This window comes from Neptuniibacter pectenicola (assembly GCF_001597735.1).
GTDB classification, from domain to species: Bacteria; Pseudomonadota; Gammaproteobacteria; order Pseudomonadales; family Balneatricaceae; genus Neptuniibacter; species Neptuniibacter pectenicola.
Genome location: NZ_LUTS01000014.1, coordinates 1 through 56,810, shown reverse-complemented (window position 1 = coordinate 56,810; position 56,810 = coordinate 1). Strand labels below are relative to the sequence as shown.

Here is a 56,810-nt window from a genome sequence, read left to right as displayed (position 1 = left end):
CTGGTGTGTGGTAACAACAGTTTACCAGTGGATCTCAGGCTTTTTCATTTACCATCCAAAACTGTGGGACAGCAGTGACCCGAAGGTGGTTTTTTTTAGCGTATACAAAATTATAAACGTTCGACTTCAGCCTTCTCTTTTAGCTGAGTTATATAATCTTGATAATCTTGCTGACCTTTACGGTTACTCAGCATCATGCTCATATAGCTAATTTCTTCTGGCTTAAGATCAATTTCAGCATCGATAACGTTATCGAGCACTAAGATTGATTTACTACCATCTAGCATATCAACCGCAGTATAGCTGATGCTATCTGCTGCGGGCTTAGGCAGTTTAAACGCTGCAGTACGTAACTCTTGCGCTAGGTCCTGCTGACTACGGGCAACGCCCGCAAGCGTCATGACTGTCGCACCAGAAGCAACGTTCTCTAGCGACTCGCCCTGCTTAAGTTTTGCTATTATCCCATCTGCTTGAGCAGTCAATGCCTGAGATACTTTCTCGTCAATTAACGTATCTTTAATATTTGCCGATACTTCATCAATTGTTTTCTCACGAGGCAACTCATGCTGCACAACGCGTAGAACAACCGCACGACCAGAATCTAGCTCGATAGGCGTGCTGTTTAAACCTTCTTTAATAAGCTCACCATCAAAGGCAACACTTAGCACTTTAGGGTTGGCCGTAATTTCGTCTTCATCACCACTACGTGCAAAGAGATCGGTTTTATGAATCTCCAGCTCAAGTGTTTCTGACGGTTCAACTAGATCACCCGATGAGAATGAGATATCCGCTAAACGCTCTAACTGAGCAACATAAGCTTCCTCAGATAACTGAGTCAGTAGATCATTTTCAAGATCCGCTTTCGCTTCAGCAAAGGTTGGTGTTTCAGTCTCTTCGACATCAATCAGCTTGATAATATGATAACCAAACTCTGTTCTTATTGGTGTCGATGTAGTTTGTCCTTTCTCCAATGCAAATAAAGCACCTTCAAATTCGCTAGAGAAAACACCTTTTGCATTAACACCTAAATCACCGCCCATTTCAGCGGAAGCTGGGTCATCAGACTCGGCTTTCGCTAAGGCTTCAAATGCCTCACCCGCAGCTAGACGCTCAACAAGTGCGTCCGCTTTTGCTTTAGCCGCTGCATCATCTTGCTCATCCGAGATGGCAACTAGAATATGAGCAGAGTGGCGAAGCTCTTGTGCTTGGAAAGTATCGACTAATAACTGATAAGCGTTTTGTAGCTGCTCATCCGTTACTGTTATTTCACTTGCCAACACATCACGTTCAAGTAGTAGATACTCGATAGCCACCTGCTCATCGGTTAAGAACTCGGTGCGATGCTTATCAAAGTAATCTGCTATTTCCTCATCACTCACCTCTATTGATGCACGCACTGATTCAGCAGGTAAGGTGAAATAACGTAGATCCCGCGTTTGGCTGTCCAGTTGAGCGATGGTTTTTAGCTCGGAAGGGAGTGTAAAAGCAGAGAGCATAAACGCAGCACGTTCTTGTTCTGTTACCTTTTCCTTGCGCACCAAATTACGATACATCATTGGTGTCAGACCGGCGTTACGTAGCACAGCTTCAAACTGCGCACGGTTAAACTGCCCATCTTGTTGAAAATCTGGTGTTGTCAGAATTAATTGATCAATCATAGCATCAGAGAAACTTAATCCCTGATCGGTTGCCGATTGCACAAGAACTGACTGTTCGATAAGCCCTTCCAGCACCATGTTGCTGATTAAATTATCATCAAGCAATGCTGGATCTGCATCTTCTCCCATTTGAGAAAGCATTTGGCGTTTTTGTAACTGAACACCTTGAATAAGATCTTGTTGACTAATTTCTTCGCCATTAACCGTTGCCGGTGAATTGCTGCCAGCAGTTAAACTAACAAGCGACTCAACACCAAATAAAGCAAAAGTAACTGCAATCAAACCAACAATAATCTTGGCGATGATTCCCTGAGAGTTATCCCGAATGGACTGTAGCATTATGCCTGTAAACCCCTGACCATTTTTTTTACACAAAAAAAGCGCATTCTAAACGAATGCGCCTTTCTTGATTTTTTGGCGGAACGGACGGGACTCGAACCCGCGACCCCCTGCGTGACAGGCAGGTATTCTAACCAACTGAACTACCGCTCCTTAAAGTAAGATCGTGACGCGATCAGATCTTACTTATTAACTGCGTCTTTTAAAGCCTTTCCAGGTTTAAACGTTGGCAGTGTAGCAGCGGCAATCTCAATTGGTTTGCCTGTCTGCGGATTGCGACCTGTACGAGCTGCGCGCTCTTTTACAGAAAATGTACCGAAACCTACAAGTGCTACAGAGTCTCCGTTCTGTAGTGCACCAGTCACTGCTTCAAGAGTCGCATCAAGTGCACGACCAGCAGCTGCTTTAGGAATATCGGCTGAAGCTGCGATAGCGTCGATCAGTTCAGACTTATTCACATTGTTCCCCTTTAATAGATCGTTATTTTTAGTTTTCGTAATCCATGCCCAGCAAGATGGTAAGCATTTATACCAAGCGGTAGAAAGCGGTGTCAAGACAACTTACGAACCTTTCTACCCCTTATGAACGCTAATGAGGCTTTATTTGTCCCGACTCAGTTTTTTCGGGCTTTTCTTTTGTTGCTACAACCTCATCTACTTCTTGCTCAATTGGCTTCGGCTGATATTTAAGTGCGATCTCTAAAACTTCATCAATCCACTTAACCGCCTTAATATCTAGATCTGCTTTGATATTGTCAGGAATTTCCTTCAAATCACGCTCATTTTCTTTAGGAATAAGAACAGTTTTTATTCCTCCACGATGCGCTGCAAGCAGTTTTTCTTTCAATCCGCCAATCGGTAAAACTTGTCCGCGAAGTGTTATTTCGCCGGTCATTGCCACATCTGCTCTAACCGGGATATTGGTTAAAACTGATACTAAAGCAGTACACATACCTACACCAGCACTTGGCCCATCTTTGGGTGTCGCGCCTTCAGGTACATGTATATGAATATCATGCTTCTCATGAAAGTCAGGTGCGATACCTAAAGCCGCCGCTCTGTTTCTCACGACGGTCAACGCAGCCTGAATCGATTCTTTCATTACATCGCCTAGACTACCGGTGGTCACTTGACGTCCCTTACCGGGCACCACAGCCGCTTCTATGCTAAGGATGTCGCCACCCACTTGCGTCCAAGCTAAGCCGGTCACTAAACCCACTTGATCCTGCTCTTCTGCAATGCCGAAATTATGTTTCAGTACACCGCTATAATGTTCAAGTTGGTCGTTACCAACGACGATAGTACCTGCCTTTTTCGAAAGTGCTAGTTCTTTAACAACCTTACGGCATATTTTAGCAATTTCACGCTCAAGACCACGAACACCGGCTTCTCGCGTATAGTAGCGGATAAGTCCCGTAATGGCACTATCTGTAATCTCTACTTCGCCCGTTTTTAAGCCATTATTTTTAAATTGTTTATCAACAAGATAATTACGCGCAATATTTAGCTTTTCATCCTCGGTATAACCCGGAATACGGATGATCTCCATACGGTCCAACAGAGGGCCAGGAATGTTCATGGAGTTTGATGTACACACAAACATAACATCAGAGAGGTCGTAATCAACTTCTAGATAGTGGTCATTAAAACTGGAGTTCTGTTCTGGGTCGAGCACTTCAAGCAAAGCCGATGCTGGATCGCCCCGCTGATCCATACCCATCTTGTCAATTTCATCCAAAAGGAAGAGCGGGTTCTTAACCCCGACCTTAGCCATTTTCTGTAATAGCTTACCCGGCATTGAACCTATATAGGTACGACGGTGACCACGAATCTCCGCTTCATCACGTACACCACCTAAGGCCATACGCACATATTCACGGTTTGTGGCCCGCGCTATAGAACGCCCAAGGGAGGTTTTACCCACACCTGGAGGCCCCACAAGACACAGAATAGGTCCTTTAAGTTTTTTCACACGCTTTTGAACAGCGAGGTATTCAAGAATACGGTCTTTAACCTCTTCGAGGCCATAGTGATCCTGATTAAGAATCGTCTCCGCACGCTTCATGTCATGACGTACTTTTGAACGCTTAGACCATGGAATAGACAGCATCCAATCTATATAACCACGTACCACGGTTGCTTCCGCAGACATCGGCGACATCATTTTTAACTTATTATATTCAGCAATGGTCTTATCAAACGCTTCCTGAGGCATTTTAGCGTCAGTGATACGGTTTTTAAGCTCATCCATATCATTAGTGCCAGACTCATCAAGATCGCCCAGCTCTTTCTGAATGGCCTTCATCTGCTCATTCAAATAGTATTCGCGCTGACTTTTCTCCATCTGCTTTTTAACCCGGCCCCGAATACGTTTTTCAACTTCGACCAGATCAATTTCAGATTCCATCAACGCCATCAGATGTTCAAGGCGCTCTTTGTTGCCAAGCATCTCAAGAATCTGCTGCTTTTCAACTAATTTTAATGACATGTGGGCAGCAATGGTGTCTGCCAAACGTCCCACATCATCGATATTTTGTAGAGAGGAAAGGACTTCTGAAGGGATTTTTTTGTTGACCTGAACAAAACGTTCAAACTGCTCAAGTACCGTACGCTTGTATAGCGCATCTTCGACTTCAGTCAGCGCTTCGACAGGTAACACCGATGCTTGGGCGGTAAAGAACCCGTCATCCTCATGTAAGCTGTGGATGGTGGCACGATAATCACCCTCGACCAGCACTTTGACTGTCCCATCGGGGAGTTTCAACATCTGGAGTACGCTAGCAACCGTTCCCACTTCAAACAGATCATCAGCTAAAGGCTCATCATCAGAAGCGTTCTTCTGAGCAACCAATAGGATCTCTTTTTCGCCTGACATTGCTGCTTCAAGTGCATCAATGGACTTTTCCCGGCCAACGAAAAGCGGGATTACCATGTGCGGATAAACAACGACATCCCGTAACGGGAGTACGGGCAATTCGATTACTTGTGACTGTGATTCGTCATGTTGAGTCATGCAGCAATAGCCTCATAAAACAGGTCCGCGATGCTCTGCGGAGAAATTCTTTGAATACGCGATAAACGATTAATGATTACATGGGGGTGTTTCTATATAAATGCAACCAGAAAGATCAAAATAATACTGCGTTTAGCGTGTGTTGAAGGTTATAGATATTAGAAGCATTTTTATTTTATAACAGCATCTTAGGACAGAGACAATTGAAAAGGGGAAGCAACCTTCCCCTTTTTAATTATATGTTACTTGTAGTATGCGTTTTCACGCACACTATGGTCGGTTACATCACGTACCCCAACCAAATCAGCGATACGCTCAACCAAGGTTGCTTCAACCCCGTCTTTCAGGGTCATATCAACAGCGCTACAACCTTGGCAACCACCGCCAAATTGGAGAATAGCAATATGTCCCTGCTCCTCTTCAACAACCTCAATCAGCTTCACTTCACCACCGTGGGAAGAAAGGCCTGGGTTAATGTCGGAGTAGAGTATGTAATTAATCTGTTCTGCGATTGGGCTGTCTGCCGAGACTTTAGGCACCTTAGCATTAGGCGCTTTAATGGTCAGCTGACCACCCATACGGTCTTTAGAGAAATCGACATGCGCTTCATCTAGGTATGGCACACTGTTTTTTTCAACATAAAAACGAAGTTTAGTTAGCTCCATGATTTCGTCATCTTCAATGATTTCATCTGGACGGCAATATGCTAAACAGGTTTCTGCATACGAGGTGCCCGGCTGGGTGACAAACATACGCACAGCCATTCCTTCAACATCTTGCTTGCTAAGAAGTTCTACTAGATAATCTTCAGCCGTTTCTGTAACGGTAATATTCATACGATGTCCTGTATGTTAAGCCTACACTTTAATTAGCTCTAGGATACACCCAAACTATTCCTGAGTAAATTGATCAACTATTAATCAAAATTAATTATAAGCTAATCTATTACGATAATTCTATCCATTCGTTAATTGTTTATTTGTTCACCTTTAACACCCAGAGTTCTGTTAGAATCACACCTTTTGCGCCCAACCTTTATGTCTGCATTTATTCGACAGAAAACTATTATTGCTCTCAGCCTACCGATCATTGCTGGCATGTTGTCTCAAAGTGTAATTAATCTGATCGATGCGGCTTTAGTAGGTCAGTTGGGCGAAGCCTCCCTTGCCGGCGTAGGCATTGGCAGTTACGCCAACTTTGTTGCCATCAGTTTAATCCTCGGCTTATCTTCGGGCGTACAAACGCTTGTGGCGCGTAATCGCGGCCAAGGTCAGCATCATGTTGCCGCAAGCCCCGTTCACTGGGGGTTACTCATATCGTTATTTTTTGCGCTCCCGCTGAGTGTAGTCTACATCCATTATTCGGACCTCTTTGTGTCGATGATGTCAGACGATTCCGCCGTTCAGGATATCGCCTCATCCTATTTTGATTACCGTACGGCAGCGATGTGCGCCATTGGCCTGAACCTCTCCTTTCGCGGATGGTGGAACGGTAATAAAACACCGGGGACTTATTTTAAAGTGCTGATTTTCACCCATTGCCTAAATATTGTGGTGAGCTATTGTCTTATTTTTGGCCATTTAGGCTTACCACAAATGGGGGCACCCGGCGCGGGGTTAGGCTCAGCGATTGCGTTGGTCTCCGGTGCACTGATTAATGCCGTATTGGTCTATAAAAATGCAAAAACAGCAGGCCTATTCCATTGGCATGCGGGCAGCGCCTCTGAGCTTTCGAAACTACTACAGCTGTCCATCCCCCACTCCCTTCAGCAGTTGTTTTTAGCGTTATCTATATGTGTGCTTATTTGGATCATCGGACGACTCGGTACGGGCGAGCAAGCGATTGCACATGTATTAATCAACTTATCTCTATTCCTGATCTTACCGGCTGTCGGCCTTGGCGTTGCATCCACATCACTGGTGAGTCACGCATTAGGAGAAGGCAAACAGCAGATTGCATTAACATGGGGCTGGGATGTATTAAAAACTGCGCTCGTCTTTATGGTGATACTGAGTTTACCTTTATGGTTCATCCCGGAAATAATCCTGAGTTTATTTCTACAATCTAATACACTCATAGAGCAAGCTGTATTGCCATTACAGATAACCGCTTTGGCCATATGCCTTGATGCGGCGGCAATTGTATTAACTCAAGCATTGTTTGGTGTCGGCGCAAATCGTATAGTATTTATTATATCAACCTGCGGTTTATGGGGTTTTTACCTCCCCCTAGCCTGGTTGTTTGGCCCCGCGCTTGGGTATGGTTTGATTGGAATCTGGATGATTCAATTACTTTATCGCGCCTTATCATCGCTTGTTTTTATCTACATTTGGCGACAACAGCGCTGGCAACAGATCAAATTGTAATCAATATCTTAATGGAGCCTAACGCCGTATTAGCATAATAAGTCGCTCCCCTATTTAAGCTAATTGCGCCTAACATCGGAACACCTTCGTTTATAACGCACGTTAATTATCAGTACCGAGCAAGGATCTTTTTTATGGCTGAACAGTCGGTGGTCTTTTCATTTTTCTTAATTTTTACGGGTGCGGCCATTATTGCCTCGCTTGCTCTTTACACTCGCCAGCCGCTGCTGGTCGCTTATATTGCCCTAGGCGCATGCTTAGGCCCTTATGGGCTTCAAATGGTGACAGATACTAAGCTGCTCACCGACATCTCACATGTCGGCATTATTTTTCTCTTGTTTTTACTCGGCCTTGATATGCAACCGTCCCATCTGATCCATATGCTAAAAAAGGCAACCTTAGTCGCGATCGGCAGCTCGGTCTTATTTTTCATCATAGGCTACGCCGTCGGCTTCAGTTTTGGGTACACCCAAACAGAGTGCATGATTATCGGCATCGCGTTAATGTTTTCTAGCACGATCATCGGCATCAAGTTACTGCCAACCACCGTCTTACATCACCGCCACACAGGTGAACTCGTTGTCGGCCTTTTATTACTGCAAGATATTATCGCCATTATGATGCTGCTGTTTCTCTATAGCGGTACAGGCGATAGCAGTGATTCCGAAACCATGATTAAATTCGCAAAAACACTGGTCGCACTACCACTGCTTATTTTAGGCGCTTTTGTCTTTGTAAAATTTATCTTATTAAAACTCATACAGCGATTTGATCGGTTCCATGAATATATCTTTCTTTTGGCGATCGGCTGGTGCCTTGGTCTAGCCGAGCTGGCTAACCTTGCGGGTTTATCGGCAGAGATAGGGGCGTTTGTTGCTGGCGTTTCAATCGCAACCAGTCCGATTGCGCAGTACATTGCGACCAGTTTAAAACCGCTACGTGACTTCTTTTTAATCCTATTCTTTTTCTCTATCGGCGCCAGCTTTAACTTAGCGCTGGTCGGCTTAATTGCGATCCCTGCGGTTATCCTAGCGTTGTTAGTCCTAAGCTTAAAACCGATAATCTTCCGTTTTCTGTTAAGCCATATTAGTGAGTCGCCAGCCATTGGCTGGGAGGTGGGATTCAGATTGGGCCAGATCAGTGAGTTTTCACTACTGATCGCTTATATTGCTGCAGGATCAATGATGATTGGCGAGGAAGCGTCGCATTTAATACAAGCGACAGCTATTTTAACCTTCCTCCTTTCAAGTTATGTAGTGATCTTTAACTTTCCATCACCGATTGCGGTATCGGATAAATTGCGCCGCGACTAACGGCGCTTTGCTACACCTTAACGAAACAGGTCGACCTTACGTGTTTGCCAGAGTGCCTCGGCACGCGCAAGCAACGTATCGACCTCACCCGCCTCACCTAACAACCTTAAAACAACAGCCATCGTCGACAGAATCGCTTTTTCGCCGTATTCGTGGTGCGTATCACCCTGCCATACGGCCAGTAATGTTTGCGGATCTAATTTATCTTCTTTAACAAAACGTTTCGCTACAATCCGTTGCCACTCATATTCGGTTAGCTCACCGTTCTCAACCCATTGCAGTAAACATTCAGCATCCGGTCGAATCTCAGCCTCACCACCATCACCTTTTACCGTAAGGTTACGCTGCTCACCCAGCAACTGTGCCGTTTGCTGATGCATAGGGCCATAAGCAGGATGAAAGACACCATCAATGCTGTTAGCAGCATCCGAGGGGTTTAACATACGACACAAGGTATGTACCGGCGAGCGTAAGCCCAAGATTGGCCTCAACTGAATAATCTCACCCAACGGCGGGCAGAAGCGGTCAATAGACATATAAGCAAAGCCAACACGACTGAGCTCAGACTCAACCCCTGCCCAGTCATCACAAGGCTTAAGGTTAAACAGATACAACATATCCTCAAGGTAGATACGACCCGGTGTATGGCCTTTAGCACCATGCATAAAAATTTTATAACCATGGCTAGCTAAACACAGCACCACCAGTAGATACCATGGGTGTCGATTTTTCTTACCGGCATACGTAGACCAATCTAAATCGGTTTGGACCTGTCTATCCGCGGCATAACGTGCGCGCACAGCATCAGCAAAACCCGCTAACTCTTCGGGTGCTTCCTCTTTAACACGCAACAACATAAGGAAAGCCCCCAGCTGTTCCGGTCTCACCAATCCATCCAGAATCATTCCCATCGCTTCGGCGGCTTCTTCACGCGTTAATGAACGCGTTCCTGTTTTGCCTTTACCTAAAATTCGTACAAAAGGGGCAAATTTATGCTCTTCAATCATTTGCGAGTTCAACCTTGTTCTGTGCAAACAGAATAAATACAGTAGAATTAACCCGTTATGGCACCCATAATGTATATAGCGTTATGGTACTTAATAACGGTTTTGGCTTATCTGGATCCTATAGTGTAATGAAATCATACCCTCGCCAGCTACATATTTTTTTTAACGCACTGACATACTACACCCGGTTCAGCGCCCCTAAATGGGTTGAATATTCTGCCGAAAATCAAGCAGAATCAAACCGTTACTTACCATGGATCGGTTTATTAATAGGCTTTTATACTGCGCTAATTTACTGGCTCGGTACATTTATTTTCCCTGAAAGCATCGCCGTTATTTTATCGATAGCAGCCAGTATCTGGATGAGTGGCGCCTTACATGAAGACGGCCTATCCGATTGCATTGATGGGTTCGGTGGCGGATGGGAAAAACAGCGCATATTGACCATCATGAAAGATTCAAGGTTAGGCAGCTATGGGGTAATTGCACTGCTCATGGCGTTATTACTTAAATATAATGCGCTGCTTAATTTACAAGAGACAGTCCTCACCATTATCACCGCACACTGCCTTAGCCGTTTTTTCCCCCTTATCATTATCTACCGGGAACATTACACAGGCCTTGAAGAGGGCAGCAAAGCAAAGGGGATGACAACACGAAAGATGACCCGCTTCGATTTAGCCATTGCGTTCCTGCCGGCCTTCCTCTGTTTAGCATTTAGCCCCTTCGCATATATCAGCATACTCATCCCCCTTCTAGCGCTCACCTTATGGCTTGGTGCCTATTTTCGTACATGGATCGACGGTTATACCGGCGACTGTTTAGGCTGTTGTCAGCAATTATCTGAGCTAACGATCTATATTTGGTTCTGTTTACCTTGGTTTATTGGCTAATCGCTATATAACAGCCATTGATCTCTGCTAAAATTGCCGGCTAATCTGCCGGTATCTCCTGATGAAACGAAAAAACAGCCTTTTTAATCGCCCGACGTCCACCAAAACACCCCAGTCTAAAAAGACAATTGAGTACCCTGATATTATTGAGGTGAGTGCTTTAAGTCACGAAGGGAGAGGTATCGCAAAACAGGGCGGAAAAACACTTTTCATCACCGCTGCACTGCCTGGTGAGCAGGTTCGCGTCAACATTGATACAAGGCACCGTCGTTACGACGAAGCAAGCTGCACTGAAGTTGTGACAGCGTCAGAGCACCGAGTGTCTCCAGCGTGTGAATACTACGGACGTTGCGGCGGTTGTGACCTACAGCATTTAAATCACGACCAACAGATCAGCACTAAACAGTCACTGGTTATCGATCAGCTGGCAAGGTTAGGGAAATTCACACCCTCAGAAATAGAAGCGCCGATTACCAGCCCTAGCTGGCATTATAGACGTAGCTGCCGCCTCGGCATTAACCAGCTCACGCGAGATAACAGCGCCCTTGTCGGTTTTCGCCGCAAAGGCAGTAGTAAGCTGATCAAGATTGACCACTGCCCCGTATTATCGGAGCCGCTTGATGCACTGCTGAAACGCCTACCTAAGGTACTCGAGGGCACTGATAGCTTCAAAGAAATTACCCATGCGGAAATTAGCATGGGTGATCATGAGGGTGCATTAACGCTAAGGGTCAAAAAAACACCGAAAGAAGCGCTCACCACCCAGCTCAATAAACTGGCCCAAGATAATAACTTTAAGCTGTATTTTGATTACGGTGGCAGAATTGAAGCCGTTGATGGTGAAGCCCAACTCAACTATCGAATAGCAGAAACCGATACACTCATCCACTTTGAACCCGGCGATTTCATTCAGGTTAACGCTCATGTAAATGAGCAGATGATTCAGCGCGCCCTCGCTTGGTTGCAGCTATCTGATCAGGACCGTGTATTAGATCTATTTTGTGGCATTGGTAACTTTACCCTACCTATAGCGACACGGACTGAAAGCATTGTCGGTATCGAAGGCGTAGAAGAGATGGTCGAACGCGCAAACCATAACGCTCAAAGCAATCAATTAACAAATTGTGAGTTCCACAAAGCCAACCTAACAAACGATTTACGCGCCATGCCGTGGTACAAACAAGGCTTCAATAAAATATTGCTCGACCCACCACGTACTGGCGCATTAGAGATTATTAAACAGCTAAAGCAACACTCAGCAGAGATGGTCTTATATGTCTCTTGCAACCCGGCCGCGCTTGCCCGTGATGGTGCAGAACTAATATCCCAAGGTTATACGGCAACACGTTTCTGTGTCATGGATATGTTTCCACACACCTCCCATGTTGAGTCCCTTGTCCTTTTTGAGCGCGTGTAATGGTCGATATAATCTATTCAGATGATGCCTTTGTCATCGCTAATAAACCTTACGATGTTTTATCGGTTCCCGGACGAGGCGAAGATAAGCAAGACTGCTTATGGCGCCGTGTACAAACGCAGTTTCCTACAGCTCGCGTCGTGCATCGCTTGGACTATGCAACATCGGGTGTCATGGTCTTGGCCCTTACATTGGATGCACAACGGGCACTCAACCGCAGCTTTCAAGAGCGTAAAACCCATAAACGCTACCAAGCAATTATAGCCGGGACACCTACCGAGTCGGATGGCAGCGTTGAGCTACCCTTACGGTGCGATTGGGAAAACAGGCCACTACAGATAGTGGATTTTGAACAGGGAAAAAGCGCGTTAACGCACTGGAAAGTGCTAGCGACAGAAAGAACGGCACAGGGGATAGAGAATACACGCGTTGAATTAACCCCTATTACGGGTCGCTCCCATCAGCTAAGGGTGCATATGCAAGCGATGGGGCACCCTATTTTAGGGGACCGATTCTATGCAACCCCAGAAGGGGTTGCCCAATCAGATCGCTTGTTACTGCATGCAGAGCAACTCGCCTTTCCTCACCCACTAACAGATGAGTTAGTCGAGTTCATCATACCCTGTCCTTTTTAAACAGCACCTAAACCTAAGCGGTAACCCTTAAACGGTACGAATCGGCGTACCGCTCATAAACGCTCTCATATTCTCAGCCGTCTGCTCAATAATCCGATTTCTCGCCTCGATACTGCCCCACGCGGTATGGGGTGTAATCAGCAAATTAGGAATCGTTGAATCCAGTAACACGTTACCCTTAACCGGCGGTTCTTCGGTTAATACATCACACGCCGCACCAGCGATAATCCCACGCCTCAGCGCATCAGCAAGATCGGCCTCATTAACAATACCGCCACGGGCCGTATTAATAATAAAAGCTTCAGGTTTCATCTGTTCGAAAATCTCAGTCGTAAACAGGTTTTCAGTTGCCTCTGTCAGCGGGCAATGCAAACTAATAACATCCGCTTGCTGGATGAATTGGTCAAAGGGACGTTTGGAATTGTCATCTTTCTGAGTATGACCCATATCACCAATCTTTTGGCAGACAATGACTTTCATGCCAAATGCTTCAGCAATTTTCGCCACACCTTGACCTAAATGCCCATAGCCAATAATGCCAAGCGTACGCCCTTTTAGCTCAATAATCGGATGCGTTAAAAAACAAAACTGCTCTGAGCGCTGCCACTCACCCGCCGCAACATCCTGCGTGTACGATGACAAGTTGGTATGTAATGCCAAGATTAGTGACCACACATGCTGAACAACAGAATCAACACCATAGGCTACACAGTTAGAAACAGGGATCCCCAACTCATAAGCGGCTTGCTTATCGACCACATTGGTCCCGGTAGCTAATACACAGATCAACTTCAGTTGGGCCGAATGCTCAAGATGATGACGGGATAACGGCGTTTTGTTCGTGATAACAATATCAAAACCGTCAATTCGATGGGCGATCTCATCTTCCGCCGTTAAGTCATAACATACGAGTTCATCAACTAAAAATTCAATCGCACTCAGGTCTAATGCCTCAAGACCTTTTAAATCAAGAATCACTGCACGCATAACCATCTCCACGAAAAGTCATAAAAAAGGGCCCTTAAGGCCCTTTATATAATTAGAAACAACTTAGACACTTAGTAAGAGCGTGGTAACTGCTCTTTAATCTCCCACAAGATCTCTTCACCTATAACCGCAGGTGCGGCAACACCTTCAGCGGTCAAGACACTCAGATAAACACCGGTGCGCGTACGAATAAGCTTCAACTGATACTGGCCAGTATGTTCAAACTTACCGGAGTTTGCGTTATAGACTCCCGAGTCACCCCCACCAAAGACATAGATCGGTTTACCTGCAAACCAGATCTTATAGCCTTGTTGATTAGCCTCATCTTGCGGATCATTCAGTGTACCAGCCGCCGTTTTATCTTCTGTATTCTGGAAGCGTGCCGCCGTTTTTCCGCTGGTATAACTTATGCCGTCCGTATCTTCATCCGCACCAAAAGCAGCGGAAATAGAACTCGTATCTAATGTAATAGGCCCCCTATCTGAATGTAACCATTCAAAGAACCCCATCTCTTCCTGATTTTCAAACGGGGTAGAGGTTGTGTATGTCATGTAGAAGTAGCCCGCTTCAGGATCACGCGTACCTACATCCATATCCGCCTTATCGACAGCGGCACTGATTTCGTTCCATGCAGACTCAATATCAGTATCTAGTTTCAATACCGCATTACCACGGGAGTCACGCCCCAACTGGGTACCTAAACGACGCTGTTCTTGGAACGCGACCAAGGTTTGCGCACTGCGATCACCGGTCGCTTTACCTAGGTAACGCAGCATCTCAAACATCATATCGGACTTATAACTTACGCCCCTAGCTTGTTCGCTCCAATCAACCTCTGTTTGCTCATCACCTTCAGCAAAACGTATATGTTGCATAGCAACTGCGGTCCGCGTTGGATCACCATCAACAGGCTTCAAGCTCACTTGTAGCTTATCTTTCGTTGGCCCCGGAATATCTTGGAAGGTCAGACGTTTAACCCAAGCATCAACAAAACTTAACTCTTTTGCTTCATGGGTAATCCACTGAGTTTCCATCACCCCTTGACGCGGATCAGATTTAACAATATCGATACCGTTGAACTGCCAGAACTCCTGCAATTTAACCCAGACATTGGTGATACCTTCATCCACAACGATCACTTTATCGCCATTTTCACGCTTTAAGCTAACCGATTCTGAACCTGATTCGGCATAGAAGAACTCCGGCCGTGGAACAATAAAGTCACCCGCGCGACTCGTTGCAACGTTACTCACTTCCGGAATACTTAAAGATTCTTCAGTCTGTTTAGCTTTAAGATGCTCAGGCACCTCTAGGCGCTGGCTTGTTTCCGCTAACTCGTAGTCTTGACTACGGTCACGAACAATACCGTTTTCGCCATAGATCGGGTTATCATCCAACATACCGCAGCCCGTCATTAACAGACTTACTACCGATAGAGATAAAATCTTTTTCATTATTAGAATCGCTTAAATAATTTTACTGCTACGCAATGCTTCGCGTACAGTTGAATGATATTCATCAGCTAATACGGTTAACGGTAAGCGGATACCAAGCCCCATTAACCCCATTTCTGTCATCGCCCATTTTACTGGGATAGGATTTGCTTCAACAAAAAGCTTTTCATGCAAAGGCATTAATTGAGCCTGTATCGCCCGGGCGGCATCAGCCTCGCCCGTAATCGCCAAACGACAAAGCTCAGACATCTCAGCCGGCGCAACGTTAGCGGTAACAGAGATATTACCATCACCACCTGCGATCATTAACTCAACCGCTGTTGCATCGTCACCGGAGTAGATTGCAAAATCAGCCGGTGATTTTTCAATGAGTAAGCGCGCACGCTCTAAATCACCAGTCGCTTCTTTTACACCTACAATGTTATCCACCTCGGCAAGACGAAGTACCGTTTCAGGCAACATATCGCAAGCAGTACGTCCTGGAACATTGTAAAGAATCTGCGGAATATCCACCGCTTCAGCAACGGCTTTATAGTGCAGAAACAAACCTTCCTGAGTTGGCTTGTTATAATAAGGCGTGACCAATAAACAGGCATTCGCCCCTACGTTTTTAGCTTCTTGGGTTAACTCAATCGCTTCAGAGGTCGAGTTAGCCCCCGTACCCGCAATCACGGGGATACGGCCTGCTACACGATCTACCACACGTTTAATAACCTGGCAGTGCTCATCGCAGTTTAAAGTAGCAGACTCACCTGTAGTGCCTACAGCGACGATAGAATCAGTGCCCTTATCCAAATGCCAATCCACAAGTTTATCGAGAGAATCCCAGTCGATATCACCGTTAGAATGCATAGGGGTAACAAGAGCAACAATGCTGCCAGTAATCATTTTCTTCTCCATGAGATAAATATCAGGTTTAGCAATGCCCAAATTACTCTGACACACCGCTTATTACAACCTTAAAAGCGTTACTAATCTTATTCTAGCTATATGAAAGTAATGATTATTTAGCTAAACAATTAGTCAGTTATATAAGACGATACAAAGACAATTAACACTACAGGAGCAGCTCCAACAGCTGCTATTATCTGTGATAATGTTAGCGTCAAATAGCCTCTTATAATCTAAAACATATCTGGTATCGTACAAAGGGTCGTTATTCTATACGATTTTGTACTTTGTTGAGTAGCCATCATCACTAAGGATTTACTATGAACAGCGTTTCAATCGATAAAAAAGTCCCTTCTTTTACATCTCAAGCAACCAGCGAGCAAACAATTACCCTTTCTGACCTACAAGGGAAGAACGTTGTGATCTATTTTTACCCTAAAGACAGCACACCCGGTTGCACAACTGAAGGCCAAAACTTTCGCGATTTAATCGCAGAATTTGAAGCTGCCAACACTCTCATTTTTGGTGTCTCCCGTGACAGCCTTCGCGCACATGAAAACTTTAAAGCAAAACAGGCATTTCCGTTTGAACTCATTAGCGACCCTGATGAAACCCTTTGTAAATTATTCGATGTTATTAAGCTTAAAAAGAATTACGGTCGTGAATATATGGGGATCGAACGCTCAACCTTTCTCATTGACAGTGAAGGCGTTCTTAAACAGGAATGGCGTGGTGTAAAGGTAAAAGGTCACGTAGATGAAGTACTCGCAGCAGCCCAAGCACTGTAAAGCGTCGTTTAGAGAAGCAGCACTAAGTGCTGCTTTCCTCTGAAGCCAACATCTTCGTTTTAGGCCATGCATTAATAATGGCCTTAAATAAGGTCGCTAACGGTATAGCGAAAAATAAGCCCCAAAATCCCCATAACCCGCCAAAAACAAGCACTGCCACAATAATCGCAACCGGGTGAAGATTTACCGCTTCAGAGAACAAAAGCGGTACCAACACATTGCCATCTAAGGCCTGGATAATACCGTACGCGATCATTAGATACATAAAATCACCGCTCCACCCCCATTGGAAGAAAGCGATCAACGCAACAGGGATCGTAACTAACGCAGCGCCGATATAAGGGATTAACACCGACAAGCCAACAAGAATGCCTAATAATGCAGCGTAATTGATACCTAATAATATAAAAGTGATGTAGGTCACGACACCTACCACCACAATCTCTATCGCTTTGCCTCGAATATAATTGGCGATCTGATCATCCATTTCAACCCAAACAGCCCGCATCATGTCGCGCTTTTCAGGCAGGAATGAGACCCACCACCGGGAGAGAGACGCACCGTCCTTCAAAAAGAAAAAGACGAGGATGGGCACCAATACCAAATAGATTAACAACGCCATAATGGAGGTTAATGAGTTGAGTGAGAACGTCACCACCCACTGCCCCATTTGGGATAGTTCAGACTTCGCCAAATTAATCAGCTCTAGCACCCGCGTTTCCGATATAAACTCCGGATAACGCTCAGGCAGCAACAGAAGCACAGACTGAATTTGCGACATAATGCGGGGCAGTTCATTAAATAAGTTGACCGATTGTCGCCAACCCAACGGCATAACAATAAACAACAGTGCGGCCACACAGCCAATAAAAGCTAAAAAGACCAAAATTACCGACGGTAGATGAGGGATCTTGAGCTGTTTAAGCCGATTAACTCCACCTTGCATCAAAAACGCCAAGATAATCCCTGAAAACACAGGAGCCAATGCCTGACCTAAGGTTAAAATGACGAGTAACGCAGCGGCCAACAAAATGAAAAGCAATATTGCCTCTTCATCCGAAAAGTAACGTTCGACCCATTTACTAAATATTTTGCGCATTGACCTTCTTTGCTAACCTCTTCGAATAATATAAACGTACGGTTCCACATCCGTGGACGAATCAACTAGATCATGGTCAGATTGATCAGTAAATGCTTTAAAATCACGGATGGAACCACTATCCGTCGCAACAACTTTTAAAATAGAGCCCGGCTCCATCTTATTTAATGCTTGTTTAGCCTTTAACAACGGTAAAGGACAATTTAACCCCGATGTATCGAGCGTTAAATGAATATCATAATGAGTCATAAATATGTCTTAAAGATAAAATCGTAAAGCAAACGAATAGAGCGCCTTTTACATAAATCACTGATCACACCCAGCGCCAATCAATATTTGCGCTTGTCTAACCCCTGCAATTAACCTATTTGCGCGAAAAACATGCAGTGCTAAGGGATGTATATCATAGTCGTCTTAATCTTGGTATCAATCAATATACGCAGCCCCAGTTTAGACGTGATAATACCGCCCTTAAAAAAGCCATTAACGGAAAAAAACCAAACCAACAACCCCCTTCGCCCATACCCTGTGTTGGAGTCACGCTCACGCCAAAATACTTATGGGACAGCATTATCACGCGTCACTCACTCAAAGAAAAAAACCAAACAGTCTTTGCTCGCGCCCCCAAACAAGGCGAATTAAAAGGAACTTAATCACCGCTTTACATATCTTAACGAATAGATTTGTCATACCAAGGCCTTAGATAGCTTATAGTATGTGTTATATACCTTTATTATTGGCACTCGGATGGGTTTTTTCGGATAGATATATGCGCAGCACATGGTTCAATTTTCTCATACCTCTTATGGCCCTATGCCTCCCCTACTCCGCATCGGCTGAGTCCCAACTCCCCGATATAGGAAGCAGTGGCTATAGTATTATTTCACAACAACAGGAATACCAATTAGGTCGAGCCTGGGCACGGGTACTTCGCGGTAGCACCCATATTTATGAAGATGCCTTAGTTAGCCAATATGTTGAAGAGCTGACATGGAGCTTAGTAACCCACAGTCAACTTACCGATCGGCGCTTAGAAGTGATTGTCTTAGACAACCCAACCGTGAACGCTTTTGCCGTTCCTGGCGGTATTATCGGTGTGCATACGGGCCTATTGATTACCGCTCAAAACGAAGCGCAACTCGCCTCAGTGCTCTCCCATGAGTTAGCCCACTTAAGCCAACGTCACTTTGCCTCACAACTTGAAGAGCAGCGCCGTAACCAACCTTTCTTTATCGCGTCCATTTTAGGCAGCATTCTCCTTGCCGCCGCAGATACTGAGGCTGGCATCGCGGCGATGCAAACCTCCATGGCAGCCTCAACCTCATCTAAACTATCCTTTAGCCGCCAGAATGAGCGTGAAGCCGATTATATAGGCTTACAAACATTGACCGCCGCAGGCTATGCGCCGATCCAAATGGCCAACATGTTTACACAACTACAACAGGCCGCACGCTTTAGCCGCACAGTCCCTGAATTTTTACTAACCCACCCGGTGACACAATCACGAATCGCAGACGCTCAAAACCGAGCAGCTAACTTCACAGGATCGGCCACCAAAGAAAATACGATCTCATTCGATATTGCTAAAGTTCGCATTCAAGTCAACTATGCACAGGACGTTAAAAAACTGCTGGCAAAATACCAAGAAATGCTCACTCAACATGGCAACGATACGCTTAGGTACGCCGTTGCCTACACTGCCATCAAAGCGAAAAAGTTCGATATCGCCAAACAGCAGATGGATCAATTTACCTCCGCGTTCAAGTCACAGCTCAGCAGCCAACTACTTGAAGCTGAATACCTTGTTGCTAAAGAAGCGTTTGAACAAGCAGATAAAATCCTCTCTAACCTGCACAACGTATATCCTGGCAATCATGCCATTAGCTTCATCTATGCCGACAACCTCCTACATCTAAACAAACCGCAACAAGCCACAAAGCTTTACGAAACCTTAGTCGAGGGCAACCCCAACGATAGCCGCGCGTGGTATTTATTGGCGGAGTCTTATGGGTTAGAGGGTAATATTGTGGGCGTTCATGAAGCGCGTATAGAGTTCTTTTTACTCACCGCCAATATAGACAAAGCATTGCGCCAAGTGGATTTCGCACTTAAAGAACCTAACTTAACCCCTAACGAGCGGGCCCGCTTAGAACAACGCAAAGAAGATGCAAAAGCGATAAGAAAATCACTTGAATTTGATTTCTAAGCATAAAAAATCCCGCCTAAGCGGGATTTTTTTATAATAATATTTATCCCTGATTGAGCGCCGCTGAAAAGTCCAACATACGTTGTAACGGCTTACGCGCATCTGTAATTAATGCGGGATCAACATGGATCTCATCCTGACCAGACTCAAGCGCATGCAATACACTCTCTAAGCCGTTCATCGCCATCCACGGGCAATGGGCACAGCTACGGCACGTCGCCCCTGAACCGCCGGTAGGCGCCTCAATAAACTCTTTGCCCGGCGCAGCTTGCCTCATCTTATAGAAGATTGCGTTATCCGTCGCCACAATAAACTGCTTATTAGGTAACTCTCTAGCGGCATTAATCAACTGCGTCGTAGAGCCCACCGCATCTGCGATCTCCACAACAGAATCCGGTGATTCAGGGTGCACCAATACCGCCGCATCGGGGTATACCTTCTTAATATCAAGAATACCCTTCGCTTTAAACTCATCATGCACAATGCAGGCACCATCCCACATCAACATCTCAATACCCGTTTGGCGCTGAACATAAGAGCCTAAATGCTTATCTGGCGCCCAGATAATCTTCTTGCCTTGATCAGCTAAATACTCAACCACATCAAGAGCAATACTGGATGTCACCACCCAATCCGCACGCGCTTTAACTGCCGCAGAAGTATTCGCATACACAACCACTTCATGATCGGGGTGCGCATCACAAAACGCAGAAAACTCATCAATAGGACAACCTATATCCAATGAACACGTCGCCTCAATCGTCGGCATAATGACACGTTTATTGGGCGTCAAAATCTTAGCCGTTTCCCCCATGAATTTAACACCAGCCACCACCAAAGTACTGGCGGGATGCGCATTACCAAAACGCGCCATCTCTAACGAATCAGATACACAACCACCGGTTTCATCCGCTAATTGCTGAAGCACCGCATCAGTATAATAATGAGCAACTAAACACGCGTCTTTCTCTTTCAATAACGCTTTAATACGCTGCTTATAATCATCGACCTGCGCTTCACTCATATCTAACGGCAGGTGCTCTTTGGCAAAGTGTTCTTGCACAAGAATGCGATCTGAAATGTCTTGTTTGCTCAACATGTGATGTTTGTACTCATATATCAAGGGAATAAAACGCTGCCTATCTCACCAATAACCAACAGCGAAACCACTGAAGACTCACGCCCAGCAGAAAAAATAAATTATATCACAGAGATTAAAAGGCTAACGACTATAAAGCGGGGATTTAATAACCGATAAACATGGAGCGTCCTGCTTATCAGCTGTACGTTTTAATGTTTTGTCGAGGCTCTTACCTCTGGCGACCTGTAGCGCACAAAGAATAACGCTATCAAAACAAGCATCTTTTGGCGTTGAACCTAGATCACAAACTATGCCGCCTAAAGCAGCAGGGATAACCCGCAAATATTTTAGACATAAAAAAACCAGCGCAGGGCTGGGTTCTTTAAGTGGTGGGTCGTACAGGATTCGAACCTGTGACCAATTGGTTAAAAGCCAACTGCTCTACCAGCTGAGCTAACGACCCACTTGGAGGAGGCGTATTCTACGCACCAAAGACGGGAAAGCAAGGCTTTTTTTTATTGATAGCGCGTTGGGTCTTTTATTCCCGCATCAACAAAACCTTGAGTCCGTAAGCGGCAGCTATCACAGACACCACAAGCTCGGCCATCATCATCTGCTTGGTAGCATGAAACGGTTAAACCGTAGTCGACGCCTAACGTAGTACCCGCTTGAATGATCTGCTCTTTACTCAGGTCAATCAACGGCGTTTCTATGCGAATAGGATCACCACTCACGCCCCGTTTAGTCGCTAGATTTGCCATTGTCTCAAATGCTGCGATGTATTCAGGTCGACAATCAGGGTAGCCCGAATAATCCACGGCATTAACACCAATAAAAATAGTATCGGCTTCAAGCACTTCAGCCCAACCTAAAGCTAACGATAGAAAGACCGTATTGCGTGCAGGCACGTAAGTCACGGGGATTTCATCCGTCTCCTCTTCAGGTACATCAATACTATGATCCGTTAGCGCGGAGCCACCAAAATCCTCAAGGTGGAGACGGATAACTCGATGCTCAACCGCCTTTAACTGCTTGGCGATCTCTTTCGCTGCATTCAGCTCTGTCAGCGAGCGCTGCCCATAATCAAAACTCAGCACATAGCAGTCATAACCACGATCAGAAGCCATCGCTAAGGCTGTTGCTGAGTCCAAGCCGCCAGAAAGCAGCACCACTGCTTTAGGAGAAGCAGGCGTATTCATGTTGTTGTACCAGATTTATTGAAGACGTTTAAATTCTTCCGCTAAACGTACAGCTGAAGAGTCGGGATATTTATTAATTACAAGATCTAGGTATTCAGCTGATTTTTTACTGTCACCTAATTGATCATATACGATGCCGAGCTTGTAAGCCGCATCGGGTGCCTTACGGTGATCAGCAAAACGCGTGACAACCTGCATAAAAGCTTCACGGGCCAATTCTGGTCGCTGTTCAGCAAGATGAATCTCACCTAACCAGTAATACGCATTAGGCAACCGCTCACTTTGCGGATAATCCTTAATGAACGCGTTAAAGGCTTCAGCTGCTTTAGGGAAGTTACGCTCGCGTACTAAACCAAACGCTTCACGATACGCTTTAGCATCGCTCGGTGCCGCATCTGATTGTACTAGCTCAGGTTCTGACTTAGCGGCGGTTTGACCTGTAGACGCAGGCTCAACCGTGCTCGTCGTTGACGTACCAGCATTTGATGATGACACGGGTGCTGCAGACAGAGATGAGATACGCCGATCCAGATCACGATAACGATCAAGCTGCTGACGTTCCATCTGCTTTAGACGATAATCCTGTTGCTCTAGCTGCCCCCTTAATGAACGCACTTCGTCCTGTAACTGCTGGACAATAAGCACTAATTCACTGCCACTGGACGTTTGAGGCCGGTAAGCAGAGGTTTGTACTGAACGTTGGCTAGTATCTACGCCTAATTCAATGACAGGCACGTCTTCAGCAACAGCACTAGCGCTGAGTAACAGCGCCAGTGTTGATGTATATACTGTGTATTTTGAAGTCATAAATTAACGAGATACGTACTTCAATTCCACACGACGGTTCTGGCTCCAGCTAGAATCACTGTGACCCAAAACGGCAGGTTTCTCTTCGCCGAAGCTAATAGATTCTACCTGAGTACCCGATACGCCATTAACCTGTAAGAAGCGAGAAACGGCTTTAGCACGACGCTCACCCAGTGCCATATTGTATTCGCGAGTACCACGCTCATCAGCATGACCTTCTAGAATAACTTGTGCAGATGGGTTAGCCGCTAGGTACGCCGCATGTTTTTCTAGGTCTGCAAAACCGTTTGCTTTTACAACAGACTGATCGAAGTCAAAGTAAAATACAGTTTGCAGGTTTGCAACATCATCCATAGATGAACTGCTAACACCACCGTTCTGGCTTACGCCTTGAGTGGAACCTGTATCAGTGCCTGCTGTAGAGCCAGTGCGTTCTGATGTACCAGATGTACTACAACCGGCTACCCATGCTACGGATAGGGCTAGTGCAACTGCTTTAGTTACGTTGGAAGCTCGCATTGATCACTCCTGTAAAAATTTACTGGCATTTCCAGCATTTTTTAATGTTATTAACGCCGCCATGTCCAAATCAGGACATAAGTTAATGTCTATAAGAAATTATTGCAAGTAGGGACTCCATGCGGGTTCCCTAACATCGCCACTCGTGGCCGGTAATATAAAGCGCACATTACCATCCAGCGTGACACCACCCAGCACACCTTTAACCCCTTTTTGAGTAGCATAAAGAATTATGCTGCCGTTTGGCGCTATGGTGGGCGACTCGTCTAGATAAGTATCAGTTAACGTATCTAAACGACCAGTTTTCAAATCTTGTACGGCAATACGAAACACATTGTCATCGCCTCGATGCACCATCGCAAGGAAACGACCATCATGGGTCAAACGTCCACGCGAATTATAGTTACCTTCATAGGTCACGCGTTCCAATTGACGTGTCGCTAGCTGAAGACGGTAAATCTGCGGCTGACCACCCCGGTCAGAGGTAAAGATAATCGACTGCCCATCAGGTGACCATGACGGTTCGGTATCAATCCCGTAATGATGGGTAATCCGCGCTAAGCTACGAGACCTTAAATCAAGGACATAAACTTCGGGGTTACCATCTTTAGATAAGACTATCGCTAATTTATTACCATCTGGTGACCATGCAGGCGCACCATTTAGACCGCGGAATGATTGAACTTTTTCACGCTTGCCCGTTGCTAAGTATTGAATGTAGATGGCTGGACGGCCACTTTCAAATGATACATACGCCAATTTAGAGCCATCTCGCGCCCATGCAGGTGACATCAGAGGTTCACTCTGCTGACGAATAGTGATTGGGCGTGCGCCATCAGAATCGGCCATTTTCAGGCGGTAGCTCACTTTGCCCTCGCCATACTGCTGCGCCGTCACATACACAATACGGGTAGAAAATGCTCCACGAATACCGGTTAATTTTTGATAGATCATGTCCGAAATATAGTGGGCAATGTCGCGTAGGTTATCTTGTGTACCTGAGACCCGTTCCGATAATAAGCGCTGCTCTTTAAGGACATCATAGAGCTCAAATTCAACCTTAATCTGCGTCCCTTCCGCCGGAATTTGTCGACCGATCACCAAAAATTCGGTTTTACTCAGTCGCCAATCCCTATAGTAAATCTGATCTTGCTGGGTTGGAAAACTCAGCATCGTGGTGGGATCCATCATGCTAAACAGACCGGTACGCCCTAAATCAGCCGACACAATCTGCGCAATATTTTCTTTTAAGGCTGAACTGCCGCTCCACGCAAATGGCACGATAGCAACAGGGGTCGGCTCATCAATACCTTGAGTAATCTCAATCGCTAAGTCACTTTCAGCACTAACAACCGAGGAAAGCAGTAATACACAACTCACAATCCATAGATGGAACACTTTCTTCACGCTTAATTCCCCTTGTAAACCTAATCCCGCAAATCTTCAGGTCTGAACCTTAGAATACGCTTTCTAAAATAACGATCAAATATGACAGGATCTAACTCCTGTAGCTTTTCAAATACAGTAACACGATCAATCGCTCTCAAGGCATCATTATCAAACCGAGAGTCACCACTGGACTTCGTCACATAGCGATCATTAACACGCCCTGAGGGCAATAGATGCACCGTGACCTCAACCACCATACCATTTCGCGCGGTTGGAGAACGACGCCAATTACGGGTAACTTGATCAACAATATATGCCTCATAGCTCATGGCCGCAGCCCGCTGTTCTTCCGCTACGATTGCCGCCTCTTCCTCTTTCAGGGCTTGCAACAACGCTTCATTTCTTGCGCTTTCTTCTGCGGCTTTTCGGGCATTCTCTGCCTGACGTTCAGCTTCGGCCTTCTTCTTAGCCGCTTGCTCTTTCGCTTTTTTAGCCGCGGTTTCTTTTGCTTTTTTCGCTTTATCTGCCGCGGCTTTCTTTAACTTAGCCTCTTGCACTTTCTTCTGTTCTGCCTGTTTTTTTGCATCGGCTGCTTTTTTCTTAGCTAACTCTTGTTGTCGTTTTTTATCTTCTGCTTTCTTCTTAGCCGCTTTCTCTTTTGCTAACTGTTTTTTCTTCGCATCCGCTTTACGTTTTTTCTCGGCATCAGCCTTCCGCTGTAAATCGGCCTTCTGTTTCGCTTTTGCATCCGCTGCCGCTTTCTTTTGCGCTTTAGCCGTACTCATATCGACAATGGTTGCTTGAACATGGCGCGGTACTTTACGCACCGAGTCTTCATGTTCAAACCAGCTCTGAGCCAACAACGCAATCACAACCGCATGCAGTGCAATGGCAAATAATGAGGGAAGCAGGTAACTACCTAAACGCAAAATCCTAACCTACTCTGTCACCAAGCCAACGCTTGGTGCGCCAGCTTGTTGTAGTAAAACCATCAATTGCACAACCGTGTTGTAATCCACACTACGATCACCGCGCACTAATAGCATTTTGTCTGGGTTAGTCGTTAAAATCTTACTAATACGATCTTGAACAACTTCAGCCGTCACCGCTGTTTCAGGGTCTCCCCCTATATCGATAAAATACTCACCTGCAGCGTTTACCGTAACAATAACCGGTTCACTATCTTTATCATCGACAGGTTCGGCAGCGGCCTTAGGTAACTCAACATTCACACCTTGTGTCAGCATCGGTGCGGTAATCATAAAGATCACCAACAGCACCATCATGACATCAATGTAAGGCACAACGTTAATATCAGCGTTGAGTTTGCGCTTTTTCTTATGCCGTCTAATCATCTGATCACACTCCCCGTTAAATTAGTGTGATGCATGCATACGGCGATGCAGGATAGATGAGAACTCATCCGCAAACGTTTCATAATTACCCAGCAGATATTCAACCTGAGCGGAATAACGGTTATACGCGATAACGGCGGGGATCGCGGCAAATAAGCCGATCGCCGTAGCAATAAGTGCTTCTGATATACCGGGTGCCACAGAGGCTAACGTAGCTTGATGGACATTAGCCAAGCCTCGGAAGGAGTTCATAATCCCCCACACGGTACCAAACAGGCCGACATAAGGGCTAGTGGAGCCAACTGTCGCAAGAAACGGCAGGTGGCGCTCTAATTTGTCTTCTTCACGTGCTAAAGCAACACGCATACTTCGTTCAACACCATCCATTACTGAATCGGGATCGTAACCTTGTTGCTGGGTTAAACGGGTATATTCTTTAATGCCGGCCCGAAAAATATTTTCAGCACCACAGTCTGAATTAGGTTGTTGATTCACTTCACGAAAAAGCTGGCCCAAATCCACACCGGACCAAAACCGTTCTTCAAATTTTCTAAGGGATCGACGTGCTTTAGACAGCACCGATTGACGCTGAAAAATCATGACCCACGAAAGCACTGAGGCTAACAACAGCATTAGCATTACCAGCTGCACAACCAAACTTGCGTTTGCAACCAAACTCCAGATCGACATTTTTTCGACCACAGTACCTTCCTTCTTATAAATAAATGGTTACAGAGACCCTAGATCTGCGTTCTGATTACTCAAATGCAGAGAAGTTCAATCTATTTCCCATCAGAGAAATTTAGGACAAACAATAACAGTCAGAATAATTAATACAAGAAAAAAACCAGTCTATAGAGACTGGCTTAATAAAGGTGGGCTTTAGCGATGACGAGGAGGAATTATGCACTTTTCTGGAGCGCGTGTTCATGGCGTGTTTGACAACGAATACAACGGGCGGCTGTTGGACACGCTTTTAAACGGCTTAATTCGATCTCTTCATCACAATCGGTACACAAGCCAAAACTACCCGCTTCTATACGCTCCAATGCGGATAAACATTCAGCGATCTCTTCACTATGTCGTGAAAGGGATTCAACCTGTAACATAAAATCAACAGCAGCGTCGGCCTCCTCTGCCGAATCATGAACCTCAGGGACCTGTCCGCTGATATTCGCCTGCTGCTCTAGATCCTCATCCACCTCTGCTCGCAACTGCTCCAATAAACGGAGAAGTTCCTTTTTAAAGGCCGCCACCTCTGAAAGTGTAAGATTAACCGTCATAACAACACCTGTAACTTGCTTATTATAGTCACGGGTATAGTAGACGTAAGCGGATAAAAATAAGGTTGACGAGGATCAGTGTTAGAACAAAAGCTTCGTTAATACGGGTTTTATTGATATAAATCGGCTAAAAATAGGCATTTACAACCACAAAACCCAACAAGTGAGCGACATCGCCCTTCTATTAACTTTGATCAGGTTTGTTAATACCGAAGTGTTTATACGCATGATCGGTAACAACGCGCCCTCTTGGCGTACGCATAACAAACCCCTGCTGAATCAAGTACGGCTCCAATACATCTTCAATCGTATCGCGCTCTTCACTTAAAGCCGCCGCTAAACTTTCAACCCCAACAGGGCCTCCGGCAAACTTATCAATCATGGTCATTAACATACGGCGATCAAGATGGTCGAAACCATGATGATCAACATTCAACATATTCAACGCACGATCCGCAATATCATTATCAATGCGGCCATTACCTTTAACTTCGGCGTAGTCACGGGCGCGGCGCAGCAAACGGTTAGCAATACGTGGCGTACCTCTCGACCGTTTGGCAACCTCATTGGCCCCTTGCTCATCAATATGTGTACCGGACAACTTAGCCGAACGGGATACAATACTGGTCAGGTCTTCAACGTTATAAAACTCCAACCGTTGAACAATACCAAACCGGTCACGCAAGGGTGATGTTAATAAACCCGCACGTGTGGTGGCACCCACTAAGGTAAAAGGTGGAAGCTCGAGCTTAATCGAGCGAGCAGCGGGGCCCTCTCCGATCATAATATCCAACTGATAATCTTCCATCGCCGGATAAAGCACCTCCTCAACATTAGGGCTTAACCGATGAATTTCATCAATAAACAGCACATCATTCGGCTCAAGGTTGGTCAATAGCGCCGCTAAATCACCGGCTTTTTCAAGTACAGGACCGGAGGTTGTTTTAATCTCTGACCCCATCTCATTGGCAATGATATTAGCTAAGGTCGTTTTACCTAAACCCGGCGGGCCAAAAATCAATGTATGGTCCAGCGCCTCGTTACGCATTTTTGCAGCCTGGATAAAAATCTCCATCTGCTCACGCACCACCGGCTGACCAACATAGTCTTCTAATGTTTTTGGCCGGATGGCGCGATCGGTCACATCTTCTACAGGATTACTTAGTGGCGAGATAAAACGGTCAGCTTCTATCACTTAAAATGCTCCTACCCAACCATGGCACGTAAGGCGTAACGAATAAGTTCCTCACTGCTGCTTGTAGCGCCCAAGGCTTTGGCCGCCTGCTCAACCGATTTCGTTGCTTGCACCGGTTTATACCCTAAAGCGATCAGGGCACTTTCGGCCTCAGAACGTGAGTCAGCAACCGGTTCAAAAGCAGCCATATCAGGACCATCTGCCGCTGACAATTGAAACTCGCTTGAGCTTTCAAGTCCCAGCGCCTGAATTTTATCCTTCATTTCAACAATCAATCGCTCAGCGGTTTTCTTGCCAACGCCAGGTAACTTCACTAACGAAGCGGTATCCCCATCATTAACACAGCGCACAAACTCAGCGGTGGATATCCCCGATAAAATGGTGATCGCCAACTTAGGCCCCACGCCATTAGCTTTAATCAAGGTACGAAAAAGCGTGCGCTCTTCCCGTTCATAAAAACCATACAGCAACTGCGCATCTTCTCGCGTCACAAAATGGGTAAACAGAACCAGTTGCGAGCCGCACTCAGGCAAGCGGTAAAACGTATTCATTGAAGCTTCGACTTCGTACCCAACACCATTTACATCAATAACTAACTGCGGGGGACGCTTTTCTATTAACTCGCCTTTCAATCGACCTATCACTGATTCTGTCCTTTATCCATATCTTCTAACGTATGCCCTGCGACAATAAATTCAGGTAGTTTTAAATTAGCAAAAATCGTAGCTAGACGAACAACAAACACGATCGCCATCCCAACCAGTGCCAAAAATTGCTCGCCTAACACATCATAAAAAGCGATATAAAACACGGCCCCGACAATAGAACAGGTGGCATAAAGCTCACCGTCCCGCTGAAGTATCAACGGAATCTGACCTGTGAGAATGTCACGAATCATGCCTCCGGCACAACCGGTTATTACGCCCATCATCACAGCGATGACTGGTGAAAACCCTAAGGCCATCGCCTTCTCTGCACCTAATACCGTAAAGAGCGCTAACCCCATCGCATCCAACACCAACAATAGTCGTCTTGGGTATTGCATATAACGGCAAACCACAAAGGCCACAACCGCAGAAATAATTGCGACCCAGAGGTAAGTCGTATCAGCAATCCACACCACCGGATGTATATCCAGTGTGATATCACGAATAGTGCCACCACCTATTGAGGTAACAATGGCTAACACCACGACCCCTAAAATATCTAACCGCTTCCCCTGGGCAGCCAAAGCCCCAGCCGTCGCGAAAACAGCAACACCCAGAAGGTCGGCAATATAGATAAAGTGTTCATAATTCATGATTAAGCTCTTTTAAGTAATAGTGCTGCGAAAACAGCCAAAAAATTAGCGGCGCCAACCAGCGTTCCGCGAAGACATACTGCCCGCAGTTTTGATTAAGCTGCTACGTGTATGTGCATGACAAAGCGCAATCGCCAACGCATCGGCAGCATCCGCTTGAGGCAAACCGGGTAACTTCAAAATTTGAGCCACCATATGCTGAACCTGCGCTTTATCCGCCGACCCTTTGCCAACAACCGACTGCTTTACTTTACGCGCTGCATATTCATAGACAGGCAGGTCCACATTGGTTCCTGCCACAATGGCAACGCCCCGCGCTTGACCCAGCTTTAAAGCAGAATCGGCATTGCGCGCCATAAATACCTGCTCAATGGCCATCTCTTGGGGGCAATAACGCTCTATAACCTCAGCAACCCCTGCAAAAACCTGCTGTAAGCGTTCAGGCAGTTCATCACCTTTAATGCGAATACAGCCGCTGGCAACATATTCATTTTTATTGCCTACGCTGTTTATCACACCGTAACCGGTTATACGCGAACCGGGGTCTATTCCTAATATAAGCATCGATTTAATACAGTCTACGTAGAGTGGCGATTTAAAAGAGAGATCAATTGGATGAAATACTGTTTATTTATACAGCAAATCATACAGTAGTCCTCTCTTTTTAAAAACCCCCGTCTACACCGATATACGAAAAGGCCGGACAGCCGTGTAAATCGCGTGGCAACACAAACCCTGCGTCAGTTTACTCGTCCATCGATTCTTCAGGGATAATGGCATTGTGATAAACGTTTTGAGAATCATCTAAATCCTCTAGCGCATCAATCAACTTCAATACCTTACGCCCCGTATCAACATCAAGTTCAACGGTTGTGGAGGGAATCATCGCGATCTCACCATGAACTGACGGTAAACCCGCCTCGTCCATTGCCTGCTTTACATCCATAAAAGCATGCCAATCGGTGAACACATCGATCGAACCATCCTCATGTGTCACAACATCATCAGCTCCCGCTTCTAATGCCGCATCCATGACCGCTTCTTCATCCATGTCATCCGCAAAGGTGATCTGGCCTTTCTTTTCAAATAGGTAAGCAACAGAACCGCTTGTCCCTAAGTTGCCGCCAAATTTATTAAAGGCAGCACGCACACCCGCAACTGTACGATTGACATTATCGGTCATACACTCAACAAGGATAGCCACACCATTAGAGCCATACCCTTCATAGGTTAGCTCATCATAGTTGTCACCTTCTGCACCACCCGCACCGCGTAAAATCGCTTTATCAATGGTGTCGCGTTTCATATTTGCGCCGAGGCTTTTGTCGACCGCCGCCCGTAAACGCGGATTATCATCAGGATTACCACCCCCCTCTTTCGCTGCCACAACGAGCTCTCGAATGAGTTTAGTGAAAACCTTGCCACGCTTAGCATCTTGCGCTGCCTTGCGATGCTTGATGTTAGCGAACTTAGAATGACCTGCCATCACCCTCTCCCTATCTACCGTATTGTTTAAAATAGTGATCTATAAATACAAATAAGCTGCCCGAAGGCAGCTTATATTTAATGCTATATATGCCCCAAAGGAGCAAGGTGACGGTGACGCTAAAAAGCCATTTACGGCGTTTTGCGCAACTTAATATTTAATTCACGAAGCTGAACAGCGCTAACCTCACCCGGCGCATTGGTCATCGGACAAGATGCACTCTGCGTTTTAGGGAAAGCGATAACTTCACGAATAGAATCTGAACCGGTCATCAGCATAATCAAACGGTCTAAACCAAATGCTAAACCACCATGCGGAGGCGCACCAAATTTTAGAGCCGTGAGTAGGAAGCCAAATTTATCTTCAGCTTCTTCATCAGAAATGCCTAAGATCTCAAGCACTTTAGCTTGCATCTCTTGATCGTGGATACGGATAGAACCGCCACCCAGTTCACAACCATTAAGCACCATGTCATAAGCACGCGATAACGCAGCTAGCGGATCAGCTTTAAGCTCATCAGGCGAGCAGCTTGGCGCGGTAAATGGGTGATGAAGAGCGGTTAAACCACCTTCGCTCGTCTCTTCAAACATCGGGAAGTCAACAACCCACAAAGGCGCCCACTCACGCTGAGACATCTCAAGATCTTCGCCCACTTTGATACGTAAAGCACCTAGCGCTTCAGAAACCACTTTCTCTTGATCGGCACCGAAGAAAACGATATCGCCATTTTCTGCACCTAAGCGTTCCATAATCGCCATTGTCACATCATCACCCAAGAACTTGATGATAGGTGACTGAAGGCCATTCGCGCCGTTTTCAATTTCGTTTACTTTGATCCAAGCTAAGCCCTTAGCACCGTAAATGCTAACAAACTTAGTGTAATCATCGATATTTTTACGTGTCAGCTTAGCGCCGCCCGGTACTTTAAGTGCAGCAACACGACCTTTAGGGTCTTTTGCAGGCCCCGCAAAGACTTTGAACTCAATCTCGGCCATTAGGTCAGCAACATCAACCAATTCCATTGGGAAACGAAGATCTGGCTTATCAGAACCAAAACGTTGCATCGCTTCAGAGTAAGGCATGCGTGGGAAATCACCCAGATCAACACCCTTAAGCTCAAGGAACAGTTTACGGATCATTTTCTCTGTTAGGCCCATGATTGATTCTTCATCCATAAAGGATGTTTCAATATCAATCTGGGTAAATTCAGGCTGACGATCCGCACGTAAATCTTCATCACGGAAACATTTAGCGATCTGATAATAACGATCAAAACCCGACACCATTAACAACTGTTTAAACAGCTGCGGTGACTGCGGCAATGCGAAGAAAGCCCCTTCATGGATACGGCTTGGCACCAAGAAATCACGCGCACCTTCAGGTGTTGCACGGTTAAGAATAGGGGTTTCAATATCGAGGAAACCGTTATCATCTAGAAAGTTTCGGATCGAGTTAGATACTTTAGAACGGAAACGCAGTTTTTCCTGCATCTCAGGACGGCGTAGATCGATGTAGCGATGACGCAAGCGAACATCTTCACCCACCTGTTGATGCTCATCCAACTGGAATGGCGGTGTTTCAGACTTGTTCAATAGAACCAGTTCTTTACCTAATACTTCGATCTCACCCGTCGGCATATCAGTATTAGTTGTACCTTCAGGACGCGCACGCACTGTCCCTTTAATTTCGATAACAAACTCATTACGACAGCTATCAGCAAGAGTAAAACTCTCTTCACGATCGGGGTCAAATACAACCTGTGTGATACCTTCACGGTCACGCACGTCTAGGAAGATAACGCCACCGTGGTCACGGCGACGGTGTACCCAACCTGCCAGTGTAATGTCTTCACCGATATGCTCTTTTCTAAGATCGCCGCAATAATGACTGCGCATAATTTACTGTTCCTGTTAACTTAAATAGATCCAACGTACGCCAGATCGTCTATGAATTAATAACCTATCCAGTCTGCTTCGCTAGCTTGAGCTGGCAGAGCTGTCTGGTGTACCGGCAAGATTTTTCTTCTTACCGGTCTTAAAATCTGTTTCATACCAACCGGAGCCTGATAAACGAAAACCCGGTGCAGATACTTTTTTAATAACCTCACTGCTGGCGCATGAAACACAAACCGGCGCTGGTGCATCACTTTTAAGAACTAACTTCTCAAATTCGTGACCACAGCCTTCACACTTAAAATCAAAGATTGGCATTCGAAATAAGTCCTCAAACTGCTAAGGATAAACCCACTAAAAACGGCGGATTATACCTGAATTATTTGATGGTGACAGGCCCCTACCGCCATTGATCGCAGAAAGAGTTATCAGAAGTGGATTTAACAGAATAGAAGCGCTTTAACCTGTCCCTCACGAACAAGACACTAAGCGGACCTAAGGCCCGCTTTACACGTCAAAATTTCACTTAAGAGGTTAACGCACCGACCGGTTTAATGAAGCTCAAAAGTAAGCTCACCGGCTAACAACACTTCAAGTTTAGAGCGCACATCGTCTAGCTGTTCAGCACTGTAGGGTTGTGCCGGAAACTTACCCCAAACCGGCGCAGGCCAAGCCTTATCGGACTCATAACGCACGATATGATGAATATGTAGCTGGGGCACCATATTACCCAACGCCGCGACATTCATTTTTTTAGCCGCAAAAGCATCCGCAAGATTAGAGGATAAAAATGAGGATTCCTTCATTAAAATACACTGGTCTTCATCGGAAAGATGGTAGATCTCTGTCACCCCCGCCCGACGGGGCACTAAGATAAACCAAGGATAATTAGCATCATTCAACAGCAACAAACGACTAACGGGAAAGTCCCCCAATACAATACAATCAGCTGCGAGCTGGGGGGATAGTTCAAACTCAAGTTCTAACTCGTCCATTTTCATACTCCTGCATGCAAGGTTATAAGAACCTATACAATCAGTAAAAGATAAACCTATAAATGTGTTTAAAAGGTTGTTCAGAATCTTTATTCTCAAACAAAGCTTAGCAACAATAAAGGGATGCGGGTACCAACACGATGCTGGAAATAAAATTCAGTTATAAAATCAGTGCCATAGATAAAGCCCTTTGGAATAGCCTCTGTCCAACAGATAACCCCTTTATCCGCTATGAATTCCTATATGCACTTGAGGAATCCGGCAGCGTCAGCGCCAAAACCGGCTGGCAGCCTATGCACCTACAGCTGCAAGAAGCGGGTGTCACGATCGCGATCATGCCCCTCTACCTTAAAAACCACTCCTATGGTGAGTACGTATTCGATTGGGCATGGGCGGAGGCCTATCAAAAACACGGGCTGGATTATTACCCCAAGCTTCTTTGTGCCATCCCCTTTTCACCGGTTATGGGACCTCGCTTACTCACACAACAAAACCCTGAGCCTTTACTCCATGTCATTCGCTCACAACTCCCAGCGCTCTGTGAAAAGCTCGATGCTCATTCATTTCACCTGCTATTTCCCACCGACGATGAAGCCGCTCATTTAGCCCACCCTAACTTAATGCGCCGTAAGGGATGCCAGTATCAGTGGTTTAATAAAAACTATGAAAGTTTTGAACACTTTTTACAGCACTTCACCTCAAGAAAGCGCAAGAACGTTAAAAAAGAACGGCAAAAAGTGGTCAACCAAGGGATCACTCATATACAACTCAGCGGCCATGAGATAACGCCAGAACAGATCGAGCAATTTTATGATTTTTACCGCATGACCTACCTCAAACGCGGGCGTGATGCTTACCTCACTAAAGCCTTTTTCTTTCAGCTCCAAGACACGATGCCCGAGAATCTACTCCTTGTTTTCGCCATGAGTGGAGAACAACCGGTCGCAGCCGCCCTTTCCCTCAAAGATACAACCACCCTGTATGGCCGCTACTGGGGTTGCTTTGACGAATACGACAGCCTTCACTTTGAAACCTGTTATTACCAAGGTATCGATTACTGCATACAAAACCACTTACAACGCTTTGACTCTGGTGCTCAAGGTGAACATAAGATCCAGCGAGGCTTTCAACCTGTCGCCACATGGTCTGCACACTATGTTAAAGAGGTCGGTTTTAACCAAGCGATTAAAAACTTTATTGTGCAGGAAACCGACAGGGTCGATGAGCAGATGATTGAACTCAGTCAATACCTGCCCTTTAAAGAAGGCGGGGAATGAAACCCTCGGCTATTTTCATTTTTTAGCGGATATGCCACTATCCCTGTAGCGTCCTATCTACTTAAACGCTGCGTTCGTTAATTAAGGTGACTCGTGCTTTCCAAAGAAGAACTAGCAGCGTTTCTAAAAACTGAATTTCCCCAGACAAAATGCACAATAGATGATATTTGGCATCGTGGTGCCTCGGTTCGACATGAAATAGGTTATGACGAGCTACGCCCTGGCGGCACTGTATCAGGCCCGACATTAATGGCCGTTGCAGATGTGGCCCTCTATGTGGCGATTTTAGGTGAAATAGGCTTAGTCGCCCTTGCTGTTACAACCAACTTAACGATCAACTTTCTCCGTAAGCCACGTGCCGACAAAGACCTTGTCGCTAAGTGCTCATTATTGAAAGTTGGCAAAAGCCTTATTGTTGGTGAGGTTTCGTTGTATTCCGCCGACGAAGAGGAGCCCGTCGCTCACGTCACTGGAACCTACGCTATCCCGCCCAAAAAACGTAACGATTAATAACATACTAAATAAAATCATTCGGTTACATAACCGTGATTTTTTAACTTAAACGCTTTAGGTAAAGGACTATCAAATGAAAATTTACTCCCCTATTTTATTAACTGCACTAACACTCTCTTTCACACTGCCGGCTACCGCCGCCCCTTCCGTTAATGATATGCAGCAGTGCCAAGGCATTATCGATTTTGTCGAATATAAGCTTGATAATGCACCGGAAAAATACCCACAAGCAGATATCAAAGCAGTGCGAGTAGGTTTAGAGGGCTACGACAACTTCATTCAACAAGAGATTGTTTCCCCCGGCCTCTTAAAGTTTAATGGCGGCGATGCAACAAAAGCAGAGGCGATGCAACAGCAGGTTGATGCTTATAAACTCACCATCGTGAACAACTTTAAGAAAAGATACAAAGACACCCGCTTTTACACCGACTTTGCTGTCGCTATCAATGAGTGCGGCAAAAAGTCCGTTCCTTCCGGTCAAGCACTAGAAGATTTGAAGGTGGCGTTAAATACCTTAGTTAAACTCGCTAAAATGAATTAAGCGCCTTTCTCCTGACTAAAGACACCCTAGCGATACCTACGGACCCATTATTGATTAAGCATTACTGGCTTAATCAATAATGACAGCGGCACGGGATAGCTGCATGTCTATTGGGTTCCCCCTTAATAACACGCCGTCACAATGTAACAGCGCTTTTCACCCGCGCTAGATATATCCACCTGATCATCAACACCCAACCCCATTAATGCTTTGCCTAAAGGTGATGAAGGCGTGATAACCATAACCTCGTTTGATCCGCTCTGATCACGGAGGTCCACTTTGAGTCCACCCGCTAACGGCCCAATGAGTAGGCATTTAACCCCCTCCCCATGATCACGTAACACAACCAAGGTGCCTACGCCGATCTCATCAGCAGGTAGCGTCTCATCTTCACTTGATGCCAGCAGCCGTTGAAATGACCTTAGCGCCGCTTCGCACTCAGCCACACGCCTTGATTGCCCTTCAGCAAGGTACGCAGCCTCCAGTCCCAGTGTGTCGTATTTATTTTCAGCCACATTCTCTTTATCAGTCGCACTTTGATACGCCCTATCCGCTGCAGAGACCGCATTTTCATAAAGCTGCTCTAGCGCACTCACCACCTGTTTAAGTAATCGTTTTTTATTCATCAGCTCTTCTGTTTACGGCGACTCGCGGGTCTAGAACACGGCGATTAAATCAGTATTGGTTACATTTCGTTAGGATTCACTCAACATTGTGAAGCGTTTCCTGTTTTTACTCTTACCTCTGCTGATCATAGACCAGCGCCAACATAATCCCTATAAAAATAAGGACAGGTTATGCTAAATCCCGCTATATGCCGTTACCCTTGTAGTACCCTAAATGAGCTCCCTGAGGATATTCAGGCGATGATTATTGAGGTACAGGAAAAGACAGGCTTTATTCCCCATGTATTTTTAACACTCGCGCGCCGCCCAAACGAATTTCGTGCTTTTTTTGATTACTACCAAGCGATTATGACGCGGGAAGCGAACCTTAGCCTCGCAGAAAAAGAGATGATTATCGTCACCACTAGCGCAGCAAATGGCTGTCAGTATTGTGTTGTCGCCCACGGTGCGGTGCTCAGAATCGTCAGTAAAGATCCTCTGCTATCCGATCAACTCAGTACTAATCATCGGCACGCAGCCATTACCGAACGACAAAAAGCGATACTCGATTTTAGTTTAAAGCTATGCAGAGCCCCTGAAGAGATCTGCCAACAGGATTATGAAGCGCTCTACATGCAAGGCTTAACGGACGAGGATATTTGGGATATTTCCAGTGTGTGTGCGTTTTTTGGACTTTCAAACCGTATGGCCGTGATCAGTGCAATGCAGCCCAATGTGGAATTTTATACGATGGGGCGCTAAACGACCGCCTTGTGCCGATCACCGTGCTAACCCGCCGCCAGCATGATCATCATGCTGGCACGCTTAACGCCACTTAACATCCGTGGTTAACATATAACCAGCCCCATACACCGTTTTAATCAGTTCAGGATGCTGCGGGTCCGATTCAATTTTCTTTCGTAACCGAGACATCCGGACATCAATACTGCGATCATAAGGTACACAGTTTTCACCCAACAGTTGATCCCTTGATAAGATCTGAAAGGGGTGCGTTAACAACGCTAAAAGCATGTCACCTTCGGCCCGACTCAGTGATTCACTCTGCCCCTCCCGACTTAAACTAAGGGATTCAGGCTGAAATGACCAATTGGCAAACAGCGCTTGTTTCGGTGCCTGTTCCAACTGCTTTTTCTGTTTTTCCAAGCGTCGATGTAAACTTTGAACTCGGGCAACCAACTCACGGGGTTCAAACGGCTTAGTAATGTAATCATCCGCACCAAACTCTAGCCCTAAAACCCGGTCGGTTAAGCCTCCACGGCCTGACACGATAATCACACCAATGGCGCGATGCTCTAGCTCTTTAACTAATTGCATCCCATCAATATCGGGCAGGTTTAAATCAACAATACAGATCTCTGGTGATTGATTATCCAATGCCGCGAATAATGCCTTGCCCGTGGCGCAATACTGCACTTGATAACGATAATCGCTTAAGGACGCGCAGATCAATTTACCCAGATCTTCCTCATCCTCTACCACATAGATTAATGGACTAGTGCCGTTCATTTAACATCCTCAGACCGCTTATCAACCAACTCTGGAGAGATCGCCTGTGCTAACGCATCCGCATCAAAGGGTTTTTGTAACAAGTTAAATTCAAAATCAGTTTCTGGCGGATTTTCGGTATAACCGGTCATCAGCACAGCAAACGCGGCGGGATGTTGTTTTTTAACCATCGCCGCCACATCATAACCACTCTTACGCCCAGGCATCACCACATCGGATACAACACCACTGACCTCCTCTAAACCGGCCAAAAGTGATACTGCTTCATCACCACTATTCGCCTCAATCACCGCAAATCCCATTCCGATTAACTGGTTACGGACTAACTGGCGAACATCTTGATTATCTTCCACCAACAGCACCAATGCATTGCTCTGGGCCATTGAAAAAGGTGACGCAGCAACACCCACTTGCTCAACACCACATTCAATCTCATCACCTAAGGCTGCCGGTAGTAACAGATCAATCTGTGCCCCGGACTCACCCTCTTGGATCTCGTCCCGATTACGAATACGCAAATAGCCTTTAGACTGCTTCACAAAGCCGTAAACCATACTCAAGCCTAATCCTGAACCCGCCCCGGTGCCTTTTGTTGTAAAGAAGGGCTCATACGCTTTTTTCAGTGCTCTGCTGGTAAACCCCTCCCCCTGATCAATCACACTAATCAAAACATAGTCACCCGCAGTGATCGTTTCATCAAACCCACCACAGGCAATATCCGCTGCACCGCTCTGTGTGCCCGCAACGGTCAAATAGAGTTCCCCTCCCTGACTCATCGCATCCGCTGCATTCAAGACTAGATTGACCAAGGCATCTTCCATTTGAGCCGCATCAACATACACATCAGGCGTATCCTGCTTAATCTCAGTCAGTAGTTTAATATTGTCCGGCAACGGCGCGGCAAGCAGATCCACTAAATCATGAATCAAAGCCCCAAGCCGTATCCGCGCAGGTGATAGCGGTTGCCGACGCGAAAATGCTAATAACCGCTTTGTCATATCCGCACCACGTCGCGTAGCACGGATAGCAGGGCTTAAATTGTCCTGTAATTCAGGCGGTACCGATTTATGCTTTTGCAGCTCAATCAAATTACCCAAAATAATCGTCAGTAGGTTATTAAAGTCGTGGGCCAAACCACCCGACATCTGCCCCACGGTTTTCATTTTACTGGCTTCAGCTAACCGCTTTTCCGTTTCCCGTTCATGGGTGATATCGATAGAAAGATTAAGGAAGCCAACAACCTCGGCCTGCTCATTATAAAACGGCAATACGGTACGTCGGGTTAACATCTCCCGACCGTCCTGCTGAAACAGGTATTCATACACCCCTGTTTTCCCCTCAAGGGCCTCCATAATGTGTGGTTTAATGGCTTGATACATCTCATAGCCCACCACCTCTTGGAGGGTTTTTCCTTCAATCTCGTCCACACGTTGATTAAACAGCGTGAGGTATTCACGGTTAGCAAAAATGAAACGCTGCTCTTTATCTAAATAGGCAACTTGTGCTGGTAGCGCATTCAAAATTAAGCGCTGACGGGTTTCAACAGCACGCAGCTCCGTTTGCGCTAACTCCATTGAGTGGACAGCATCACGCAACTGGTAGTTAGATTCCGACAGCTCTTTGGTCCGTGCTTTTACCCGGGAATTAAGGGTGTTTATATTGTCGCGTAATCGATCGACCATATAATCAAAGGATTCAGCTAAAAGCCCCAACTCATCGTGTCGATTAATCCCCGTCTTAGCCGCATAGTTTCCTCGACTGATCTTATACGCGGTTGAAGACAGCTTTTTAATGGGTGAGGTTAGCCATTCTGCAAAAAGGAAGGCGATCACAATCGCAGCAAGAAAGGCAAAAAAGCCCATGGCTAAAATACGCTGACTAAGCTGTACTGAACTGGCTTTTAAATCATCTAAATAAACAGAGGAGCTGATATACCAATCAAAGCCCGACAGATGCCGCACCAGCGAGTGTTTTTCATAGATATAGTTACCCTGATCATCAGGGCGGTCCCATTTGTAATACAGCTCTTTACCGGTATCCGCAACCTCCATTAGGTCCAGATAGATTGGATTTTTTGTAACGGGATTAAGCTGGGTAGTAAAGTTGGTTCCATGAATATTTTGGTTGGGGTGAAACAGCATATTACCATTAGAATCAAATACATAAAGATAACCATTACTGGCTATTTTAATGTTTTTTAACGCTTTATTTATATCCAAAATAGCACGTTGCTTCTGCAGCTCAACCTCACGATGGATATCATCTAAGTAGACACCGGCCCCCATAATAAAGCCCCACTCTGTGAAGTCTTTCACATAGGAGTATTTATCAATCACCTGATCACTGCCTAACCGCTGCCATTTATATTTATAAAAACCCTGCTTATCTTTGCGAATTTTTTCTAAGATCGTGGGAATGATTTGCTTACCGTCCGGCCCAAGAAAGTTCGACATATCTCGTTGGTTAAATTCGCCATCAGGATGTGACAGTAGATGCGCATTGTGATCAGCGATCCAAATATAATCACCGTTACCAAAATCAAACGCCCGTAAATCGTCAAAGATCTTCTGCCAAATACGCTCATCATTTAAGCCGGCTTCACGCCCATCCCTTAGACTCACCTCAATATGTTTTTCGGCAAGATCCAAAACCGATTTAAGCCGTTGCTCATGCGCACTCAGGGTTTTATCAATGTAGGTTTCGGTACTGGCATACATACGGTTGGCCAAATCATAAACAATATTCAGCACTTGTCGGTTTGAATGTAACTCCAAACCAAATACGTTTTCTTTTATGAGGGGAACGGTTAGCCAGTAGATCGAACCAAAAATGCTGCCAATTAAAATAAGCAACATAAGGAACAAGCGGATAGTAATAGAAGCGTGACGTTGCATCAGAAATTATTATTCTCCGTTTTGTCCCATGGCCCGATGAATGTAACACAAAGTTATCACGGACAATTCACTTGTTACATTTGGTTAGATTCTCAAAATAGTTATGCAAAGTTTAGCCCCTACTCTGATTTTAATAAAAATAACAGCTGAATCCTGAGCAAGACCGTACAGCGAATTCGGCCAGAACAGAGTAGCAACCGATGACCCAGCCCACGCAGGATTTCATCCTTGAAACCCGTAATCTGACCAAAGCCTTCAAAGGGTTTACCGCCGTCGATGATGTCAATTTAAAGATCCAACGGGGCGACATTCATGCCCTTATCGGCCCTAATGGTGCAGGAAAAACCACTGTGTTTAACTTACTCACAAAATTTCTCCAGCCCACCTCAGGCAGCATTCTTTTCAACGGGGATGACATTACCCCGTTAAAGCCCGCGGCGATTGCCCGTAAAGGAGTGATTCGCTCCTTCCAGATATCTGCGGTGTTTCCCCACTTGAGTGTGTTAGAAAACGTACGGATCGCGTTACAACGTAAAGAGGGTAACAGCTTCCATTTCTGGCGCTCCGAACGAATACTTAACCGCCTAAATGATAAAGCGATGGCCCTACTGGAGTCCGTAGGGCTTGAAACCTTTGCCAACAGCATCACGGTCGACCTGTCATATGGCCGTAAGCGAGCCTTAGAAATAGCGACAACCCTCGCGCTTGAACCCGAATTAATGCTGCTTGATGAACCCACCCAAGGCATGGGCCATGAAGACGTAGGGCTGGTATCCGATCTCATTAAAAAAGTCTCTCAAGAGCGCACCATTTTAATGGTGGAGCATAACCTTCATGTGGTCTCTAAGCTGGCTGATCGAATTACCGTACTGCAACGGGGCGCCATTCTCACCGAGGGTGATTATGCGAGCGTTTCTGCCGACCCACGTGTACGCGAAGCCTATATGGGAACCGAAGCCGATGATGTAAATGCCGAAGCAACAGCGGAGGCCGCATCATGAACTCACCTCAAACCCACTCTAACGAAGCGCTGGCAAATAAAACCTACATCAGCAGCCATCGAGAAAAAATTCGAATTAATAACCTGCATGCCTTTTATGGTGAATCCCACATTTTGCATGGGATCGATATGACCGTTAACCAAGGGGAGCTTGTCACCCTACTCGGCCGTAACGGTTCAGGTCGGTCGACCACACTAAAAGCAATTATGAATATGGTGGGTGAACGCAGCGGACAGATCGTGATCAACGGCCATGAAACGATCCAGATGCCCGCCCATAAAATCGCTCACCTAGGACTCGGCTTCTGCCCCGAAGAGCGCGGCATATTTTCCAGTCTAAATGTAGAAGAAAATTTAATGTTACCACCGAACGTGCGTTCTGACGGGGTTAGCCTTGAAGAGATATACGACATGTTCCCAAACCTTTATGAGCGCCGCACCAGCCAAGGCACACGCCTTTCCGGTGGTGAACAACAGATGCTAGCCCTTGCCCGCATTTTACGTACCGGCGCCAACATCCTACTCCTGGATGAGATAACTGAGGGCCTCGCCCCCGTCATTGTGCAGAAACTGGGCGAGGTTCTTAGTCAGCTCAAGGAGCGCGGTCTGACTATTTTATTGGTTGAACAAAACTTCCGCTTTGCAGCCCCCATTGCAGACCGTCATTACGTCATGGAACACGGCCACATTGTGGAAGAAGTACACGCCAATGAATTAGCAACCAAAACTGAGCTGCTAAATACCTATTTGGGCGTATAGCCCTTGGTTATATCAATAACTGTTTCACGGAACAGACAATAAAAACAAACAAAACCGGAGTCAGAAAATGAAAAAAACCAATCGCACCCTTTTATCGGCTGTTGTCTCAGGCGCAATCGCAGCAACGATCGCCTGTAGTGCTCAAGCAACCACGGATGGTCAGGTTAAGCTGGGTATTTTGGCCGATATGGGCGGTACCTACGCAGATATTTGTGGTTCAGGCTGCGTCATTGCTGCAGAGATGGCCATTGAAGATTTTGGCGGCAACGTACTTGGCAAACCCATTGAGATGGTCAGTGCCGATTCCCAACTCAAGCCGGATGTTGCCTCAGCCATTGCCCGCAAGTGGGTCGAAGATGAAGGCGTCGACGCCATTGGTGGATTGGTCTCCTCTGCCGTTTCTGGTGCGGTATCTAAAGTTAACGCCGACAGTAAAAATATCACTCTAATTTCAGGCTCTGCCTCAAATACCTTCACCACTAAAACCTGTAGTCCTTACAACGTGCATTGGACATACAACGTCGTCGCGCTAGCGAACGGTACAGTTAAGCCGATGGTGCAGGCGGGTAAAAAGAAATGGTTCTTTATTACCGCAGATTACAGCTTTGGTCATGCGCTAGAAGGCATGGCCAGTAAAGTCATTAATGAGAATGGCGGCGAAGTACTCGGTAATGTGCGTGCGCCACTCGGCACAACCGACTTCTCCTCTTACATTCTGCAAGCCCAAGCGTCTGGCGCAGATGTAGTTGCCTTAGCAAATGCCGGTAACGACACCGTTAACGCCCTAAAAGCCGCGGCTGAATTTGGATTAACAGAACAGATGGATGTGGCGGGGTTATTAGTCTTTACACCTAATGCTCAAGCGATGGACCCAGCAACCGCCGGCGGTATGCGTCTAACCTCAGGGTTTTACTGGGACATGGATGATGAAACACGCCAGTGGAGCAAGCGGTTTGAACAACGTCACGGGGCGATTCCAAGCATGATCCACGCGGGCGTCTACTCGGTCACTATGCATTACCTCAACGCGGTTAAAGCCGCCGGCACCGATGACACCGATACCGTGATGAAAACAATGAAAGCGACGAAGCCTAATGACTTCTTCGCCCGTAACGCCACCCTCCGCCCTGATGGTCGAATGGTGCATGACATGCTGTATGTCGAGATTAAAAAGAAAGACGAGCGCAAAGATAAGAATGACATTTACAAAATTATTAAAGTCATTCCAGGAGATGAGGCATACAGCCCTATGCTGCCTCAATGTAATTTTTCCTGATCGATTAGCGGCCCTAAAAAAGGCCGCCTTTCCTGCTCCGTACGGCTCAGAAAGGTAGATGTTCTGTTATGGCTACACTCTTTGATATCAATCTATTTGCCCTATTTGGCCAACTTTTGGTTGGGCTAATTAACGGCTCTTTTTACGCCCTGCTAAGTCTCGGCTTGGCCATCATTTTTGGGCTCTTAAAAATCATCAACTTCGCCCAAGGCGCGATGTATATGTTAGGCGCATTCATTGCGCTCCTTGCCTTGAAATATATGGGCATAAACTACTGGTTTGCACTGATCCTTGTCCCGTTAACTGTTGGCCTCATTGGCATTTTGATGGAACGCTTTCTAATCCGCCCCATCGCCAATGAAGATAACCTTTACAGCTTACTGCTAACCTTTGGTCTCGCCCTCATCATCCAAGGTGTGTTCACCCATGCTTTTGGTTCTTCGGGATTATCTTACCCTGTACCTGAGGCCTTAAAGGGCGGCACTAAACTGCCCTTTATGTACCTCCCTAATTATCGCGCATGGATCATTATTGTGTCGGTGTTTGTGTGTGCGGGTACATGGTGGATGATCGAAAAAACAAAGCTCGGTGCCTACCTCCGTGCCGGCACAGAAAACCCACAACTGATGCAAGCCTTCGGTATTAATGTTCCGTTGATCGTCACCCTCACCTTTGGATTTGGCGTGGCCTTAGCTGGATTTGCGGGTGTGATGGCGGCACCTATCTACTCCGTATCACCGGATATGGGATCTAATATTCTCATCGCCGTTTTTGCCATCGTCGTTATTGGCGGCATGGGATCTATCGGGGGAGCCATTATTACTGGTTTAGGTATGGGAGTTGTTGAAGGGCTCACTAAATACTTCTATCCAGAAGCCTCTAATACCGTAATTTTTTTAGTGATGGTCATTGTTCTATTACTAAAGCCTGCGGGCCTATTTGGTAAAGAAGCTTAGGAATTGATTATGAATAATATGAAGCTCAACCTATTTCTGCTTGCGTTAGCTCTACTAGCCCCCACTGTGCTTTACCCTGTTTTTTTAGCAAAAGTGCTGTGCTTTGCCCTATTTGCTTGCGCCTTTAATCTATTACTTGGGTTTGCCGGCCTTTTATCATTTGGGCATGCAGCCTTCTTAGGTACCGGCGGTTATGTCACCGGCTACCTTATGATCAACAGCGGGTTAACCCCTGAAATTGCCATCATATTAGGCACCCTTGCTGGGGGCTTACTCGGTGCAATCTTTGGGAAGTTAGCGGTAAAACGCGAAGGTATCTACTTCGCGATGGTTACCTTAGCCCTCGCTCAGCTGGTCTTTTTCTTCTATCTACAAGCCCCCTTCACCAACGGTGAAGATGGTTTGCAAGGCGTACCCCGTGGTGCGTTATTTGGTTTGATTGATCTATCCAACAATATGGTGATGTATTACTTCGTACTCACTATCTTTGTCGCAGGCTACTGGTTAATCAACCGTACTGTTCACTCCCCATTCGGCCAAGTCCTTAAAGCCATTCGAGAAAACGAAGATCGCGCCACCTCTCTAGGTTATGACGTAAACCAATACAAATGGTTAGCCTTTGTGATCTCTGCTGCGCTGGCGGCCCTTGCCGGATCAACTAAAACACTGGTCTTCGAATTGGCGTCACTTACCGATGTGCATTGGCACATGTCTGGCGAAGTCATCTTAATGACCTTAGTTGGCGGAGTCGGCACGATCTTCGGCCCCTTATTAGGCGCCGGCTTTATCGTCACTATGCAGAACTATCTGTCCGGTGGCGAGATGGGTAACTACATCCATATCATCATGGGTGCAGTATTCGTCATCTGTGTACTGAGCTTCCGTAGCGGCATTGTCGGTCAATTAATGAAGTTTAAGCGCAACAACTTTTAGCGTACTGGCACCGCAAGCTACTGAGATAAAAAACGTGGAGAGCACCGTGAAAACTAACGAAAAACATTCCGCTTTTGAAACGAACTTAGATAAAAACCAAGCTAACTACGCCGCCCTGTCGCCTATTACATTTATCCAACGGGCCGCTAGCGTATACCCGACACGAACGGCAAGCGTTCATGGCAACACGCGCTACACCTGGGCAGAAACGTACACCCGTTGTAAACAGCTTGCCAGCGCTCTTCAAGCACAGGGGGTACAACCGGGGGAAGCCGTATCTATTTTAGCCCCGAACCTGCCCGAACATTTTGAGGCGCATTTCGCCGTCCCTATGTGTGGCGCCGTACTGAACTCCATCAATATCCGACTGGATGCCGAAGCTGTCGCCTTTATTTTGCAACATGCCGAAAGCAAAGTGCTGATCACCGATAAAGAGTTTAGCCATGTGGTCAAAGAGGCACTGACACACCTCGACCAGAAACCGCTGGTCATCGACATTGATGATCCCTATTGGGAGGAAGGGGAACTCATTGGTGAATTAACCTATGACGCGTTTCTAAAGCAAGGGGATGAAAACTTTACCCCCTTCGACGTTCAAGATGAGTGGAACGCCATCACACTCAACTATACATCAGGCACCACCGGGGACCCCAAAGGTGTGGTCTACCACCACCGTGGCGCTTACCTAAACGCCATCAGTAATGCGATTTCATGGGGGATGGGACAGCACCCCGTATACCTGTGGACATTGCCAATGTTCCATTGCAACGGCTGGTGCTTCCCTTGGACCGTAGCCGCGATGGCGGGCGTCAATGTGTGTTTACGCCATGTCCGTGCTGACCATATTTTCAACTTAATAAAACAGGAAAAAGTAGGTTATTTCTGCGGCGCGCCGATCGTTTTAAATATGCTCAACTCTGCCGATGACACACTCAAAGCGGGTATCGAACACAGCGTAAATGTGATGACCGCTGGCGCTGCGCCACCCGCTTCAGTCATTGCGGGCATGGAAAACTTAGGCTTTAACGTGACCCATGTTTATGGCCTCACTGAAACATACGGCCCTTCGGTTGTCTGCGCATGGCATGAGGAGTGGGATGAAAAAACGCCAGAGGAGAAGGCACGCTTAAAATCACGTCAAGGCGTACGCGCACCGATGCTCGACGGTTTGATGGTTGCCGATCCGATCACAATGGAACCCGTTCCACAAGACGGCGAAACCATGGGCGAAATATTTATGCGCGGCAACTTGGTGATGAAAGGCTACCTTAAAAACCCCACCACAACCAAGGCGGCATTTGAGGGCGGCTGGCTACATTCCGGCGACCTAGCGGTATGGCATGCCGATGGTTACGTGGAGATCAAAGACCGCTCCAAAGATATCATCATTTCAGGCGGTGAGAATATCTCAAGCATAGAGATTGAAGATGTGCTTTATCGCCACCCAATGATTCAGGAAGCGGCGGTCGTAGCCAAAAACAACGATAAATGGGGTGAAACCCCCTGCGCATTCGTTGCCTTAAAAGACCTAGACCGTGAAGTCACTAAGCAGGAAATCATCGAGTTCTGCCGCGAACATATGGCCCACTTTAAAACCCCTAAAGAGATTGTATTTGGCCCATTACCTAAAACATCGACCGGCAAAATACAGAAATTTTTGCTCCGTGACCGCGCAAATAGCGCAGACGATCAGCAAGGCTAACACAACGATTACAACAACCTTGGGGAGGATTACACAACCCCCGGGACAGATAGAGGTACCGAAATGAAGATATTAGTCGCTGTAAAACGTGTTATTGATTACAACGCAAAAGTAAGAGTTAAGGCAGACAACTCAGATGTTGATCTCAACAATACAAAAATGGCGATCAATCCATTCTGTGAAATTGCCGTCGAGGAAGCGATTCGCTTAAAAGAAGCCGGCAGTGCCGACGAGGTCATTGTCGTCTCGGTTGGCCCTAAAGCCTGCCAAGAGCAGATCCGAACCGCCTTAGCCTTAGGCGCAGATCGCGGCATTCAGATTGAAACGGATGATATTCCCGAGTCACTCAACGTTGCTAAATTACTCGCCCAAGTCGTTAAAAACGAAGAACCGGGCTTAGTACTATTAGGAAAACAAGCGATCGACTCGGATAACAACCAAACGGGGCAGATGCTATCGGCACTATTGGGTATGCCCCAAGCCACGTTTGCATCAGAGCTCACACTAAAAGACGGTAAAGTTCAGGTCGCCCGCGAGATTGATGGTGGCTCACAAACCTTATCGCTCAGCCTACCGGCCGTTATTACTGCTGATCTTCGTCTTAACGAACCTCGCTATGCCTCACTCCCCAATATTATGAAGGCAAAGCGCAAACCACTCACCGTAACAACACCTGAAACCTTAGGCGTTGAACTTAAAACACACAGCACGTTAATCAAAGTAACACCACCGGTTGAGCGCAGCGCTGGCATTTTAGTCAACAGTGTTGATGAACTGGTTGAGAAACTTAAAAACCAAGCCAACGTAATTTAAGGGGTGATTAAATGGCTATTCTAATTATTGCAGAACATGACAACAGCACCCTAAAAGGTGCCACACTTAACACCGTAACCGCAGCCACACAAATGGGTCAGGAACTCCACCTGCTCGTTGCCGGCTGTGACTGCCAATCGGTGGCCGACGAAGCCGCCCAGATTAGCGGTATCAATAAAGTCCTTTTAGCCGACAACCCGGTTTACACCCACCAGCTTGCAGAAAATATGGCCCAACTCATCATCGAGCTCAGCGAGGGTTACAGCCATATCCTAGCGCCAGCCACCAGCAATGGTAAAAATATTCTACCAAGAGTGGCCGCCCTACTGGATGTAGGACAGATCTCCGATATTACCGCAGTTGAAAGTGCGGATAGGTTCCAGCGCCCGATCTATGCAGGGGGTGCGATCGCAACCTTACAATCCCTGGACGCAGTTAAAGTGATTACGGTGCGTAGCACCGCATTTGAGCCCGCTGCGACCGATAACTCAGCACCGATTGAAGCGGTTGAACTACAGATCGAAAACACCCTATCCAGCTTCGTATCAGAAGAGATAGCGCAATCCGATCGCCCCGAACTAACCGCCGCTAAAGTGGTGATTGCCGGGGGGCGCGGTATGGGCAATAGCGAAAACTTCTCCCTACTTGAACAGGTTGCCGACAAATTAGGGGGGGCCGTCGGTGCATCACGTGCCGCCGTCGATGCCGGTTTTGTCTCTAATGACATACAGATCGGACAAACGGGAAAAATTGTCGCCCCTGACCTTTACATTGGCGTCGGGATCTCAGGTGCCATCCAGCACCTTGCGGGGATGAAAGATTCAAAAATCATCGTTGCCATCAACAAAGATGAAGAAGCGCCTATTTTCTCCGTAGCAGACTACGGTTTAGTCGCCGACCTCTTTGACGCAGTACCAGAACTCGAGCAAAAACTTTAACCCGTTATTCCGTGAGTAGCGTTGCTTGACCTTACAAGGCTCGGACTACGTAGAACGTTTTTCAGTCCGCGCCTTCTTTTTAAAATGAGGACCCTTATGAGCACTTACACCCCCCCTGTAAAAGACGCCAGTTTTGTATTGGATCAACTGGTTGGTCTTGATCAATTATGTGAAACACTTCAATTAGATGAAGTGAACACCGAACTCGCCACCGTGATTATTGAGGAAGCAGGCAAGCTCGCCTCCGATGTCCTTGCACCGCTCAACCGTGTGGGTGATGAAAAAGGCGCAACCGTAGCCGATGGCCAAGTGCAAGAAACCGCTGGCTTTGCCGATGCTTATCAGCAGTTTGTAGAAAACGGCTGGGCCACCCTCACCGGCCCCGAAGCCTTTGGCGGGCAGAACTTGCCTAATGTCATCGGTACCGCCGTTAATGAGCTTTGGCACTCATCAAACATGTCGTTTGCGCTCTGCCCTATGCTCAGCCAAGGCGCAGTAGAAGCACTCATTGCACACGGGAGTGATGAACTTAAAGCTCAATATCTTCCACCTCTAATTAGCGGTGAGTGGACCGGCACCATGAACTTGACCGAGCCTAATGCCGGCTCCGACCTCGCCGCCGTTGCCGCTAAAGCCACCCCAGCAGGCGATCACTATAAAATTAACGGACAGAAGATCTTTATCACTTGGGGTGATCATCAGATGACAAGCAATATTGTCCATCTGGTACTTGCTCGCCTACCCGATGCACCCGCCGGCGTAAAAGGGATCTCTCTTTTCATCGTACCTAAATACCTATTAGACGATCAGGGCCAACCCGCTGAACTTAACGACGTGAGCTGTATCTCTTTAGAACACAAAATGGGGATTCATGGCAGCCCCACCTGCGTCATGAGCTTTGGTGATAACGACGGAGCGATTGGCTACCTCGTCGGCGAAGAGAACAAAGGCCTAAGCTATATGTTCACCATGATGAACCACGCCAGACAAGCGGTAGGCTTACAAGGTTTATCAATCTCCGAACGCGCCTACCAACAGGCCCTAGAGTACAGCCAAGAACGCACCCAAGGCAGCCGCAAAGATGGCAGTAAAATCGCCATTATCGAACACCCCGATGTGCGCCGCATGTTAATGGCAATGAAAGCAGGCAACGAAGCGATGCGCGCCCTTGCTTACCGCGCAGCAGCCGATATTGACCACGCCCATCAGGGTGATCCAGCCGCCCACGCCCGTGTCGATTTATACACACCTATTGTTAAAGGTTGGATGACCGAGCTAGCCCAAGAGCTCACCTCATTAAATATCCAAGTCCTCGGCGGTATGGGCTTTATTGAAGAAACCGGCGCAGCGCAGCACTACCGTGATGCACGCATACTCCCTATCTATGAAGGGACCACCGGCATTCAGGCCTTTGACCTGATTGGCCGTAAAACTGTTTATGATAAAGGCGCAGCCCTTAAAGCACTGCACGCCGATATAAACGACACGCTCACACAACTGTCCGCTTCCTACTCGCCACAACTCGCCCTACTACAGAGCAAGCTAAAAACCGCCCTAACCCATGCAACCGCAGCCGGTGAGTGGATTTTAGAAAACAGCGCAAGCACGCCACACACCTTAGGGAATGTGAGCTTTGATAACCTCATGATGATGGGCTACCTAACCGGTGGTTGGTTATTAGCACAAAGTGCATTATTAGCGTCGCAACTCACAACCCAAGACAACCCTTACGGCGACGCCTTCTTGCAAGGCAAAATAGCGACCGCCTGCTTTTATGCCGAGTACTTCCTACCCCGCGTCAGCCAACATGCGGACACCGTACTCACCGGTCTCTCAAGTACCTTTGCATTAACAACAGAACAGATGCAAGGAGCCTAGTGATGGAACGCGAAGTGATGACGTTTGACGTCTTAATTGTAGGCGCCGGCCCCGCAGGGCTGGCCAGTGCCTGTCGTCTGAAACAACTCGACCCTGAACTCAATATCTGTGTGGTCGAAAAAGGCTCTGAAGTCGGCGCGCATATACTGTCCGGTGCGGTTATCGACCCTAAAGCCTTAACAGAACTCTTCCCCGACTGGAAAGAGAGAGGAGCCCCCCTAACCCTCGCCACCGAACGGGATGAAGTGGTTCTCCTAAAAGACAATCGATCTTCGATCAAAATTCCCCATTGGATGGCCCCCAAAAGTATGCACAACCAAGGCAACTACATTGCCAGCCTTGCCAACCTTACACGCTGGTTAGGGGAACAAGCCGAAGCATTAGGCGTAGAGATATTTCCAAGCTTTAGTGCCGCCGATGTTTTATACGATGAAAACATGCAGGTAAAAGGTATTTTGACCGGTGATATGGGGGTTGGCCGCGATAATATGCCTAAAGATAACTTCATGCCGGGCATAGAGTTACACGCCCCCTTTACCCTGTTTGCCGAAGGTTGCCGCGGACACTTAGGTAAAGAGCTGATTCGTCAGTTCAAGCTTGATCAAGGTAAAGACCCACAACATTATGGCATTGGCCTCAAAGAGCTATGGGATATTGATCCCGCCAAACACCAACCGGGACTGGTTATTCATGGTTCAGGCTGGCCGCTTCAGGGAGATACCAGCGGTGGTTTCTTCCTCTACCACGCAGAAAACAATCAGGTGGCTGTCGGCCTCATTATTGACCTAAACTACAGCAACCCTTGGCTGAGTCCCTTTGATGAGTTCCAACAACTTAAACACCATCCGCTGATTGCCCAATACTTAGAGGGGGGAAATCGCGTCTCCTATGGCGCAAGAGCGATTACTAAAGGGGGCTATAACTCACTGCCAAAGATGAACTTCCCCGGCGGAATGCTGATTGGTTGTGACGCAGGCACCTTAGACTTCTCCCGAATCAAAGGCGCTCACACAGCGATGAAGTCAGGCATGATCGCCGCAGAAGCGGTTCACCACGCACTCAAAAATAATGAAACCGATGCCAGCACATTTGAGGCACGCTATACCCAAAGCTGGCTATACAGAGAACTCTATAAGGCCCGCAACTTTGGCCCGGCACTGCATAAATTGGGGCGCTGGTTGGGGGGCGCGTTTAACACGTTAGATCAAGGCCTGTTTAACGGAAAACTACCTTTCACACTGCACGACCTCCAAGAGGATCATGCCAGCCTACACCGGTCGAGTGAAAGTAAGCCCATCACCTACCCTAAACCCGATGGCAAGCTCTCCTTTGACAAACTCTCCTCTGTCTTTTTATCCAATACCAACCATGAAGAGGATCAACCTTGTCACCTACAGCTCAGTAAAGAGGAGATCCCTCTCACCGTAAATATCCCACTGTATGACGAACCCGCACAACGTTACTGCCCTGCGGGGGTCTATGAAGTGATCGACGATGACGCCGGCAAAAAACTTCAAATCAATGCGCAAAACTGCCTGCATTGTAAAACCTGTGATATCAAAGACCCCTGCCAGAACATCCAATGGATGCCCCCTGAAGGTGGCGGTGGACCTAATTACCCCAACATGTAACCCACGAACCCTGTAAACAGAACTCGCTCAACGGGATTCATCAGAAACCATTATGGTTTCAAGGCTCGGTGCCTTCTTGCCCTCCTATGGAGGGCTTTTTTTATTGCTTATCAACACACCCCTTCAACAAATTATTGCGCACCTCTATGGTTCTCTTCACAGCAACCCCGTATCATCAAACACTCTTTAAATTGATAGACCTATAACCTCTATGACAACACAACCGAACAATCCCCTACATGGGGTCAAACTAGCCGATATAGTAACCCAACTCGAAGCCCACTACGGCTGGGACGGACTAGCTGAACAGATCGACATCAACTGCTTTAAAAACGACCCATCGATCAAATCCACCCTCAAGTTTTTACGCAAAACCCCTTGGGCACGAGACAAAGTAGAGCAACTGTTTTTATATACGTTTTCAAACCAAAACCCGTGGAACACAAAACCCTAAAACAGAGCGCGCTCCCCTATGTCAGAGATCAAATTTACAACCGATGAGAGAGCGACCTTAGTTGCAAAACTAAAGGCCTATTTTTCACGCGAGATGGAACAAGATATAGGCCAGTTTGAATGTGAATTTCTACTGGATTTCATCTCAAAAGAGCTCGGCGCCCACTATTACAACAAAGGCTTAAACGACGCCCAATTAATTGTCACCAGCAAGCTCGATGATATCGCCGATGCCTTTTATGAAATGGAAAAAATCACCGACCGTTAGGTCTCAATATCCCCGCTAACGCCCCTATTTCCGGTAACTAAATAGGCATAAGCTTATTATTTTTTAATCCGCTCAAGCCTGACCGCTCGGCCTCTAATCCGACTTGCTGTTACGCAGCATAACGCTAACCCGCATCAACTCAGCAAAGCATTATTGAACAATAATTATCTACCGCATTCGCAACATGAATCGTATTTTTTCAATGATTGTTTCTGGTGAAATTTTGTCCTACTAAATGATTAGAGTAACCAGAAAATCTCATCTACAATCAATTTACCGGTTAAACCAATTGACTCGGCAACGCCAAATAGATTGATAAAAATAAGGCTGAGGAATAGAGATGATAACGTACGAAGAATGTTTAGAACTGAGTGACCTAACAGCAGACGAAGTAGACGCCATTGCAGAACATGAGCATGTCACTTCAATGATCGCTATCGCGTTGGGACACTACATGATCACCCACGACGGTGAGCAAAAGATAAAGAGCATTATTATGGATGATATCGACAAAGCAGAGCGTGAAAAAAATTACCAGCATGCGGAGATGCTAAGAAAAGTACTTAAACACTTTATTGCGACCCATCCAGAACATCATGCCAAAAAAGCAGCCTAATGGCCGCATGATACAGAATAGCAAGCCAGTCCCCTTCGATACCGGTTATAGGGTGTTGCCCACCCTAAACCGGATCACCTTTGTTACAAGCAGCGGTCAACTCAACACATACAACCCCACATTTTCTTGATAACCATCAACGCCGCCAGCCGCAAAGCCAATTAAAGTAGCCCTTCCTCTCTATCAGATTGATACTTATCTATGTCGACACCTTGCACAAAACCCGACCGCACGCTGACACCCCGCCCCAATCCGGCCAAACGCATAACACCTAAAGGGCATCAAGACAGTTACCTCTATCAAATTCGTAATAGTCTCTATATCAACCTAACCGATCGCTGCACATTAACCTGTCAATTTTGCCCTAAGCATAACGGCTCTACTCAGGTAAAAGGTCATGAGCTCTATCTCAGCAAACGCCCGCAGGCGGCTAATATTATTGCTCAGTTAGGCAACCCAGCCTACTACGACGAAGTGGTCTTTTGCGGCTACGGTGAACCGACGCTTCGCTTAAAAGCCCTACTTGAGATCGCACACTGGGTAAAAGAAAACGGCGGTAAAACACGGATCAACACCGATGGTTTAGGCAGCCTATTCCATAAACGGGATATAATGCCAGAACTGGCTGAGTGTATAGATGCCTTATCTATCTCCCTAAACGCCCAAAACGAACAGATCTATCAACAGCACTGCCACCCCGCCCTACCCAACTCGTTTCAAGCCGTGCAAGCCTTCATCAAACGCGCCGCCGAACTGATCCCTGATGTGCAAGTCTCCGCCATCAACGGGCTTGAAGGCGTAGATGTGATTAAGTGCAAAGCCATAACCGAACGCCTCGGGGCTCAGTTTAAACAGCGCGAGTTGGATGTGGTTGGCTGACCCGCAAAATCAATTTAAAATAGCAAAACCAGTAAACAACGCAGTTCAAACCCGCTGATGCCCTGTTGAGTCACAGGGGGAAAACACAGGTTTTACCTTGGTTATCCATGACAGACAAACAGAGTATTTAAAACGGCTCTCGTTTATGTAAGGATAGCCTGACAGTTTTGTATTTTTATCCAAGAAAGAGAAAGCCCCAGCTAAGGAAAGCTTATGATATTCAAACACCTACGCCCCCTTCACCCACTCGCTTCATGTAGATATATGACAACTTGTCGTGTTTAAACGCAACAATCTGTCATATATTTAGCTGTTACATATCATATGGACATACTTAAGATTCACCGTATTGCTGCATACATTTGTATAGGATTAACTCCTATTGCTTTTGTAGTAGCTGGCTTAGAAAACTCCCCTGAGCAAACAGCAAAAGGTGTTGAGATATTATTTATGATTGGCGGTATATACCTTCCGTTCTATTGTTGGAGGTGTGTCCATTTAGGGTTTATTACTGAATTGGGTGGTATTGAAAAGGTATACAAAGATGAACAACCTCATATGTTTTGGTTGCTTACTTCGGGAGTGCTAGTCTTTTCCGTCGTATGTATATCTCTTCCGTTTAAATGAAATGTAATCGGGTAGCCGAGGGTCTCTAACCCTCAGCCCCCACAACACCCTGCATGCGGATCCGCACAGGGCGTTTCACTGAGAATGGTGAAGCTTGATCCATCCATCGCGCAATTCATAAAGCCCCTGAGATTTTAAGTAAGCATTGGATAATGCCT

General features: G+C 46.4%; 56 protein-coding genes and 2 tRNA genes. 26 read left to right on the top strand and 32 right to left on the bottom strand.

Translation table 11 applies throughout. The annotated features are described in order from the left end of the window. Positions 1 to 110 precede the first annotated feature (110 nt). The 5 genes from A3773_RS15120 to nfuA all read right to left on the bottom strand — a co-directional run bounded on the left by A3773_RS15120 (position 111) and on the right by nfuA (position 5,845). Positions 111 to 1,997 (bottom strand): SurA N-terminal domain-containing protein, encoded by a 1,887-nt coding sequence (locus A3773_RS15120; RefSeq protein ID WP_067987695.1) that lies wholly within the window; start codon positions 1,995 to 1,997, stop codon positions 111 to 113. 76 nt (positions 1,998 to 2,073) lie between these two features. Beyond that, positions 2,074 to 2,150, bottom strand: a tRNA-Asp gene (locus tag A3773_RS15115). A gap of 29 nt (positions 2,151 to 2,179) precedes the next feature. Further along, positions 2,180 to 2,455 (bottom strand): HU family DNA-binding protein, encoded by a 276-nt coding sequence (locus A3773_RS15110; RefSeq protein ID WP_007020114.1) that lies wholly within the window; start codon positions 2,453 to 2,455, stop codon positions 2,180 to 2,182. 130 nt (positions 2,456 to 2,585) lie between these two features. After that, positions 2,586 to 5,009 (bottom strand): endopeptidase La, encoded by a 2,424-nt coding sequence (gene lon / locus A3773_RS15105; RefSeq protein WP_067987692.1) that lies wholly within the window; start codon positions 5,007 to 5,009, stop codon positions 2,586 to 2,588. A gap of 242 nt (positions 5,010 to 5,251) precedes the next feature. Further along, a complete protein-coding gene (nfuA, locus tag A3773_RS15100) occupies positions 5,252 to 5,845 on the bottom strand; it encodes a Fe-S biogenesis protein NfuA (protein ID WP_067987689.1) in 594 nt (197 codons plus the stop codon). Between the two features lie 201 nt (positions 5,846 to 6,046). Between nfuA and A3773_RS15095 the strand changes: the two genes are divergently transcribed. Both A3773_RS15095 and A3773_RS15090 read left to right on the top strand, forming a co-directional pair. Then, a complete protein-coding gene (locus A3773_RS15095) occupies positions 6,047 to 7,375 on the top strand; it encodes an MATE family efflux transporter (protein ID WP_067987686.1) in 1,329 nt (442 codons plus the stop codon). 134 nt (positions 7,376 to 7,509) lie between these two features. Continuing rightward, the gene (locus A3773_RS15090) at positions 7,510 to 8,688 is read left to right on the top strand and encodes a cation:proton antiporter domain-containing protein (RefSeq protein ID WP_067987683.1); all 1,179 of its coding nucleotides are present in this window, start codon (positions 7,510 to 7,512) and stop codon (positions 8,686 to 8,688) included. A 17-nt stretch (positions 8,689 to 8,705) separates the two neighbouring features. Here A3773_RS15090 and A3773_RS15085 read toward each other — a convergent pair whose 3' ends face one another. Beyond that, positions 8,706 to 9,695 (bottom strand): glycosyl transferase family protein, encoded by a 990-nt coding sequence (locus A3773_RS15085; RefSeq protein ID WP_067987680.1) that lies wholly within the window; start codon positions 9,693 to 9,695, stop codon positions 8,706 to 8,708. A gap of 128 nt (positions 9,696 to 9,823) precedes the next feature. Here A3773_RS15085 and A3773_RS15080 point away from each other — a divergent pair, with 128 nt between their 5' ends. From A3773_RS15080 to A3773_RS15070, 3 genes are all read left to right on the top strand, one after another. Continuing rightward, on the top strand, positions 9,824 to 10,588 hold the full coding sequence (locus tag A3773_RS15080) for an adenosylcobinamide-GDP ribazoletransferase (RefSeq protein WP_075109589.1): 765 nt from the start codon (positions 9,824 to 9,826) through the stop codon (positions 10,586 to 10,588). Between the two features lie 61 nt (positions 10,589 to 10,649). Further along, entirely contained in the window at positions 10,650 to 12,005 is a 1,356-nt protein-coding gene (rlmD, locus tag A3773_RS15075) for a 23S rRNA (uracil(1939)-C(5))-methyltransferase RlmD (protein WP_067987674.1), read from the top strand. Continuing rightward, entirely contained in the window at positions 12,005 to 12,640 is a 636-nt protein-coding gene (locus A3773_RS15070) for a pseudouridine synthase (protein WP_067987672.1), read from the top strand. The genes rlmD and A3773_RS15070 overlap by 1 nt, the downstream gene beginning before the upstream one ends. A gap of 27 nt (positions 12,641 to 12,667) precedes the next feature. On the opposite strand, the gene A3773_RS15065 is transcribed toward A3773_RS15070, so the two are convergent. The 3 genes from A3773_RS15065 to dapA form a co-directional block, all read right to left on the bottom strand. Beyond that, a complete protein-coding gene (locus tag A3773_RS15065) occupies positions 12,668 to 13,627 on the bottom strand; it encodes a D-2-hydroxyacid dehydrogenase (RefSeq protein WP_067987712.1) in 960 nt (319 codons plus the stop codon). A 71-nt stretch (positions 13,628 to 13,698) separates the two neighbouring features. Beyond that, the gene (locus A3773_RS15060) at positions 13,699 to 15,081 is read right to left on the bottom strand and encodes an NlpB/DapX family lipoprotein (RefSeq protein ID WP_067987669.1); all 1,383 of its coding nucleotides are present in this window, start codon (positions 15,079 to 15,081) and stop codon (positions 13,699 to 13,701) included. A gap of 12 nt (positions 15,082 to 15,093) precedes the next feature. Beyond that, on the bottom strand, positions 15,094 to 15,969 hold the full coding sequence (dapA, locus tag A3773_RS15055) for a 4-hydroxy-tetrahydrodipicolinate synthase (RefSeq protein WP_067987709.1): 876 nt from the start codon (positions 15,967 to 15,969) through the stop codon (positions 15,094 to 15,096). A 323-nt stretch (positions 15,970 to 16,292) separates the two neighbouring features. Here dapA and A3773_RS15050 point away from each other — a divergent pair, with 323 nt between their 5' ends. Continuing rightward, on the top strand, positions 16,293 to 16,760 hold the full coding sequence (locus A3773_RS15050) for a peroxiredoxin (protein WP_067987666.1): 468 nt from the start codon (positions 16,293 to 16,295) through the stop codon (positions 16,758 to 16,760). 22 nt (positions 16,761 to 16,782) lie between these two features. On the opposite strand, the gene A3773_RS15045 is transcribed toward A3773_RS15050, so the two are convergent. Next, positions 16,783 to 17,859 (bottom strand): AI-2E family transporter, encoded by a 1,077-nt coding sequence (locus A3773_RS15045; RefSeq protein WP_067987663.1) that lies wholly within the window; start codon positions 17,857 to 17,859, stop codon positions 16,783 to 16,785. A gap of 12 nt (positions 17,860 to 17,871) precedes the next feature. Beyond that, a complete protein-coding gene (locus A3773_RS15040) occupies positions 17,872 to 18,108 on the bottom strand; it encodes a sulfurtransferase TusA family protein (protein WP_067987661.1) in 237 nt (78 codons plus the stop codon). Between the two features lie 520 nt (positions 18,109 to 18,628). Between A3773_RS15040 and A3773_RS15035 the strand changes: the two genes are divergently transcribed. Further along, positions 18,629 to 20,065: a M48 family metalloprotease gene (locus A3773_RS15035; RefSeq protein ID WP_067987658.1), complete on the top strand. Its 1,437-nt coding sequence runs from the start codon at positions 18,629 to 18,631 to the stop codon at positions 20,063 to 20,065. Between the two features lie 43 nt (positions 20,066 to 20,108). On the opposite strand, the gene nadA is transcribed toward A3773_RS15035, so the two are convergent. The 18 genes from nadA to A3773_RS14945 all read right to left on the bottom strand — a co-directional run bounded on the left by nadA (position 20,109) and on the right by A3773_RS14945 (position 34,566). Continuing rightward, positions 20,109 to 21,164: a quinolinate synthase NadA gene (nadA, locus tag A3773_RS15030; RefSeq protein WP_067987655.1), complete on the bottom strand. Its 1,056-nt coding sequence runs from the start codon at positions 21,162 to 21,164 to the stop codon at positions 20,109 to 20,111. 369 nt (positions 21,165 to 21,533) lie between these two features. Then, positions 21,534 to 21,609: transfer RNA gene (locus A3773_RS15025), tRNA-Lys, on the bottom strand. 52 nt (positions 21,610 to 21,661) lie between these two features. Then, positions 21,662 to 22,345 (bottom strand): 7-cyano-7-deazaguanine synthase QueC, encoded by a 684-nt coding sequence (queC, locus tag A3773_RS15020; protein WP_067987652.1) that lies wholly within the window; start codon positions 22,343 to 22,345, stop codon positions 21,662 to 21,664. Positions 22,346 to 22,360: 15 nt separating this feature from the next. Further along, positions 22,361 to 23,152: a tol-pal system protein YbgF gene (gene ybgF, locus A3773_RS15015; RefSeq protein ID WP_067987649.1), complete on the bottom strand. Its 792-nt coding sequence runs from the start codon at positions 23,150 to 23,152 to the stop codon at positions 22,361 to 22,363. A gap of 3 nt (positions 23,153 to 23,155) precedes the next feature. Beyond that, positions 23,156 to 23,671 (bottom strand): peptidoglycan-associated lipoprotein Pal, encoded by a 516-nt coding sequence (pal, locus tag A3773_RS15010; RefSeq protein WP_067987646.1) that lies wholly within the window; start codon positions 23,669 to 23,671, stop codon positions 23,156 to 23,158. A 99-nt stretch (positions 23,672 to 23,770) separates the two neighbouring features. Then, positions 23,771 to 25,078 (bottom strand): Tol-Pal system beta propeller repeat protein TolB, encoded by a 1,308-nt coding sequence (tolB, locus tag A3773_RS15005; RefSeq protein WP_082800648.1) that lies wholly within the window; start codon positions 25,076 to 25,078, stop codon positions 23,771 to 23,773. A 20-nt stretch (positions 25,079 to 25,098) separates the two neighbouring features. Then, positions 25,099 to 25,989 (bottom strand): cell envelope integrity protein TolA, encoded by an 891-nt coding sequence (gene tolA, locus A3773_RS15000; RefSeq protein ID WP_067987641.1) that lies wholly within the window; start codon positions 25,987 to 25,989, stop codon positions 25,099 to 25,101. Positions 25,990 to 25,998: 9 nt separating this feature from the next. Then, entirely contained in the window at positions 25,999 to 26,415 is a 417-nt protein-coding gene (tolR, locus tag A3773_RS14995; RefSeq protein WP_067987639.1) for a protein TolR, read from the bottom strand. Between the two features lie 21 nt (positions 26,416 to 26,436). Next, entirely contained in the window at positions 26,437 to 27,117 is a 681-nt protein-coding gene (tolQ, locus tag A3773_RS14990; RefSeq protein ID WP_231902221.1) for a protein TolQ, read from the bottom strand. A gap of 200 nt (positions 27,118 to 27,317) precedes the next feature. After that, positions 27,318 to 27,698, bottom strand: a complete 381-nt coding sequence (locus tag A3773_RS14985) for a TraR/DksA family transcriptional regulator (RefSeq protein WP_067987629.1) — start codon at positions 27,696 to 27,698, stop codon at positions 27,318 to 27,320. A 184-nt stretch (positions 27,699 to 27,882) separates the two neighbouring features. Further along, positions 27,883 to 28,893 carry a Holliday junction branch migration DNA helicase RuvB gene (ruvB, locus tag A3773_RS14980; RefSeq protein ID WP_067987624.1) on the bottom strand — a complete coding sequence of 337 codons (1,011 nt, stop codon included), beginning with the start codon at positions 28,891 to 28,893 and terminating at the stop codon, positions 27,883 to 27,885. An 11-nt stretch (positions 28,894 to 28,904) separates the two neighbouring features. Further along, complete coding sequence (gene ruvA, locus A3773_RS14975; RefSeq protein ID WP_067987622.1) at positions 28,905 to 29,537, bottom strand: Holliday junction branch migration protein RuvA; 633 nt, start codon at positions 29,535 to 29,537, stop codon at positions 28,905 to 28,907. Then, positions 29,534 to 30,193: a trimeric intracellular cation channel family protein gene (locus tag A3773_RS14970; RefSeq protein WP_067987619.1), complete on the bottom strand. Its 660-nt coding sequence runs from the start codon at positions 30,191 to 30,193 to the stop codon at positions 29,534 to 29,536. The genes ruvA and A3773_RS14970 overlap by 4 nt, the downstream gene beginning before the upstream one ends. A 45-nt stretch (positions 30,194 to 30,238) precedes the next feature. Continuing rightward, positions 30,239 to 30,757, bottom strand: coding sequence for a crossover junction endodeoxyribonuclease RuvC (gene ruvC / locus A3773_RS14965; RefSeq protein ID WP_067987616.1), 519 nt, complete (start codon positions 30,755 to 30,757; stop codon positions 30,239 to 30,241). A gap of 181 nt (positions 30,758 to 30,938) precedes the next feature. Further along, a complete protein-coding gene (locus A3773_RS14960; RefSeq protein WP_067987613.1) occupies positions 30,939 to 31,679 on the bottom strand; it encodes a YebC/PmpR family DNA-binding transcriptional regulator in 741 nt (246 codons plus the stop codon). A gap of 131 nt (positions 31,680 to 31,810) precedes the next feature. Beyond that, entirely contained in the window at positions 31,811 to 33,574 is a 1,764-nt protein-coding gene (gene aspS, locus A3773_RS14955; protein WP_067987610.1) for an aspartate--tRNA ligase, read from the bottom strand. An 81-nt stretch (positions 33,575 to 33,655) separates the two neighbouring features. Next, positions 33,656 to 33,889, bottom strand: a complete 234-nt coding sequence (locus A3773_RS14950) for an FmdB family zinc ribbon protein (RefSeq protein ID WP_067987607.1) — start codon at positions 33,887 to 33,889, stop codon at positions 33,656 to 33,658. A 233-nt stretch (positions 33,890 to 34,122) separates the two neighbouring features. Beyond that, positions 34,123 to 34,566: an HIT domain-containing protein gene (locus A3773_RS14945; protein WP_067987604.1), complete on the bottom strand. Its 444-nt coding sequence runs from the start codon at positions 34,564 to 34,566 to the stop codon at positions 34,123 to 34,125. A gap of 140 nt (positions 34,567 to 34,706) precedes the next feature. Between A3773_RS14945 and A3773_RS14940 the strand changes: the two genes are divergently transcribed. The 3 genes from A3773_RS14940 to A3773_RS14930 all read left to right on the top strand — a co-directional run bounded on the left by A3773_RS14940 (position 34,707) and on the right by A3773_RS14930 (position 36,897). Further along, complete coding sequence (locus A3773_RS14940; protein ID WP_067987601.1) at positions 34,707 to 35,843, top strand: GNAT family N-acetyltransferase; 1,137 nt, start codon at positions 34,707 to 34,709, stop codon at positions 35,841 to 35,843. A gap of 93 nt (positions 35,844 to 35,936) precedes the next feature. Further along, positions 35,937 to 36,353, top strand: coding sequence for a PaaI family thioesterase (locus tag A3773_RS14935; RefSeq protein WP_067987598.1), 417 nt, complete (start codon positions 35,937 to 35,939; stop codon positions 36,351 to 36,353). A gap of 76 nt (positions 36,354 to 36,429) precedes the next feature. Next, positions 36,430 to 36,897, top strand: a complete 468-nt coding sequence (locus A3773_RS14930; protein WP_067987595.1) for a hypothetical protein — start codon at positions 36,430 to 36,432, stop codon at positions 36,895 to 36,897. A gap of 122 nt (positions 36,898 to 37,019) precedes the next feature. Here A3773_RS14930 and A3773_RS14925 read toward each other — a convergent pair whose 3' ends face one another. Further along, positions 37,020 to 37,523 (bottom strand): GreA/GreB family elongation factor, encoded by a 504-nt coding sequence (locus tag A3773_RS14925; RefSeq protein ID WP_067987592.1) that lies wholly within the window; start codon positions 37,521 to 37,523, stop codon positions 37,020 to 37,022. A 171-nt stretch (positions 37,524 to 37,694) separates the two neighbouring features. On the opposite strand from A3773_RS14925, the gene A3773_RS14920 reads away from it, so the two are divergent. After that, positions 37,695 to 38,264 carry a peroxidase-related enzyme gene (locus tag A3773_RS14920; RefSeq protein ID WP_067987590.1) on the top strand — a complete coding sequence of 190 codons (570 nt, stop codon included), beginning with the start codon at positions 37,695 to 37,697 and terminating at the stop codon, positions 38,262 to 38,264. 63 nt (positions 38,265 to 38,327) lie between these two features. Here A3773_RS14920 and A3773_RS14915 read toward each other — a convergent pair whose 3' ends face one another. Both A3773_RS14915 and A3773_RS14910 read right to left on the bottom strand, forming a co-directional pair. Beyond that, positions 38,328 to 39,029: a response regulator transcription factor gene (locus A3773_RS14915; RefSeq protein ID WP_067987587.1), complete on the bottom strand. Its 702-nt coding sequence runs from the start codon at positions 39,027 to 39,029 to the stop codon at positions 38,328 to 38,330. Further along, on the bottom strand, positions 39,026 to 41,923 hold the full coding sequence (locus A3773_RS14910) for a cache domain-containing protein (protein WP_067987585.1): 2,898 nt from the start codon (positions 41,921 to 41,923) through the stop codon (positions 39,026 to 39,028). Before A3773_RS14910 ends, A3773_RS14915 begins: the two co-directional genes overlap by 4 nt. Before the next feature lie 200 nt (positions 41,924 to 42,123). On the opposite strand from A3773_RS14910, the gene A3773_RS14905 reads away from it, so the two are divergent. From A3773_RS14905 to A3773_RS14835, 15 genes are all read left to right on the top strand, one after another. Then, the gene (locus A3773_RS14905; RefSeq protein ID WP_067987581.1) at positions 42,124 to 42,924 is read left to right on the top strand and encodes an ABC transporter ATP-binding protein; all 801 of its coding nucleotides are present in this window, start codon (positions 42,124 to 42,126) and stop codon (positions 42,922 to 42,924) included. Next, entirely contained in the window at positions 42,921 to 43,682 is a 762-nt protein-coding gene (locus A3773_RS14900; protein WP_082800647.1) for an ABC transporter ATP-binding protein, read from the top strand. The genes A3773_RS14905 and A3773_RS14900 overlap by 4 nt, the downstream gene beginning before the upstream one ends. 67 nt (positions 43,683 to 43,749) lie before the next feature. Continuing rightward, the gene (locus A3773_RS14895; RefSeq protein ID WP_067987578.1) at positions 43,750 to 44,958 is read left to right on the top strand and encodes an ABC transporter substrate-binding protein; all 1,209 of its coding nucleotides are present in this window, start codon (positions 43,750 to 43,752) and stop codon (positions 44,956 to 44,958) included. A gap of 68 nt (positions 44,959 to 45,026) precedes the next feature. After that, a complete protein-coding gene (locus A3773_RS14890; RefSeq protein ID WP_067987575.1) occupies positions 45,027 to 45,914 on the top strand; it encodes a branched-chain amino acid ABC transporter permease in 888 nt (295 codons plus the stop codon). Between the two features lie 9 nt (positions 45,915 to 45,923). Then, the gene (locus A3773_RS14885; RefSeq protein WP_067987572.1) at positions 45,924 to 46,847 is read left to right on the top strand and encodes a branched-chain amino acid ABC transporter permease; all 924 of its coding nucleotides are present in this window, start codon (positions 45,924 to 45,926) and stop codon (positions 46,845 to 46,847) included. Between the two features lie 46 nt (positions 46,848 to 46,893). After that, positions 46,894 to 48,549: an acyl-CoA synthetase gene (locus tag A3773_RS14880; protein ID WP_067987699.1), complete on the top strand. Its 1,656-nt coding sequence runs from the start codon at positions 46,894 to 46,896 to the stop codon at positions 48,547 to 48,549. Between the two features lie 63 nt (positions 48,550 to 48,612). Further along, positions 48,613 to 49,362 carry an electron transfer flavoprotein subunit beta/FixA family protein gene (locus A3773_RS14875; protein ID WP_067987569.1) on the top strand — a complete coding sequence of 250 codons (750 nt, stop codon included), beginning with the start codon at positions 48,613 to 48,615 and terminating at the stop codon, positions 49,360 to 49,362. Positions 49,363 to 49,373: 11 nt separating this feature from the next. Beyond that, complete coding sequence (locus A3773_RS14870; protein ID WP_067987566.1) at positions 49,374 to 50,300, top strand: electron transfer flavoprotein subunit alpha/FixB family protein; 927 nt, start codon at positions 49,374 to 49,376, stop codon at positions 50,298 to 50,300. 96 nt (positions 50,301 to 50,396) lie between these two features. Next, positions 50,397 to 52,178: an acyl-CoA dehydrogenase family protein gene (locus A3773_RS14865; RefSeq protein ID WP_067987563.1), complete on the top strand. Its 1,782-nt coding sequence runs from the start codon at positions 50,397 to 50,399 to the stop codon at positions 52,176 to 52,178. Positions 52,179 to 52,180: 2 nt separating this feature from the next. Then, positions 52,181 to 53,809 (top strand): electron transfer flavoprotein-ubiquinone oxidoreductase, encoded by a 1,629-nt coding sequence (locus tag A3773_RS14860; protein WP_067987561.1) that lies wholly within the window; start codon positions 52,181 to 52,183, stop codon positions 53,807 to 53,809. A gap of 211 nt (positions 53,810 to 54,020) precedes the next feature. Continuing rightward, on the top strand, positions 54,021 to 54,263 hold the full coding sequence (locus A3773_RS14855; protein WP_067987558.1) for a VF530 family protein: 243 nt from the start codon (positions 54,021 to 54,023) through the stop codon (positions 54,261 to 54,263). Between the two features lie 18 nt (positions 54,264 to 54,281). Beyond that, positions 54,282 to 54,530: a DUF2164 domain-containing protein gene (locus A3773_RS14850; protein ID WP_067987555.1), complete on the top strand. Its 249-nt coding sequence runs from the start codon at positions 54,282 to 54,284 to the stop codon at positions 54,528 to 54,530. A gap of 340 nt (positions 54,531 to 54,870) precedes the next feature. Next, entirely contained in the window at positions 54,871 to 55,146 is a 276-nt protein-coding gene (locus A3773_RS14845; protein WP_067987553.1) for a hypothetical protein, read from the top strand. A gap of 201 nt (positions 55,147 to 55,347) precedes the next feature. After that, entirely contained in the window at positions 55,348 to 56,025 is a 678-nt protein-coding gene (locus tag A3773_RS14840; RefSeq protein ID WP_082800645.1) for a TatD family nuclease-associated radical SAM protein, read from the top strand. Positions 56,026 to 56,349: 324 nt separating this feature from the next. After that, positions 56,350 to 56,652, top strand: coding sequence for a hypothetical protein (locus tag A3773_RS14835; protein ID WP_067987551.1), 303 nt, complete (start codon positions 56,350 to 56,352; stop codon positions 56,650 to 56,652). The last annotated feature ends 158 nt before the right edge of the window (positions 56,653 to 56,810 follow it).

What these genes read in the sequence shown, in the direction of transcription:
- A3773_RS14920 (WP_067987590.1), top strand. Translation starts at nt 37,695, where the DNA reads ATGCTAAATCCCGCTATATGCCGTTACCCTTGTAGTACCCTAAATGAG.
- A3773_RS15070 (WP_067987672.1), top strand. Translation starts at nt 12,005, where the DNA reads ATGGTCGATATAATCTATTCAGATGATGCCTTTGTCATCGCTAATAAA.
- A3773_RS14885 (WP_067987572.1), top strand. Translation starts at nt 45,924, where the DNA reads ATGAATAATATGAAGCTCAACCTATTTCTGCTTGCGTTAGCTCTACTA.
- A3773_RS14835 (WP_067987551.1), top strand. Translation starts at nt 56,350, where the DNA reads ATGGACATACTTAAGATTCACCGTATTGCTGCATACATTTGTATAGGA.
- lon (WP_067987692.1), bottom strand. Translation starts at nt 5,009, where the DNA reads ATGACTCAACATGACGAATCACAGTCACAAGTAATCGAATTGCCCGTA.
- A3773_RS15085 (WP_067987680.1), bottom strand. Translation starts at nt 9,695, where the DNA reads ATGATTGAAGAGCATAAATTTGCCCCTTTTGTACGAATTTTAGGTAAA.
- A3773_RS15065 (WP_067987712.1), bottom strand. Translation starts at nt 13,627, where the DNA reads ATGCGTGCAGTGATTCTTGATTTAAAAGGTCTTGAGGCATTAGACCTG.
- A3773_RS15035 (WP_067987658.1), top strand. Translation starts at nt 18,629, where the DNA reads ATGCGCAGCACATGGTTCAATTTTCTCATACCTCTTATGGCCCTATGC.
- A3773_RS14940 (WP_067987601.1), top strand. Translation starts at nt 34,707, where the DNA reads ATGCTGGAAATAAAATTCAGTTATAAAATCAGTGCCATAGATAAAGCC.
- ybgF (WP_067987649.1), bottom strand. Translation starts at nt 23,152, where the DNA reads ATGACTTCAAAATACACAGTATATACATCAACACTGGCGCTGTTACTC.
- A3773_RS15050 (WP_067987666.1), top strand. Translation starts at nt 16,293, where the DNA reads ATGAACAGCGTTTCAATCGATAAAAAAGTCCCTTCTTTTACATCTCAA.
- A3773_RS15040 (WP_067987661.1), bottom strand. Translation starts at nt 18,108, where the DNA reads ATGACTCATTATGATATTCATTTAACGCTCGATACATCGGGGTTAAAT.
- A3773_RS14970 (WP_067987619.1), bottom strand. Translation starts at nt 30,193, where the DNA reads ATGAATTATGAACACTTTATCTATATTGCCGACCTTCTGGGTGTTGCT.
- A3773_RS14855 (WP_067987558.1), top strand. Translation starts at nt 54,021, where the DNA reads ATGACAACACAACCGAACAATCCCCTACATGGGGTCAAACTAGCCGAT.
- A3773_RS14945 (WP_067987604.1), bottom strand. Translation starts at nt 34,566, where the DNA reads ATGGACGAGTTAGAACTTGAGTTTGAACTATCCCCCCAGCTCGCAGCT.
- A3773_RS15080 (WP_075109589.1), top strand. Translation starts at nt 9,824, where the DNA reads ATGAAATCATACCCTCGCCAGCTACATATTTTTTTTAACGCACTGACA.
- A3773_RS14840 (WP_082800645.1), top strand. Translation starts at nt 55,348, where the DNA reads ATGTCGACACCTTGCACAAAACCCGACCGCACGCTGACACCCCGCCCC.
- ruvC (WP_067987616.1), bottom strand. Translation starts at nt 30,757, where the DNA reads ATGCTTATATTAGGAATAGACCCCGGTTCGCGTATAACCGGTTACGGT.
- A3773_RS15095 (WP_067987686.1), top strand. Translation starts at nt 6,047, where the DNA reads ATGTCTGCATTTATTCGACAGAAAACTATTATTGCTCTCAGCCTACCG.
- A3773_RS15090 (WP_067987683.1), top strand. Translation starts at nt 7,510, where the DNA reads ATGGCTGAACAGTCGGTGGTCTTTTCATTTTTCTTAATTTTTACGGGT.
- A3773_RS14865 (WP_067987563.1), top strand. Translation starts at nt 50,397, where the DNA reads ATGAGCACTTACACCCCCCCTGTAAAAGACGCCAGTTTTGTATTGGAT.
- queC (WP_067987652.1), bottom strand. Translation starts at nt 22,345, where the DNA reads ATGAATACGCCTGCTTCTCCTAAAGCAGTGGTGCTGCTTTCTGGCGGC.
- A3773_RS14875 (WP_067987569.1), top strand. Translation starts at nt 48,613, where the DNA reads ATGAAGATATTAGTCGCTGTAAAACGTGTTATTGATTACAACGCAAAA.
- A3773_RS14905 (WP_067987581.1), top strand. Translation starts at nt 42,124, where the DNA reads ATGACCCAGCCCACGCAGGATTTCATCCTTGAAACCCGTAATCTGACC.
- dapA (WP_067987709.1), bottom strand. Translation starts at nt 15,969, where the DNA reads ATGATTACTGGCAGCATTGTTGCTCTTGTTACCCCTATGCATTCTAAC.
- A3773_RS14850 (WP_067987555.1), top strand. Translation starts at nt 54,282, where the DNA reads ATGTCAGAGATCAAATTTACAACCGATGAGAGAGCGACCTTAGTTGCA.
- A3773_RS14985 (WP_067987629.1), bottom strand. Translation starts at nt 27,698, where the DNA reads ATGACGGTTAATCTTACACTTTCAGAGGTGGCGGCCTTTAAAAAGGAA.
- nadA (WP_067987655.1), bottom strand. Translation starts at nt 21,164, where the DNA reads ATGTTGAGCAAACAAGACATTTCAGATCGCATTCTTGTGCAAGAACAC.
- nfuA (WP_067987689.1), bottom strand. Translation starts at nt 5,845, where the DNA reads ATGAATATTACCGTTACAGAAACGGCTGAAGATTATCTAGTAGAACTT.
- A3773_RS14895 (WP_067987578.1), top strand. Translation starts at nt 43,750, where the DNA reads ATGAAAAAAACCAATCGCACCCTTTTATCGGCTGTTGTCTCAGGCGCA.
- A3773_RS15120 (WP_067987695.1), bottom strand. Translation starts at nt 1,997, where the DNA reads ATGCTACAGTCCATTCGGGATAACTCTCAGGGAATCATCGCCAAGATT.
- tolR (WP_067987639.1), bottom strand. Translation starts at nt 26,415, where the DNA reads ATGATTAGACGGCATAAGAAAAAGCGCAAACTCAACGCTGATATTAAC.
- A3773_RS14915 (WP_067987587.1), bottom strand. Translation starts at nt 39,029, where the DNA reads ATGAACGGCACTAGTCCATTAATCTATGTGGTAGAGGATGAGGAAGAT.
- pal (WP_067987646.1), bottom strand. Translation starts at nt 23,671, where the DNA reads ATGCGAGCTTCCAACGTAACTAAAGCAGTTGCACTAGCCCTATCCGTA.
- rlmD (WP_067987674.1), top strand. Translation starts at nt 10,650, where the DNA reads ATGAAACGAAAAAACAGCCTTTTTAATCGCCCGACGTCCACCAAAACA.
- A3773_RS14910 (WP_067987585.1), bottom strand. Translation starts at nt 41,923, where the DNA reads ATGCAACGTCACGCTTCTATTACTATCCGCTTGTTCCTTATGTTGCTT.
- A3773_RS14845 (WP_067987553.1), top strand. Translation starts at nt 54,871, where the DNA reads ATGATAACGTACGAAGAATGTTTAGAACTGAGTGACCTAACAGCAGAC.
- A3773_RS14900 (WP_082800647.1), top strand. Translation starts at nt 42,921, where the DNA reads ATGAACTCACCTCAAACCCACTCTAACGAAGCGCTGGCAAATAAAACC.
- aspS (WP_067987610.1), bottom strand. Translation starts at nt 33,574, where the DNA reads ATGCGCAGTCATTATTGCGGCGATCTTAGAAAAGAGCATATCGGTGAA.
- A3773_RS14960 (WP_067987613.1), bottom strand. Translation starts at nt 31,679, where the DNA reads ATGGCAGGTCATTCTAAGTTCGCTAACATCAAGCATCGCAAGGCAGCG.
- A3773_RS14950 (WP_067987607.1), bottom strand. Translation starts at nt 33,889, where the DNA reads ATGCCAATCTTTGATTTTAAGTGTGAAGGCTGTGGTCACGAATTTGAG.
- A3773_RS14860 (WP_067987561.1), top strand. Translation starts at nt 52,181, where the DNA reads ATGGAACGCGAAGTGATGACGTTTGACGTCTTAATTGTAGGCGCCGGC.
- A3773_RS14925 (WP_067987592.1), bottom strand. Translation starts at nt 37,523, where the DNA reads ATGAATAAAAAACGATTACTTAAACAGGTGGTGAGTGCGCTAGAGCAG.
- A3773_RS14870 (WP_067987566.1), top strand. Translation starts at nt 49,374, where the DNA reads ATGGCTATTCTAATTATTGCAGAACATGACAACAGCACCCTAAAAGGT.
- A3773_RS14890 (WP_067987575.1), top strand. Translation starts at nt 45,027, where the DNA reads ATGGCTACACTCTTTGATATCAATCTATTTGCCCTATTTGGCCAACTT.
- A3773_RS14930 (WP_067987595.1), top strand. Translation starts at nt 36,430, where the DNA reads ATGAAAATTTACTCCCCTATTTTATTAACTGCACTAACACTCTCTTTC.
- A3773_RS15045 (WP_067987663.1), bottom strand. Translation starts at nt 17,859, where the DNA reads ATGCGCAAAATATTTAGTAAATGGGTCGAACGTTACTTTTCGGATGAA.
- A3773_RS15060 (WP_067987669.1), bottom strand. Translation starts at nt 15,081, where the DNA reads ATGAAAAAGATTTTATCTCTATCGGTAGTAAGTCTGTTAATGACGGGC.